This window comes from Pseudomonas sp. B20(2017), from assembly GCF_002113125.1.
Classification (GTDB): domain Bacteria; phylum Pseudomonadota; class Gammaproteobacteria; order Pseudomonadales; family Pseudomonadaceae; genus Aquipseudomonas.
In genome coordinates this window covers 1-51,977 of the sequence record NZ_NEJP01000028.1, presented here as the reverse complement: position 1 = coordinate 51,977, position 51,977 = coordinate 1, and the positions used below count along the sequence as shown (strand labels likewise).

At 60.6% G+C, this 51,977-nt stretch carries 45 protein-coding genes and 2 pseudogenes; 26 read left to right on the top strand and 21 right to left on the bottom strand.

The genetic code is table 11. The features are described 5' to 3' along the window. Positions 1-120: 120 nt before the first annotated feature. From CAF63_RS28130 to CAF63_RS28110, 5 genes are all read right to left on the bottom strand, one after another. Positions 121-1,056: a glutathione S-transferase family protein gene (locus tag CAF63_RS28130; RefSeq protein WP_085690620.1), complete on the bottom strand. Its 936-nt coding sequence runs from the start codon at positions 1,054-1,056 to the stop codon at positions 121-123. 726 nt (positions 1,057-1,782) lie between these two features. Beyond that, complete coding sequence (locus CAF63_RS28125) at positions 1,783-2,085, bottom strand: GIY-YIG nuclease family protein (RefSeq protein ID WP_085690619.1); 303 nt, start codon at positions 2,083-2,085, stop codon at positions 1,783-1,785. Positions 2,086-2,124: 39 nt separating this feature from the next. Next, positions 2,125-2,598 carry a nuclear transport factor 2 family protein gene (locus CAF63_RS28120; RefSeq protein WP_085690618.1) on the bottom strand — a complete coding sequence of 158 codons (474 nt, stop codon included), beginning with the start codon at positions 2,596-2,598 and terminating at the stop codon, positions 2,125-2,127. 100 nt (positions 2,599-2,698) lie between these two features. Then, a complete protein-coding gene (locus CAF63_RS28115) occupies positions 2,699-4,003 on the bottom strand; it encodes a CynX/NimT family MFS transporter (protein ID WP_085690617.1) in 1,305 nt (434 codons plus the stop codon). After that, positions 3,993-4,652 carry a FadR/GntR family transcriptional regulator gene (locus tag CAF63_RS28110; protein ID WP_085690616.1) on the bottom strand — a complete coding sequence of 220 codons (660 nt, stop codon included), beginning with the start codon at positions 4,650-4,652 and terminating at the stop codon, positions 3,993-3,995. The genes CAF63_RS28115 and CAF63_RS28110 overlap by 11 nt, the downstream gene beginning before the upstream one ends. Positions 4,653-4,818: 166 nt before the next feature. Here CAF63_RS28110 and CAF63_RS28105 point away from each other — a divergent pair, with 166 nt between their 5' ends. Beyond that, positions 4,819-5,130 (top strand): type II toxin-antitoxin system MqsR family toxin, encoded by a 312-nt coding sequence (locus CAF63_RS28105; protein ID WP_085690615.1) that lies wholly within the window; start codon positions 4,819-4,821, stop codon positions 5,128-5,130. Next, the gene (locus CAF63_RS28100; RefSeq protein WP_085690614.1) at positions 5,127-5,612 is read left to right on the top strand and encodes a type II TA system antitoxin MqsA family protein; all 486 of its coding nucleotides are present in this window, start codon (positions 5,127-5,129) and stop codon (positions 5,610-5,612) included. Before CAF63_RS28105 ends, CAF63_RS28100 begins: the two co-directional genes overlap by 4 nt. 52 nt (positions 5,613-5,664) lie before the next feature. On the opposite strand, the gene CAF63_RS28095 is transcribed toward CAF63_RS28100, so the two are convergent. From CAF63_RS28095 to CAF63_RS28080, 4 genes are all read right to left on the bottom strand, one after another. Then, entirely contained in the window at positions 5,665-6,429 is a 765-nt protein-coding gene (locus CAF63_RS28095) for an amino acid ABC transporter ATP-binding protein (protein WP_007957337.1), read from the bottom strand. Between the two features lie 11 nt (positions 6,430-6,440). Next, positions 6,441-7,538, bottom strand: a complete 1,098-nt coding sequence (locus tag CAF63_RS28090; protein ID WP_064382444.1) for an amino acid ABC transporter permease — start codon at positions 7,536-7,538, stop codon at positions 6,441-6,443. 10 nt (positions 7,539-7,548) lie between these two features. Beyond that, positions 7,549-8,730, bottom strand: coding sequence for an amino acid ABC transporter permease (locus tag CAF63_RS28085; protein ID WP_085690613.1), 1,182 nt, complete (start codon positions 8,728-8,730; stop codon positions 7,549-7,551). A 65-nt stretch (positions 8,731-8,795) separates the two neighbouring features. Further along, the gene (locus CAF63_RS28080; RefSeq protein ID WP_007957332.1) at positions 8,796-9,827 is read right to left on the bottom strand and encodes an amino acid ABC transporter substrate-binding protein; all 1,032 of its coding nucleotides are present in this window, start codon (positions 9,825-9,827) and stop codon (positions 8,796-8,798) included. A gap of 467 nt (positions 9,828-10,294) precedes the next feature. Between CAF63_RS28080 and CAF63_RS28075 the strand changes: the two genes are divergently transcribed. From CAF63_RS28075 to CAF63_RS28055, 5 genes are all read left to right on the top strand, one after another. Then, the gene (locus tag CAF63_RS28075) at positions 10,295-10,951 is read left to right on the top strand and encodes an alpha/beta hydrolase (RefSeq protein WP_085690612.1); all 657 of its coding nucleotides are present in this window, start codon (positions 10,295-10,297) and stop codon (positions 10,949-10,951) included. 96 nt (positions 10,952-11,047) lie between these two features. Beyond that, on the top strand, positions 11,048-12,526 hold the full coding sequence (rhlB, locus tag CAF63_RS28070) for an ATP-dependent RNA helicase RhlB (protein WP_085690611.1): 1,479 nt from the start codon (positions 11,048-11,050) through the stop codon (positions 12,524-12,526). 124 nt (positions 12,527-12,650) lie between these two features. Continuing rightward, positions 12,651-13,595: an ornithine cyclodeaminase family protein gene (locus tag CAF63_RS28065; RefSeq protein WP_085690610.1), complete on the top strand. Its 945-nt coding sequence runs from the start codon at positions 12,651-12,653 to the stop codon at positions 13,593-13,595. A gap of 14 nt (positions 13,596-13,609) precedes the next feature. Next, a complete protein-coding gene (locus tag CAF63_RS28060; RefSeq protein WP_085690609.1) occupies positions 13,610-14,737 on the top strand; it encodes an FAD-binding oxidoreductase in 1,128 nt (375 codons plus the stop codon). A gap of 93 nt (positions 14,738-14,830) precedes the next feature. Beyond that, entirely contained in the window at positions 14,831-15,472 is a 642-nt protein-coding gene (locus tag CAF63_RS28055; protein ID WP_007957327.1) for a transcriptional regulator, read from the top strand. Between the two features lie 133 nt (positions 15,473-15,605). On the opposite strand, the gene CAF63_RS28050 is transcribed toward CAF63_RS28055, so the two are convergent. The 6 genes from CAF63_RS28050 to CAF63_RS28025 all read right to left on the bottom strand — a co-directional run bounded on the left by CAF63_RS28050 (position 15,606) and on the right by CAF63_RS28025 (position 20,935). After that, positions 15,606-16,382 carry an ABC transporter substrate-binding protein gene (locus CAF63_RS28050; protein ID WP_085690608.1) on the bottom strand — a complete coding sequence of 259 codons (777 nt, stop codon included), beginning with the start codon at positions 16,380-16,382 and terminating at the stop codon, positions 15,606-15,608. Between the two features lie 279 nt (positions 16,383-16,661). Next, a complete protein-coding gene (gene moaE / locus CAF63_RS28045; protein WP_085690607.1) occupies positions 16,662-17,114 on the bottom strand; it encodes a molybdopterin synthase catalytic subunit MoaE in 453 nt (150 codons plus the stop codon). 3 nt (positions 17,115-17,117) lie between these two features. Then, entirely contained in the window at positions 17,118-17,360 is a 243-nt protein-coding gene (locus CAF63_RS28040) for a MoaD/ThiS family protein (RefSeq protein WP_085690606.1), read from the bottom strand. After that, on the bottom strand, positions 17,357-17,830 hold the full coding sequence (gene moaC, locus CAF63_RS28035; RefSeq protein WP_085690605.1) for a cyclic pyranopterin monophosphate synthase MoaC: 474 nt from the start codon (positions 17,828-17,830) through the stop codon (positions 17,357-17,359). Before moaC ends, CAF63_RS28040 begins: the two co-directional genes overlap by 4 nt. 236 nt (positions 17,831-18,066) lie before the next feature. Continuing rightward, entirely contained in the window at positions 18,067-19,461 is a 1,395-nt protein-coding gene (locus tag CAF63_RS28030; RefSeq protein ID WP_085690604.1) for a PhoH family protein, read from the bottom strand. A 349-nt stretch (positions 19,462-19,810) separates the two neighbouring features. Beyond that, positions 19,811-20,935, bottom strand: coding sequence for a polysaccharide deacetylase family protein (locus tag CAF63_RS28025; protein WP_085690603.1), 1,125 nt, complete (start codon positions 20,933-20,935; stop codon positions 19,811-19,813). A gap of 263 nt (positions 20,936-21,198) precedes the next feature. Between CAF63_RS28025 and yaaA the strand changes: the two genes are divergently transcribed. From yaaA to CAF63_RS27960, 13 genes are all read left to right on the top strand, one after another. Then, entirely contained in the window at positions 21,199-21,978 is a 780-nt protein-coding gene (gene yaaA, locus CAF63_RS28020; protein ID WP_085690602.1) for a peroxide stress protein YaaA, read from the top strand. Positions 21,979-22,788: 810 nt separating this feature from the next. Then, a complete protein-coding gene (locus CAF63_RS28015) occupies positions 22,789-24,105 on the top strand; it encodes a nucleotide sugar dehydrogenase (RefSeq protein ID WP_085690601.1) in 1,317 nt (438 codons plus the stop codon). An 83-nt stretch (positions 24,106-24,188) separates the two neighbouring features. Then, the gene (gene alg8, locus CAF63_RS28010; RefSeq protein ID WP_178081336.1) at positions 24,189-25,670 is read left to right on the top strand and encodes a mannuronan synthase; all 1,482 of its coding nucleotides are present in this window, start codon (positions 24,189-24,191) and stop codon (positions 25,668-25,670) included. Between the two features lie 35 nt (positions 25,671-25,705). Beyond that, entirely contained in the window at positions 25,706-26,875 is a 1,170-nt protein-coding gene (locus CAF63_RS28005) for an alginate biosynthesis protein Alg44 (protein ID WP_085690599.1), read from the top strand. Positions 26,876-26,884: 9 nt separating this feature from the next. After that, positions 26,885-28,396 (top strand): alginate biosynthesis TPR repeat lipoprotein AlgK, encoded by a 1,512-nt coding sequence (gene algK, locus CAF63_RS28000; RefSeq protein ID WP_371807426.1) that lies wholly within the window; start codon positions 26,885-26,887, stop codon positions 28,394-28,396. Continuing rightward, the gene (locus CAF63_RS27995; RefSeq protein ID WP_085690597.1) at positions 28,393-29,880 is read left to right on the top strand and encodes an alginate export family protein; all 1,488 of its coding nucleotides are present in this window, start codon (positions 28,393-28,395) and stop codon (positions 29,878-29,880) included. Before algK ends, CAF63_RS27995 begins: the two co-directional genes overlap by 4 nt. Before the next feature lie 26 nt (positions 29,881-29,906). Then, entirely contained in the window at positions 29,907-31,478 is a 1,572-nt protein-coding gene (gene algG, locus CAF63_RS27990) for a mannuronan 5-epimerase AlgG (RefSeq protein ID WP_085690621.1), read from the top strand. A 10-nt stretch (positions 31,479-31,488) separates the two neighbouring features. After that, positions 31,489-32,940, top strand: coding sequence for an alginate O-acetyltransferase (locus CAF63_RS27985; RefSeq protein WP_085690596.1), 1,452 nt, complete (start codon positions 31,489-31,491; stop codon positions 32,938-32,940). A gap of 8 nt (positions 32,941-32,948) precedes the next feature. Continuing rightward, entirely contained in the window at positions 32,949-34,073 is a 1,125-nt protein-coding gene (locus CAF63_RS27980; protein WP_085690595.1) for a mannuronate-specific alginate lyase, read from the top strand. Positions 34,074-34,285: 212 nt separating this feature from the next. Further along, a complete protein-coding gene (locus CAF63_RS27975) occupies positions 34,286-35,851 on the top strand; it encodes an MBOAT family protein (protein WP_085690594.1) in 1,566 nt (521 codons plus the stop codon). Between the two features lie 10 nt (positions 35,852-35,861). Continuing rightward, positions 35,862-37,034 carry an alginate O-acetyltransferase gene (locus CAF63_RS27970; protein WP_085690593.1) on the top strand — a complete coding sequence of 391 codons (1,173 nt, stop codon included), beginning with the start codon at positions 35,862-35,864 and terminating at the stop codon, positions 37,032-37,034. A 15-nt stretch (positions 37,035-37,049) separates the two neighbouring features. Continuing rightward, the gene (locus tag CAF63_RS27965) at positions 37,050-37,706 is read left to right on the top strand and encodes an alginate O-acetyltransferase AlgF (RefSeq protein WP_011332550.1); all 657 of its coding nucleotides are present in this window, start codon (positions 37,050-37,052) and stop codon (positions 37,704-37,706) included. A gap of 213 nt (positions 37,707-37,919) precedes the next feature. Next, on the top strand, positions 37,920-39,371 hold the full coding sequence (locus CAF63_RS27960) for a mannose-1-phosphate guanylyltransferase/mannose-6-phosphate isomerase (RefSeq protein ID WP_085690592.1): 1,452 nt from the start codon (positions 37,920-37,922) through the stop codon (positions 39,369-39,371). A gap of 78 nt (positions 39,372-39,449) precedes the next feature. Here CAF63_RS27960 and CAF63_RS27955 read toward each other — a convergent pair whose 3' ends face one another. Further along, on the bottom strand, positions 39,450-42,197 hold the full coding sequence (locus CAF63_RS27955) for an RHS repeat domain-containing protein (protein WP_085690591.1): 2,748 nt from the start codon (positions 42,195-42,197) through the stop codon (positions 39,450-39,452). 182 nt (positions 42,198-42,379) lie between these two features. On the opposite strand from CAF63_RS27955, the gene CAF63_RS27950 reads away from it, so the two are divergent. Together CAF63_RS27950 and CAF63_RS27945 are read left to right on the top strand one after the other, a co-directional pair. After that, positions 42,380-42,844: a multidrug transporter gene (locus tag CAF63_RS27950; protein ID WP_085690590.1), complete on the top strand. Its 465-nt coding sequence runs from the start codon at positions 42,380-42,382 to the stop codon at positions 42,842-42,844. A gap of 36 nt (positions 42,845-42,880) precedes the next feature. Then, a complete protein-coding gene (locus CAF63_RS27945) occupies positions 42,881-43,705 on the top strand; it encodes an SDR family oxidoreductase (protein WP_085690589.1) in 825 nt (274 codons plus the stop codon). A gap of 131 nt (positions 43,706-43,836) precedes the next feature. Here the strand turns inward: CAF63_RS27945 and CAF63_RS27940 are convergent. Next, positions 43,837-44,376: pseudogene (locus CAF63_RS27940) on the bottom strand (substrate binding domain-containing protein); the annotation flags it as partial. A 100-nt stretch (positions 44,377-44,476) separates the two neighbouring features. Here CAF63_RS27940 and CAF63_RS27935 point away from each other — a divergent pair. Next, positions 44,477-44,875, top strand: coding sequence for a DUF4440 domain-containing protein (locus CAF63_RS27935; RefSeq protein WP_085690588.1), 399 nt, complete (start codon positions 44,477-44,479; stop codon positions 44,873-44,875). A 130-nt stretch (positions 44,876-45,005) separates the two neighbouring features. Here CAF63_RS27935 and CAF63_RS27930 read toward each other — a convergent pair whose 3' ends face one another. The 4 genes from CAF63_RS27930 to CAF63_RS27915 form a co-directional block, all read right to left on the bottom strand. Beyond that, complete coding sequence (locus CAF63_RS27930) at positions 45,006-45,872, bottom strand: HlyD family secretion protein (protein WP_085690587.1); 867 nt, start codon at positions 45,870-45,872, stop codon at positions 45,006-45,008. Between the two features lie 10 nt (positions 45,873-45,882). After that, positions 45,883-46,083: a DUF1656 domain-containing protein gene (locus tag CAF63_RS27925; protein ID WP_003221811.1), complete on the bottom strand. Its 201-nt coding sequence runs from the start codon at positions 46,081-46,083 to the stop codon at positions 45,883-45,885. Next, positions 46,073-48,265, bottom strand: coding sequence for an FUSC family protein (locus CAF63_RS27920; protein WP_085690586.1), 2,193 nt, complete (start codon positions 48,263-48,265; stop codon positions 46,073-46,075). The genes CAF63_RS27925 and CAF63_RS27920 overlap by 11 nt, the downstream gene beginning before the upstream one ends. Before the next feature lie 139 nt (positions 48,266-48,404). Beyond that, positions 48,405-49,904, bottom strand: a complete 1,500-nt coding sequence (locus CAF63_RS27915) for an efflux transporter outer membrane subunit (protein WP_085690585.1) — start codon at positions 49,902-49,904, stop codon at positions 48,405-48,407. 182 nt (positions 49,905-50,086) lie between these two features. Here CAF63_RS27915 and CAF63_RS27910 point away from each other — a divergent pair, with 182 nt between their 5' ends. From CAF63_RS27910 to CAF63_RS28910, 3 genes and pseudogenes are all read left to right on the top strand, one after another. Then, entirely contained in the window at positions 50,087-51,055 is a 969-nt protein-coding gene (locus tag CAF63_RS27910; protein WP_085690584.1) for a LysR family transcriptional regulator, read from the top strand. Between the two features lie 316 nt (positions 51,056-51,371). Continuing rightward, on the top strand, positions 51,372-51,746 hold the full coding sequence (locus tag CAF63_RS27905; RefSeq protein ID WP_085690583.1) for a DUF6124 family protein: 375 nt from the start codon (positions 51,372-51,374) through the stop codon (positions 51,744-51,746). Between the two features lie 26 nt (positions 51,747-51,772). After that, positions 51,773-51,977, top strand: a pseudogene (locus CAF63_RS28910) (hypothetical protein); the annotation flags it as partial.

The following is a 51,977-nucleotide window of genomic DNA, read 5'->3' as shown; positions in this document are numbered from 1 at the left end:
TAAACTTGCTCGGGTCGTATTCGCACTACTAAAGGGGCAGAGCGAATACCAGCCGAAAGCAAGTTGAGGGTTGCCCCTCAACCATAGAATCTCCCACAGGTTTTTGACGGGCTTGAGAAATCAGCGAGCTTCGATTCGGAAACCGAAACGCGGAAAGTGCACATGCACCACTCCGCCACGTTCGTCTTCACGGCGCAGGATCAGCTCCTCTCGACCGGCAAACACCAGCTCGCCGGCGACGGTATCAACGCCGTAGTCTGTCGCGGCGATCAGCACCTGCTGACCTGCCACGAACCCGTTCGGGTCAGTGAACTCTTCGTCCGGCAATGCCGCCGGGGTCGAGTTGCGCGCGATCTCCAGTGCTTCCTCCGAGCTCATATCGCTGGCCGCGCCATGGCCGAAACCGAGCACACGTCCCAGCCACGCCGATACTGCCGGATAAGCATCCACCAACGGCGCCGTCACGTGCGTGGCCTTGAGGAACCACAGTGGATGAGCCATGGCGAAGTCGGCAATCGATGGCTCACCGAACAGGAAGTCACCGTCTTCACGCTGCAACTGCTGCTCCAGACGCGCCATGAGGGTCGGCCAATTGTGCTTGGCCCGCTCCGCTGACAGCTTGGTCGCGCTGCCACCACTGAACAGTCCGGCCCGATCGGCAAGGAAGGCCTTGATCGCTTCCGGCGGCAACTTGCCGAAACGCACCGCCACCGATTCGGGCTGGAACACCAGGCTCACCGCATGCTGGAACACCACCGAGTCGGCCCAGGCGGCAAAACTGGCGGCGATCATTTCCTGACCTTCCGGGAAGAACGAAGGCTGGGCCTTTTCCTGCTCGAGGCGGCGGGCGATCAGCGCGGTGTCGCAATAAATATCGGCACCGATCTGCAGCACCGGGGTCTTGCGGTAGCCACCGGTCAGGGCAGTCAGGTCAGGCTTGGGCATCACTGGCGAGATATGCACCGAGCGCCAGGACAAGCCCTTGAAACCCAACAACAGCCGGGCCTTTTCGGCGAATGGAGAGGTCGGGTAATGATGCAGAATCAACTCGGACATGCTCGGCTCCGCCGCACAGAAAGTGAGCCAGCAGCTTAGCGCGCAATTCGTTCGCAGCCTACGGATCCGGCTGATGGGAACCGATCAGTCAGGTTGATAAGGCGCTAAAAAGCCGCCTCAGCCAAGGCTGAGACGGCTTTCCACATCAAGGACCTTACATCAGGTCATCGAAGTGATCTCGCAGGAACTCGTAAAAGCGAAACGCTTTGAACGATCTCCATACGAGGCTCAGAGTACGCAGCAAAAGCTTCATACATTTTGGCCTCCGGTTAGGGGCCAAACCTCCAGCGTGCTTACCGGACCACGTACGCCTTCGGAATACACGCCAATGTACCCAATGAGGCGGCCGGTTGTGATCCCCCTGAAAAATCATTCCGGCACGGGAGCAACCCCATGTCAGAGGGCATGAAACCGTTACGTCGATCAGCCAGACCTCAAAGCTGCATTGGCATGCGAGCGGACGAATAGTAATCGGATTGCTATACCGTCATTTAAACAAATGAGCTCAAAATCGCATTCTCTGGAATGGGTGTTTCAAGGCTTGCCTGGTGACGTAAAGACGAATACTCTTGGCCTGCGCCAGTGTATCCAGTGAGATGCGGTAAACCCCGGCCGCAAACCGAGGTTTACAGAAAAAACCGCCTACAAGGGCGGTTTTTTCTTGCCTGTTGTTTATGCAACGTGCCGAATCTACGGAAGGGATATCTACAAGGTTCGAGGGCTTATTCAGTCAGGCCGATAAGACGCCACCAGACACTCCTTCGCACTCTTCCTCAGCTTCTTGATCAACCGCTCCTGGCGCAACGCATCACCCTTGTCGCGACAACGCTCGGTGTAGACCAGCGCCATCGCAGGGCTTGAGAGAAAGAAGCGTGCGCCCTTGCCGCTCTGGTGCTTGGCGAAGCGGCGCACGGGATCATCGCTGATCCCGCAGTACAGCGAACCGTTGGCGGCGCGTACGAGGTAGACGAACCAGGACTTGCTCACTGGAACGTCGGCATCGGGAGGATTTTCGCTGAGGCTGGTCACGGGACAATTCAGGCGTAAGGAAAACAGGCCGCGATCTTATCAGCGACTCGCCTGAAATGCCCTCAGCCCTTTCAGCGCCTGAGCGCGGACGGCGTTGCGCACCAGCGGCGTCCAGCCCAGCAGCAGGCCCTTGAAGCCCAGTGCCTGGCGTGACCAGCGCCACAGGTCGAAGTGGTCATGGTGTTCGCAGATCTTGCCGTCGCGGAAGACGAAGCGTGCCTGGATGTCGTTGATCACGATGTTGCCGGTCTGGCTGAACAGGTACGTCGCCACCCAGTGGGCGCCGCCGCTGCGCTCGTCGGCGCGGACGTTGTCGAAGGTCAGGGAGAAGTCCTTGGCGCGGGTGGTGAGCATGCGCCACATATCGCCGGCATCGCGGCCGCGCAGCTCGCCGAACGCAGGATCGCTGAACACGACGTCGTCGGTGTAGCAAGCCGCCATGGCCTCGGCGTCGAGGCGCTGGAAAGCCTGGTAGAAACGGGTGATCAGGGCGCTGTGGGCTTCTTCACTCATGGGCAATCTCCAGGAAAGGTACAGATTGCCAGCACGATAATCCGCAAACGCCCGAAACACTATCGGCATTCGCATTCCGAATACCGACAGTGGGTGCACATCAGACCTTTTCGCTGACCACCTGCACGTACAGCGCACGTCCGGCACCGAGGCCGGCAAGGATCGCTCCCGCACCGACGATGCCGAAGATCCAGCCGACGGCGTTCCAGCCGCCGGTCCAGTCGTGCACCACGCCGACCGCGAACGGCCCCATGGACGCGAGGGTGTAGCCGAAGCCCTGGGACATGCTCGACAGGTTTGCCGCGACATGGGAGTCCCGCGAGCGCAGCACGATCAGGGTCAGCGCCAGGCTGAACGTACCGCCCTGCCCCAGGCCCAGCAGGATCGCCCAGCCCCACAACCCTTCGATCGGCGCGTAGAGGCAACCGAAAAGGCCGCCGAGGGTCAGCGCCATCACCACCACGATTGCCAGCCGCTGATCCTTGCCGCGCGTGGCCAGCCACGGCGCCGCCAGGGAGCTGGCAAGCTGGATGATCACCGAACCGGACAGCACCAGGCCGGCCTGTGTGGGCGTCAGCCCGCGACCGATGAGGATCGACGGCAACCAGCCGAACACGATGTAGGCCAGCGACGACTGCAGCCCCATGTACAAGGTCACCTGCCAGGCCAGCGGATCACGCAGCAGACCGCGCACTCGGTACGCGACGTTGTGCGCGCCGTGCTTCTGGCCGATTTGCGGCAGCCAGAACACCGCCGCCACCAGCGCCGGAATCACCCAGAAGCCCAGGCCCATGGCCCAGCTGTGATCGAAGTGTTCACTCAGCGGCACGCTGGAACCTGCCGCCATTGCCGCGCCCAGGCACAGGGCCATGGTGTAGACGCCGGTCATGGTGCCGGCATGTTTGGCGAAGTCGCGCTTGACGATGCCCGGCAGCAACACGCCGATGATGCCGATGCTCGCGCCGCCCAGCACGCTGCCGGCGAACAGTCCGACTTCACCGAAGTTGCTGCGCAGGATGATGCCGCCGGCCAGTGTCAGAAGAATCCCCAAGACCACCCGCTCGGCACCGAAACGTCGCGCGAGCACTGGTGCCAGTGGAGCAAACAGACCGAGGCAAAGCACCGGCAACGTCGTCAGCAATCCCGCCTGAGCAGCAGACAAGCCAAGGCTCTTCGACACGTCACTGAGCAGCGGCGCCATGCTCGACAGCGCCGGACGCAGATTCAACGCCACGAGGATCAACCCCAGCAGCAACAGCCACGGACGCCGTACCAGCGGATGGCTTTGCTGCACCTGCTCGTCATCGGCTTCGGCGTCGATCAACAACTCTTCGAGCTCGGCCTTGCGAACGGGTGCTGGGGAAGCTTCTGGGCGGGACATGGTTTTCTCGGTTTCAAGGTTCATTGATCAACTGCCTCGACAGGGCTTTGGCCCGCTCCGGGTCCCGCTGCTCGACGGCCTCGAGCAGGGCGACGTGCAAATCGAAGACTTCCTGTCGACGGGGGACGATGTTCAGGGTCTGGCGCAATTGCGCCCCGACGATGCTGGAAAAATAGCGATACAGCTCGCTGAGGGTCGGGTTGTGTGCGGCATCCACCAGACGGCGGTGAAACACCAGATCGCAGCGGATGTAGCTGTCGAGATCGCCGTGATAGTGGCTGCCGGCGACACCCAGCGCCTCGCGCAATGCGACGAGGTCTTCGACGGTCCGGCGCAAGGCCGCCAGGCCAATGGCCTCGACTTCAAGGATGTGCCGGGTTTCCCGGGCCTGATCCAATGAGCATTTGGACAGCGCCTTGAGCGTGTCCATCGGATCGACCACCGCGCGCAGGTAACTGCCGTCACCCTGACGAATTTCGATCAACCCGGAAAACGCCAGCACCCGCATCGCCTCGCGCACGGTGTTGCGGCTGATGCCCAGTTCGGCGCACAGCTCGGGCTCGGTCGGCAAACGCTGACCGACCTGCCACGTGCCGTCGGTGATGCGCTGGCGCAACTGATCCAGGGCCTGATCGACCAGGGATCGCTTAATAAGTGGAGAAATGTCTGACATAGGATTCGCCCTTTCATCCAATCATGGGATGAATTTTCTGACATGTTAGTCAGCTCCGTGTAGGACGGCAACCACCTAGGGTCAGGGAGAGGCAAATGGAGCGGGATTTTCAATTAGTCAAAATTACCCTTTAAGGGTAATTTCAGGGACAGGGTTCTGGTTTCTTATGGAAAAGAACACACCCCATTACGACTTGGTGGTGATCAAGGCGGATGTCAGGCGACTCGGTTGGAAAGCATTCACGCACACGGCGAGAAAGACGGGGACTGCACTCGAACTGAGTCTCGCAGAAATGCAGGAAATCGTTCACAAACTGCAGCGCGGCATGTTGTACAAATCGATGACGACTTATGACGATCATCGTATTTGGCAAGACGCCTATCACATCCAATCACATGGTTTGGAGATTTACATCAAGGTGTCCTATCACTACGCCAGGCGTCCACCCGTGATCTCCTTCAAGGAGAACAATTCATGAACACGCAGCAGTGTTTCAGTTGCGGCGCCCCGGAAGGCATGGTGCATTTCAAAGGTCGAGGCGAAACCTTGAGCGCCAGGGGAATGGAGCGTCGCATCGACGACTTGTCGGGCTGGGAGTGCCAGAAGTGCGGCGAGGTCGAATTGGATGACGAGTGCGGGCAGCGCTATTCGGATGCATGCGATGAACTCGTTCTCGCCTGTAGAAAAATGGTAGGCAACGAAATGAAAAGGATCCGCCGCAAACTGCATTTGACGCAAAAGGAAACGGTGCAATTGCTTTCAGGGGGCGGGCACAACGCATTTTCACGATACGAACGCGGCGAGGTACTTCCGCCGAAAGCATTGATGCTACTCATGCGTCTGCTGGATCGCTATCCACACTTGCTTGCCGATGCGAGAAACCTGGCCGAAGGGGCTGATTTGAGGGGGGCTTTCAAGTTCACCGAGCACAAAGAACAAGAAGCTCTTACCGCCTCCTGACCCACAAAAAACAAACCCGGCACAAGGCCGGGTTTGTTTTATTCATCAGATCTCAATGCAGGATCTGACTCAGGAACAGCTTCGTACGATCATTCTGTGGATTGTCGAAGAAGTCGTTCGGTGCAGCCTGCTCAACGATTTCGCCCTTGTCCATGAAGATCACGCGGTTGGCCACGGTGCGAGCGAAGCCCATTTCGTGGGTCACGCAGAGCATGGTCATGCCGTCTTCGGCCAGGCCGATCATGGTGTCGAGTACCTCTTTCACCATCTCCGGGTCGAGTGCCGAAGTCGGTTCGTCGAACAGCATGATTTTCGGTTTCATGCACAGCGCACGGGCGATCGCCACACGCTGCTGCTGACCGCCGGACAGTTGCCCCGGGTATTTGTGCGCCTGCTCCGGAATGCGTACGCGTTCCAGGTAATGCATGGCGATTTCCTCGGCCTTGCGCTTGGGCATTTTGCGCACCCACATCGGCGCCAGGGTGCAGTTCTGCAGGATGGTCAGGTGCGGGAACAGGTTGAAGTGCTGGAACACCATGCCGACTTCACGGCGGATCGCTTCGATCTGCTTGAGGTCGTTGGTCAGCTCTACGCCATCGACCACGATGCGGCCCTGCTGGTGTTCTTCCAGACGATTGAGGCAGCGGATGGTGGTGGATTTGCCGGAACCCGACGGGCCGCACAGCACGATACGCTCGCCCTGACGCACGTTGAGGTTGATGTCTTTCAGCACGTGGAACTGGCCGTACCACTTGTTCACGCCCTGCATCTGAATGATGCCTTCAGGGCCCACTGGCTTTTTGATTGCTTCGCTCATCGAAAAAACTCCTAACGCTTGTGGCCAGTGTCGAGCTTGCGTTCCAGGTGCATGGAATAGCGCGACATGCCAAAACAGAAAATCCAGAACACCAGGGCGGCGAACACGTAGCCTTCGGTGGCCATGCCCAGCCATTTCGGATCGGCAGCGGCTTGTTTGACGCTGTTGAGCAGGTCAAAGAGGCCGATGATGATCACAAGGCTGGTGTCCTTGAACAGCGCGATGAAGGTGTTGACGATGCCGGGAATCACCAGCTTCAGGGCTTGCGGCAGAATCACCAGGCCCATGGCGCGCCAGTAACCGAGGCCCATCGCGGCCGCGGCTTCGTACTGGCCTTTGGGGATCGCTTGCAGACCGCCGCGCACCACTTCGGCGACGTACGCCGACTGGAACAGGATCACGCCGATCAGCGCCCGCAGCAGCTTGTCGAAGTTCATGCCTTCAGGCAGGAACAGCGGCAGCATCACCGAGGACATGAACAGCACCGTGATCAATGGCACGCCGCGCCAGAACTCGATGAAGGTCACGCAGACCACACGGATCGCCGGCATGTTCGAGCGTCGACCCAGCGCCAGGACAATCCCCAGCGGCAACGCACCGGCGATGCCGACAGTGGCGATCACCAGGGTCAGCATCAGACCGCCCCACTGACTGGTCGCCACGGTGTCGAGGCCGAAGACGCCGCCATGCAGCAGGCACCAGGCAACGATCGGGTAGACCACCAAGAAGCTCAGGCCGTACACCGCCTTGTGCGCCACGCGTTTGATGAACAGTGGCGCCACGCCGATGACTGCCAGCCACACGGTCAGATCCACGCGCCAGCGCAGTTCCGGCGGGTAGTAGCCGTACATGAACTGACCGAAACGCTGCTGAATGAAGACCCAGCAGGCGCCATCTTTGGTGCAGTCGGCGCGGGTGGTGCCGACCCAGTTGGCATCGAGGATCGCCCAACTGAGGATCGGCGGTACCACCAGGTAGATCAGGTAGAACGCGAACAGGGTCAGCAGGGTGTTGAGCCAGCTGGAGAACATGTTCGCGCGAATCCACGCCATCGGGCCGAAGACCTTGGCCGGCGGTGGCATGTCGGGTTTGAAAGTATGAGTACTCATGCGCTATTCCTTACCGCTCGATCAGCGCGATGCGCTTGTTGTACCAGTTCATCAGCAGGGAAATGCTGATACTGATCGCCAGGTACACGCTCATGGTGATGGCAATGACTTCGATCGCCTGACCGGTCTGGTTCAGCACGGTGCCGGCGAACAGCGAAACCATTTCCGGATAACCGATACCGGCCGCCAGCGAGGAGTTCTTCGCCAGGTTCAGGTATTGGCTGGTCAGCGGCGGGATGATGACCCGCAGCGCTTGCGGAATGATCACCTTGCGCAGGGTCGGGCCGTTGCGCAGGCCGAGCGAATGCGCCGCCTCGGTCTGGCCGTGGCTGACCGACTTGATGCCCGAACGCACGATCTCGGCGATGAACGCTGCGGTGTACACCGTCAGCGCCAGGGTCAAGGCCAGCAGTTCCGGAATCAGCACCCAGCCACCGACGAAGTTGAAGCCTTGCAGCTTCGGCATTTCCCAGTGCACGGGCGCACCGAAGATCAGCGCGCACACCGCCGGGATGACCAGGAACAAGGCCAGGCCGGCCCAGAACTTGTGGAACGGCTCGCCAGTGGCTTCAAAGCGTTTGTTGGCCCAGCGGCTCATCAGCACGATGGCGACGATGGCCACCACGATGCTGACCACGAACGCCCAGAAGCCGTCGGCCATTTGCGCAGCTGGCATGTTCAGGCCGCGGCTGCTGACGAAGAAGGTATCGCCGAAGTTGTGGCTGTTGCGCGGCCCCGGCATGGTCAGGAACACCGCGAAGTACCAGAACAGGATCTGCAGCAGTGGCGGGATGTTACGGAAAACCTCCACGTACACGGTTGCCAGTTTGGAAATGATCCAGTTCTTCGACAGGCGCGCGACGCCGATGATGAAGCCGAGGATTGTGGCCAGGATCACACCGATGAAGGTCACCAGCAGCGTGTTGAGCAGGCCGATGACAAACACCCGGGCATAACTGTCCGCTTCGGTGTAGGAGATCAGGTGTTGAGCGATGCCGAACCCGGCACTGCGCTCCAGAAAGTCGAACCCCGAAGTGATACCCCGGTGTTGCAGGTTGGTCTGGGTGTTATCGAACAGATACCAACCCAGGGAGACCACCGCCACGATGGTGATGATCTGAAATACCCACGCACGCACTCGTGGATCGCTGAGGCTGAGCCTCTGCTTTGGTGCGCCGATTGAATTTTGCATGAAGTGCCCCGGAAATAATGGAACAGAACGTCACCCGGCAGTTGGCCTGCCGGGTGACAGAACCATCAGCGCACTGGTGGTGCGTATTGAATGCCGCCGTTGTTCCACAGCGCGTTCAGGCCACGGTCGATTTCCAGCGGAGTGCTCTTGCCGAGGTTTTTCTCGAAGATTTCGCCGTAGTTGCCGACTTGCTTGACGATCTGTACGACCCAGTCCTTCGGCAGTTTCAGGTCTTTGCCGTATTCGCCGTCTGCACCGAGCATACGAGCGACATCCGGGTTCTTGGTCGCTTTGGCTTCAGCTTCGACGTTCTTCGAAGAGATGCCCGCTTCTTCGGTGTTCAGCAGCGCGTAGCCAACCCAACGCACGATGGCCAGCCACTCGTCGTCGCCGTTACGCACGACCGGGCCCAGTGGTTCCTTGGAAATGGTTTCCGGCAGAACGACATAATCCTTCGGCGAAGCCAGCTTGCTGCGCTGGGCGAACAGCTGGGACTTGTCGGAGGTCAGCACGTCGCAACGACCGGATTCCAGCGACTTGGCGCTTTCATCGGAAGTATCGAAAGTGATCGGGGTGTATTTCAGACCGTTGCCACGGAAGTAGTCGGAAACGTTCAGCTCGGTGGTGGTACCGGCCTGGATGCAGATGGTTGCACCGTCCAGCTCTTTGGCACTTTTCACGCCCAGCTTGTTGTTTACCAGGAAGCCGATACCGTCGTAGTAGGTAATGAAGCCCGGGAATTTCAGGCCCATGCCCGCGTCACGGGAGCTGGTCATGGTGGTGTTGCGCGACAGGATGTCGATCTCGCCCGACTGCAGAGCGGTGAAACGCTCCTTGGCGTTCAACTGACTGAACTTGACCTTGGTCGCGTCGCCGAACACGGCAGCCGCCACAGCGCGGCAGACGTCAGCATCGATACCCACGATCTTGCCGGTGGAATCCGGAACCGAGAAGCCTGGCAAGCCATCGCTGACGCCGCACTGCACGAATCCTTTCTTCTTCACTGCATCCAGGGTTGCACCCGCCTGAGCGAACCCGCTGACACCCAGTACTGCAGCAGCAGTCACGATCGCCAGAGTGGATTTCAACATCTTCATTCAAACCTCCAGTTTTGCTCTTGTTGTGTCGGAGCTTGAGTCCAGTCGCACCCTTTTGAGGCGTTGTTGACCCGTGTTGGCTTTTTTTGGGATCAACCGACGCAGGACCTTCGCTATGAGTCTAGTAGGAGAAAATCCACATAATGGACAACTCACTTCTCACCAGTCGGCCGAACGGGCGGTAGCCCTTTCACGTTCGCTAAGCCCGTTGCGGCCATTGGCGAACATCCATCACCGGATTCTTTGCTATCCCGTCGCCAGTCGTTCACTGATAGTGTTACCGCCAGGCGCGAGATCGATTGCACGACTACCTCATAGCAAAGCCCGTACCACACCGGCAGCTGAAGCGTTTGAGTGACAGGTCAATAGCAAAACTTGCAACCTTGCGACATCTTCTTAACGGATCAACCGGGCGCGCACGCAAATCACGCACTCAATGAGAGCGCCCGCACACAATTGGAGCAGCCATGACCGAGCCCTTGATTCTTCAGCCTGTTAAGCCCGCAGACGCCTGCGTGATCTGGCTGCACGGCCTCGGCGCCGACCGCTACGACTTTCTGCCGGTGGCCGAAGCGCTTCAGGAAAGCCTGCTGAGCACGCGTTTCGTCCTGCCCCAGGCGCCGACCCGTCCGGTGACGATAAATGGCGGATATGCCATGCCGAGCTGGTACGACATCAAAGCCATGAGCCCGGCCCGGGCGATCGACCGCGATGAGCTGGAAGCCTCTGCCGACCGCATCATCGAATTGATCGAAGAACAGCGAAGCAGCGGAATAGACGCCTCGCGAATTTTCCTCGCCGGTTTCTCCCAGGGTGGCGCTGTGGTCTATCACACCGCGTTTCTGAAATGGCAGGGGCCGTTGGGTGGGGTGCTGGCATTATCGACATACGCGCCGACGTTCAGCGATGAACTGGAGTTGTCGGCCAGCCAGCAGCGGATTCCTGTGCTGTCACTGCACGGCCAGTTCGACAATGTGGTGCAGAACTCGATGGGACGCACGGCGTATGAGTATCTGAAGGCGCATGGTGTCACCGTGACATGGCAGGAATACCCAATGGAGCACGAAGTGTTACCCGAAGAAATTCGCGACATCGGCACGTGGTTGAGCGAACGCCTGCGCTGACAATTCCGCCAAGGCTCGCCCTTTGATCATCCCACTACGCCGCGCCCGTTTCTTGCATTACACTGGCCGGCGTACATTCCTTAACCAATTGATGAGATGACCGTGCTCAAAGCACTCAAGAAAATGTTCGGTAAAAGCGAGGCTGAGCAGCTCGCGCCAGTCCCCACTGCGCCGTCGCACGCCCCCGGTCATCGCAGCGATGCCAGCCAGGCCGACCGCCAGACGCCCGCCACGACGCCAAAACGTGAACCGAAACCCGCTCCAGCTGCCGCGCCCGCCACTGAGCCGGCCCGCAGCGAAGCACCGAAACCGGCCAGACCACGTCGCGAACCCAAGCCCAAGGCGCCGGTTATTCCCTGGAAACTCGAAGACTTCGTCGTCGAGCCGCAGGAAGGCAAGACCCGCTTCCACGATTTCAAGCTCGCCCCGGAACTGATGCACGCCATCCACGACCTGGGTTTCCCGTATTGCACGCCGATCCAGGCCCAGGTGCTGGGTTTCACCCTCGCCGGCAAAGACGCCATCGGCCGCGCCCAGACCGGCACCGGCAAGACCGCCGCGTTCCTGATCTCGATCATCACCCAACTGTTGCAGACCCCGCCGCCGAAAGAGCGCTACATGGGCGAGCCACGGGCGCTGATCATCGCGCCGACCCGCGAGCTGGTGGTGCAGATCGCCAAGGACGCCGCCGACCTGACCAAGTACACCGGCCTCAACGTCATGACGTTCGTCGGCGGGATGGACTTCGACAAGCAGCTCAAGCACCTCGAAGCGCGCCATTGCGACATCCTTGTCGCGACCCCGGGCCGCCTGCTCGACTTCAACCAGCGCGGCGACGTGCACCTGGACATGGTCGAAGTCATGGTGCTGGACGAAGCCGACCGCATGCTCGACATGGGCTTCATCCCGCAGGTTCGGCAGATCATTCGCCAGACCCCGCCGAAAAGCGAACGCCAGACTTTGCTGTTCTCCGCGACCTTCACCGATGACGTGATGAACCTCGCCAAGCAGTGGACCACCGATCCTGCGATCGTCGAAATCGAGGTCACCAACGTGGCCAACGAAAACGTCGAGCAGCACATCTACGCGGTGGCCGGTGCCGACAAATACAAACTGCTCTTCAACCTGGTCAACGACAACGGCTGGGAGCGGGTCATCGTGTTCGCCAACCGCAAGGACGAAGTGCGCCGCATCGAAGAACGCCTGGTGCGTGACGGCATCAACGCCGCGCAGCTGTCCGGCGACGTTCCACAGCACAAGCGGATCAAGACGCTCGAAGGCTTCCGCGAAGGCAAGATCCGGGTGCTGGTCGCCACCGACGTAGCCGGTCGCGGTATCCACATCGACGGCATCAGCCATGTGATCAACTTCACCCTGCCGGAAGTCCCGGACGACTACGTGCATCGCATCGGCCGTACCGGTCGGGCCGGTGCCGACGGTGTGTCGATCAGCTTTGCCGGTGAAGACGACTCCTATCAGTTGCCGTCCATCGAAGAAAAACTCGGTCGCAAGATCAGCTGTGAAACGCCGCCGACGCATCTACTGCGGGCGGTTGAGCGCAAGCGTCCACAGTAAGCGACGCCATAAAGAGAAGCGCAGCCGGCAACGGACTGCGCTTTTTTTTCGCCCGGATATTGTTCAACAAAACTAAAAGTCCATAATGGACAAATAAGTTTATAAACAGTCTCCGGAGTCCGACATGTCCAGTACGCCTTACGTGATCGACCAAACCCAGGCCCGCGAGCTGCTGGCCCGGATCGATGTGCCGCAGATCCTGCGCAAGCTGTTCCGCGATCTGGCGGCCGGGCATGCGGTGCAACCGGCGCAGCAACTGGTGGAATTCCCCCAGGGTGCCGGGGACTTCATCAACTATCTGGGCGTGCTGGCAGAAGACGGCGTGTACGGGGTCAAGACTTCACCCTACATCGTTCGCGAACAAGGCCCGCTGGTGACGGCGTGGACACTGCTGATGTCGATGCAGACCGGACAACCGCTGCTGCTCTGCGATGCCGGTGAACTGACCACCGCCCGTACTGCTGCGACCACCGCCGTGGCGGTCGATGCCCTCGCCCCGTTGAAGGCTGCGCGTCTGGCAATCATCGGCAGCGGCAAGGTCGCCCAGGCGCACCTGCATTACGTCAAAACGTTACGCGACTGGCAGAGCATCAATGTGTATTCGCCGACCTTGAGCGAAGACCCGGCAACCGCCAGCCTGCTGCAAAACCTCGACCCACGGGTGAGCATCGCCGACAGCCGCGAAACCGCCATCGCCGAGGCCGACGTGATCATGCTCTGCACCTCGTCCGCAGGACCTGTGATAGACCCGGCAACCTTGAGCAAACCGGCGCTGATCACCTCAATCAGCACCAACGCACCGCGTGCCCACGAAGTGCCGCCGCAAACCCTCAACGAGATGCAGGTGTTCTGCGACTATCGTCTGACCACCCCGGGCTCGGCCGGCGAGATGCTGATCGCCCGCGAACAACATGGCTGGGACACCAGCGCGATCCTCGGTGACCTGGCGGATCTGCTCAGCGAAAAAGTGCAGCGTCCGGATTACAACCGTCACGTGTTTTTCCGCTCCATCGGTCTGGGCCTGGAAGACATCGCCCTGGCCAACGCCGTCTATCAATTGCAGCGCTGACACCGGAGATTTTCATGAGTCATGCAGATTTCATCATCATCGGCGGCGGGATTGCCGGTGCTTCCACCGGTTTCTGGCTGTCGCAGCACGGCAAGGTCGTGGTGCTGGAGCGCGAGTCGCACCCGGCCTATCACTCGACCGGGCGCTCGGCTGCGCTGTTCACCGCTGCTTATGGCACTGCGCAGGTTCGGGCGCTGACCCAGGCCAGCCGCGAATTCTTCGACCATCCGCCCAGCGGTTTCTGCGAGCACCCGCTGCTGACCCCGCGCGGGGAAATGACCGTGGATTTCACCGGCGACGCCGCCGAGCTGAACAATCAATACCTCAGCGCCAAGGCCACGGTGCCGGAGATGCAATTGCTCAGCGCGGATGAAGCCTGCGCGCGGCTGCCGATCCTGCGCCGGGAGAAAGTCCATGGCGCGATCTACGATCCGACCGCCAGCGATATCGACACCGACGCCCTGCATCAGGGCTATCTGCGCGGTATCCGTCGCAACAACGGCCAGGTGCAGACCGATTGCGAAGTGCTTGGACTGAGCCGCGACGCCGACGGCATCTGGCACGTGCTGACCAACGGCCAGACCTTCAGCGCGCCCATCGTGATCAACGCAGCAGGCGCCTGGGCCGACAGGATCGGTGCCCTGGCCGGCGCCCAGCCGCTGGGCCTGCAACCGAAACGCCGCGCGGCGTTCATCTTCGCCGGTCCCGAAGGCGTGGACATTCACCACTGGCCGATGTTGGTCAGTCTCGACGAATCGTTCTACATGAAGCCCGACGCCGGGATGTTCCTCGGCTCCCCGGCCAACGCCGACCCGGTCGAACCCCACGACGTGCAGCCGGAAGAACTGGACATCGCCATGGGCATCTACCAGATCGAGGAGGCGACGACCCTGACCATCCGCCGCCCGACCCGCACCTGGGCCGGTCTGCGCAGTTTCGTCGCCGACGGTGATTTGCTCTCCGGGTTCGACCCACAAGTGCCGGGGCTGTTCTGGGTCGCGGCCCAGGGTGGCTACGGCATCCAGACTTCACCGGCCATGGGCATGGCCAGCGCGGCACTGGTGCGTGGCGAATCGCTACCCGAACACCTCAAGCAATTCGGCCTGACCGCCGCCATGCTCGCCCCTGCCCGCCTGGCCTGACCGCCCGTCCGGATGACTCGCCCGACGGATTGCGGCACACTCGCAACGCCCCCGGATCACGGAGGCGTTGACGTTGCCTGGAGCTCCACAGTTATGACCGCCCCCGAACACACGCCCGAGCTGCATGACGCCGCGCTGGACAACTACCACGCCATCGCCGACGCCATCGCCACGCTGTTCTTTCCCCACGCCGAAGTGGTGCTGCATGACCTGCGCACGCAGAAGGTCGACTACATCGCCAACAACCTGTCGAAACGGGTGATCGGCGATGAATCGTCGCTGGAAGACATGCTCAGCGACGACGTCAGCGAACGGAACATCGGCCCGTACGAGAAGCTCAATTGGGACGGTCAGAAGATTCGCAGCCTGAGCACGGTACTGCGCGACAGCGAAGGTCATCCGCTGGCGGTGCTTTGCATCAACCTGAATATTTCGCTGTTCGAGAATGCCAAGGCTGCGCTGGATCTGTTCCTCTCGCCGAGCAAACTGATCCCGCAACCGGACTCGCTGTTCCGCGATGACTGGCAGGAGCGCATCAACACCTTCCTGCACGCCTGGCTGCGCGAGCGACAACTGAGCCTGAACCTGCTGACCCGCGATCACAAACGCGAACTGGTGCTGGCGCTGCACGCCGAAGGGGCGTTCAAGGGCAAGAGCGCCTCGAACTATGTGGCCAATGTACTGAACATGGGGCGGGCGACGGTGTACAAGCATTTGAAGGAATTGAAGGGCTGAGATCCGGCGGCTCTATTGGCTGGTCTGGCCCCATCGCCAGCAGGCTGGCTCCCACATTGGATGTCTGTGAACACAATATGTATGTTCGGTACAGACCCCTTGTGGGAGCCAGCCTGCTGGCGATGGCGGACTGTCAGTCGCCGTAGATATCGGACTTGAAGTACTTCTCGGAAATCTTCTGATATTCGCCACTGGCGCGAATGCCATCGATGGCAGTATTCAACTGGCTGACCAGCTCGGTATTGCCCTTGCGCACCGCAATCCCCGCGCCCTCGCCCACATATTTCGGATCCTTCAGCTCAGGCCCGACAAACGCGTAACCCTTGCCGCGTGGCATCGACAGAAAGTCAGTCAGCGGGATGGTGTCGGCGAAGATCGCGTCTAGACGCCCGGCCGCCAGGTCCATGTAGATTTCTTCGTTGTTGCCGTAGCGCTTGACGTTGATGCCCTTGGGCTCGAACACCTCGGTGGCGTAACGGTCTGTGGTGGTCGCACGCTGCACGCCGACGGTCTTGCCCTTGAGGCTGGCGTACTGATCGTCGACGGTGGCGCCTTCCTTCATGACCAGCCGCGACGAGGTGAAATAGTACTTGTGGGTGAAGTCCACCGACTTCTTGCGATCTTCGTTGATGGTCATGGACGACAGCGCCATGTCGATTTTCTTCACCTTCAGGGAAGGAATCAGACCGTCGAACTCGCCCTCGACCCACACGCACTTGACTTGCATCTGCGCGCACAGGGCGTTGCCGATGTCGTAGTCGAAACCGACGATTTCACCCTTGTCGGTCTTCGAGGCGAAAGGCGGATACGCCGCTTCGATACCGATGCGCAGGGTTTTCTCGGCGGCGAACACGCTGCTGCACGCCAACAGGCTCAGTGCCAGACCGGTGATGAGGGGGAATTTCTTCATGTTCGTTCTCTCGCGGGTTGTTGTTGGTTTGGCAAGACAGAAGAAAAAGCTGAAACGGGGAAAGACCTTTTTTGTACTTGTAAATCCATACTGGACTTTTACGTACAAATCGTCAATTGGGCGAGACCGATCATTTCTGGCCGATGGTCGGGGAGGTGAACTTGAGGGATTTGGTGATTCGGATGGCCTCTTCGCGAGCAAGCTCGCTCCCACAAGGATTATCGAAAACCTGTGGGAGCGAGCTTGCTCGCGAAGACTGACTCTAAGTCGACAGAGGAATTACTGCTTCCAACGATCCGCCGCCGCATGATCGCTGTCGCGACCTTCGACCCAGCGCGGGCCGTCGCTGGTGTTCTCTTTCTTCCAGAACGGCGCACGGGTTTTCAGGTAATCCATGACGAAGGCGCAGGCGTCAAACGCCGCCTGGCGATGCGCACTGGCGGCTGCGACGAACACGATCGGTTCGCCCGGCTCCAGTGCGCCGATGCGGTGCAGCACTTCCAGTTTAAACAGCGGCCAACGCTGCTCGGCCTCCACGGCAATCTTGCCGAGGGCCTTTTCGGTCATGCCCGGATAGTGTTCGAGGAACATTCCGGCGACATCGAGGCCATCATTGAAATCGCGCACATAGCCGACAAAACTCACCACCGCGCCGACGCCGACATTGGCCGCGTGCATCGCATTGACTTCAGCGCCCGGATCGAATGGTTCGGACTGCACCCGAATGCGCATGGCTCAGCCTCCGGTCACAGTGGGGAAAAACGCCACTTCGTCGCCATCGACCACCGGCTCGTCGAGCTGGCAGAGGTCTTCGTTACGCGCGCACATCAGGTTCTGCTCGTTCAGCACCTCGGCGCCTTCACGCTGAGCCAGCAATGCACGAACGTCATCGACGGTGGCGAAATCACCCTCGACCTTCACCGAATCCACGCCCAGCGCCTCACGGTAACGGGCAAAAAACTTCACAGTCAGGTTCATGACTGCTCCGCCTGGAAATGCCCGCTCTTGCCACCGACCTTTTCCAGCAGACGCACGCTTTCGATGGTCATGCCACGGTCAACGGCCTTGCACATGTCATAGATGGTCAGGGCGGCGACGCTGGCGGCGGTCAGCGCTTCCATCTCGACGCCGGTCTGCCCGGACAATTTGCACCGGGCAACAATACGCACGCAGTCATCGCCTTCAGCACTGAGCTCGACCTTGACGCCAGTCAGCATCAACGGATGGCACAGGGGAATCAGATCACTGGTTTTCTTCGCCGCCTGAATGCCGGCAATGCGCGCCACAGCGAACACGTCGCCCTTGGGATGGCCGCCGCTGACGATCATCTGCAGGGTGTCGGGCAGCATGCGCACCAGCGCTTGGGCCGTCGCCTCACGGAACGTCACGGCTTTTTCGGTGACGTCGACCATGTTGGCGCGACCTTGGGAATCGAGATGAGTCAGCACGGGATTACTCCTGATCAGGAGCGTCGATTGTAAACCTGCAGGTCAAATTTCCGCATCACTGATTATGAATTCAGCCCTATCCCCTGTGGGAGCGGGCTTGCTCGCGAAAGCGGTGTATCAGGCACAGGGAGGGTGGCTGACGCATCGTTTTCGCGAGCAAGCCCGCTCCCACATTGGTTTGTATTTATCCATAAAAAACCGGGCGGCTTTGGGGCCGCCCGGTTGGTTGTGGACGGTTACAGATGCGATTCGGCGTATTCGGCCAGAATCGAACGTGGCACCCCTTGCAGGGTGATGTGCACACCGTTGGGGAAATCCTTGAAGCGTTCAGTCAAGTAGGTTAGCCCGGAGCTGGTCGCGGACAGGTAAGGAGTGTCGATCTGTGCCAGGTTGCCCAGGCACACCACTTTGGAACCGGCGCCGGCCCGGGTGATGATGGTTTTCATCTGGTGCGGCGTGAGGTTCTGGCATTCGTCGATCAGGATCAGGCTCTGCTGGAAGCTGCGACCGCGAATGTAGTTGAGCGATTTGAACTGCAACGGCACTTTGCTGAGGATGTAGTCGACGCTGCCATGGGTGTTTTCGTCATCCATGTGCAAGGCTTCGAGGTTGTCGGTGATGGCGCCCAGCCAAGGCTCCATTTTTTCCGCTTCGGTGCCGGGCAGGAAGCCGATTTCCTGGTCCAGGCCCTGCACGCTGCGGGTGGCGATGATGCGGCGATAGCGCTTGCTGACCATGGTCTGCTCGATCGCCGCGGCCAGCGCCAGAATGGTTTTACCCGAACCTGCGGCACCTGACAGGTTGACCAGGTGAATATCCGGATCCAGCAGCGCGTACAGCGCCAGGCTCTGATAGATGTCCCGTGGCTTGAGGCCCCAGGCTTCCTGGTGCAGCAGTGGTTCCTGGTGCAGGTCGAGGATCAGCAGCTTGTCCTCTTCGATCTCCTTGATCCAGCCGACGAAGCCTTGCTCATCGATGATGAATTCGTTGATGTGCACCGCCGGCAGGTTGTCGGTCAATTGCACCTGATGCCAGGTGCGGCCATGATCCTGACGGGTTTCGACCTTGCTCACGCGGTCCCAGAAGGAGCCGGTCATGTTGTGGTAGCCGTTGGGCAGCAGGGACACGTCGTCGACCAGTTGGTCGGTGCTGTAGTCCTCGGCGTCGATCCCGCACGCGCGCGCCTTGAGACGCATGTTGATGTCTTTGGTGACCAGCACCACCGGTTTTTTCGGGTCGCGGGTGTGCAGGTCGATCAGCTGGTTGATGATTTTGTTGTCGTTCAGATGCTCGGGCAGAATCAGGTTCGATTCGGCCTGCTTGCTCATCAGAATCGACAGCAAGCCCTTCGGCCCTCCCTTGCCGCGCTGGATCGGCACCCCCAGTTCGACATCTTCCGGGGAAGCATCGCCCAGGGTCTTGTCGATCAGGCGGATCGCCTGACGGCATTCGGCGGCCACGCTGTGATGCCCGCTCTTGAGCTTGTCCAGCTCTTCAAGCACGGTCATCGGGATCGCGACGTGGTGTTCTTCGAAATTCAGCAGGGCGTTCGGATCGTGAATCAGTACGTTGGTATCGAGTACATAAAGGATTGGCTGGTTGGAGGAAGGGCTACGTCCGTGATCATCCATACTCGGTCACCTTTGTGGGAGCCATTCGACGCAATACCTCGGCGGTGCTGCGCCTCGAAGTGACTGCCGAATCCACCTGCACAGCTTTTGTCGGGATAGCAGGTGAACCGCACACAAAATGGGTCTTGGAAGACGCCACCTGTGTTGCAGGTTTCGGCGGTCTGACTTCGTAATACTCCAAAACCCGTGACAGAAAAAAGCACTTTGACGCTTTTTTGAAGTTTATTTTGCAAAGTGACGAAAAGCCCTTGGCGGACCGTCCTGCCCCCGTTAGAGTCGGAAGTCCGCCTGCATCGAATCCTGCAAAAAATTCACCCCAAGCCCAATATTTCCGCGCTCTTGCCGTTTTTCAGCGAAACGCGTCCTGACAGTCTTCCCAGCCGATGCCGCTTTGCGCGGTTTGCGTGATCAGCCACGGCAACGCGGTCTTCACTGCATCCTGCTTCATGTTGAAATTGATCACCCCGTGGCGCCACAACAGCATCAGGGTCAACACCCGCTGCGCGCTCGGAGCGCCCTTGAGCTTGCCGGCGCCGTCCTGGGCATCGATGTCCCACAGCGCCACTTGCAGGCCCTGACTGTTGAAGAAACCCCGGGCATCGCTGCGACGTTGGCCTTCCGGTGGACGGAACAGCGGCACGTAGTTTTCCGGCAGCTTGTTGCGGACCAGATCGGCACTGCGCCGCACCGAGTCCTGCCAGTCCTGCCAATGGCTGTGGGAACGGAACTCCCAGCCCTGCACGCCGACGCACTGCTGCGAAAACGCCGCTTGCAGACTGCTGACGGAACGGTCGGCCAACCGCGCCTGAACATCCTTGCCCAACATGAAGAAGGTGCCGCTCAGGTTCGACTTGCGCAGGTACTCGGCGAGCCAGTCGGTGTTGTCCGGTTGCAGGTTGGCGGCGCTGTCGAAACTCAGCAGAAACAAGCGGTCGTGCATGTCGTCGCCGTTGCGCTCGTAGTCACCGAAATGATCGAGTTCGCTGCTGGTCTGCGGCGACAGCGCAGCCTTGCGCATCAGCTCATCGAGATATTGCAGGTGGAAGATCCGGCTCGGCTCGGCCCACCTGGTGTAATAGCTTTCGTCGCTGACCACGAATTTGGCCGCCTGCTCGCGCAGGGTCGGCAGGTCTTCGACGAGGAAGCAGAACGAGGCGTCCTGATCGCAGCTTTGCTGGGCAAAGTTGTAGTTGGCCAGCAGGCGCTGCCACAGACGCTCGCGCAGGCTGTTGATTGCATCCAGATTGACCGTGCGCAGTCCCAGACGCTGGGCCAGCGCCGCTTCGTCCAGCGCTTCGGTGCCGAGCAGGCCTCGGGCGAACATCAGGATTTCCGCCCGCGAGGCGACATCGAACAGGGTCGGATTGTCGAGTTTTTCCGGCCAGGTGCTGCGATCCAGCGTCGCGATATCGCCCGGCGCCCCAATGGCACCGACGCTCAACAACCACGCGGTGAAAAAAAGAACAATGCGCAAAGGGTGTCTCCATAACAAAACCCGCGCCGCACTATAGCCGATCCTGCCCTATTCCCCGCAGCAACACCTATCCCTTGTGGGAGCGAGCTTGCTCGCGAATACGGTGTGTCATCCAGCACATCAGTCGACTGGAACGCCCTCTTCGCGAGCAAGCTCGCTCCCACAGGATTTGTGTACAGCCGTCGATCACCTATGGACGCGATAGCTGGAGTCATCCGTCCCAACCCCCTAGAATCGCCCCCACGATTAAAGGAGACGACTTCATGCTGATGGTGATTTCCCCCGCCAAGACCCTCGATTACGAAACACCGCCGGCGACCCAGCGCTTCACCCAGCCGCAATACCTCGACCATTCCCAAGAACTGATCCAGCAACTGCGCGAACTGAGCCCGGCGCAGATCAGCGAACTGATGCACGTGTCCGACAAGATCGGCGGCCTCAACGCCGCGCGCTTCGGCAGCTGGACGCCAGCGTTCACTCCCGAGAATGCCAAACAGGCACTGCTGGCCTTCAAGGGCGACGTCTACACCGGACTCGACGCCCAGAGCTTCAGCGAAGCCGATTTCGATTACGCGCAACAGCACCTGCGCATGCTCTCCGGCCTCTACGGCCTGCTGCGCCCGCTTGACCTGATGCAACCGTATCGCCTGGAAATGGGCACCAAACTGGCCAACGCTCGAGGCAAGGACTTGTATGCCTTCTGGGGCACGCGCATCAGCGAATGGCTGAACGAAGCGCTGGCCGACCAAGGCGACGACGTGCTGCTGAACCTGGCATCCAACGAATACTTTTCGGCGGTGAAACGCACAGCCCTGAATGCGCGGATCATCAACACCGAGTTCAAGGATCAGAAGAACGGCCAATACAAGATCATCAGTTTCTACGCCAAGAAGGCCCGGGGCCTCATGAGCCGCTTCGTGGTCCAGGAACGCATCAACGACCCGGCCGCCCTCAAACAGTTCGACGTTCAGGGTTATCGCTACAGCGCCGAGCAATCGAAACCGGATAATCTGGTGTTTCTACGCGATCACGCCCCCGAATAAAGCATGCCTAATGCACGACTCTTTATATGAAGGGTCGTGCAGCTCGCACGATGTCAAAAAACCCTCGCCACATTTCGCCATTTTACTGGCGCCAGAAAAACATCCCTGCCTTTTCTAAGATTAGTTTCACTCGACACTGATCATTTTTTTCAGTAGTGGCACCTAAATTTTTTCACCGTAGTGGCACAAAACTATCTAACGTGATTTTTCGCCTGTTATTAAAGGTCGAAAACGAAACTGCTATCAAATTGATACTGGTGCCATCTTTGACAATATTTCAAGAAATTTCAGATTTCGCGATGAGCGGACAGGAACTTCGTCCGAATGCATAGCTCATACCACCGGTAACGATTCTCGCCGAGTTTGTGCGAGATAACTTACGCGGAGCAGATAGCCATGTAACCAAGTTGTCACAGCAACTTGCCTAGATGACTAACTAGTCTCAAAGCAGACGTTGGACAGGAGATACGCACCATTAATATCCCCTACAAAGGCCATGGCCGCGCCCTTATAAACGTGCTCGCCTGAGCACCCAACCGCTTGATTTACGGGACTTTCATCCTGACATCGAGCGCGCAAGACGATTGCACAAGAGTCTTCTCCAAAGAAGATCGGCTGCATAACAGGGCACGTCATAAAAACAAGGCCTGGTTACGCACATCTTGAGTGCACTTATTTAGACACTCGAAACTTAGTATGCCTGCACACGGCATTGTGGCGCCTGTATGCCGCACTTTCGAGTGCACTAATGAACGCTGAACACCATTAACTCCGGCCCTCTAAGGCCTGATATATACAGAGGTAATTGCGATGCGCATCAGCATATTTGGTTTGGGTTACGTTGGCGCAGTATGTGCCGGTTGCCTGTCTGCTCGGGGCCACGACGTGGTGGGCGTCGATGTTGCCAAAGACAAGATCGACATGATCAACGCTGGCAAATCTCCCATTGTTGAACCGGGCCTGGGTGAGCTGTTGGCACAAGGTATCCAGACCGGCCGTCTGCGCGGTACAACCAACTTCGCCGAGGCGATTCGCGACACCGACCTGTCGATGATTTGCGTCGGTACACCGAGCAAGAAGAACGGCGACCTGGAACTGAACTACATCGAAGCGGTGTGCCGCGAGATCGGTTTTGTCCTGCGTGAAAAGTCCACCCGTCACACCATCGTCGTGCGCAGCACCGTGCTGCCGGGCACCGTCGCAAACGTTGTCATCCCGATTCTCGAAGACTGCTCGGGCAAGAAAGCCGGCGTTGATTTCGGTGTCGCCGTAAACCCTGAGTTCCTGCGTGAATCCACCGCGATCGCCGACTACGACCAGCCACCGATGACCGTCATCGGCGAACTCGACAAGGCTTCGGGCGACGTTCTGCAGTCGCTGTACGAAGAACTCGACGCACCGATCATCCGCAAGGACATCGCCGTCGCCGAGATGATCAAGTACACCTGCAACGTCTGGCACGCGACCAAAGTGACCTTCGCCAACGAGATCGGCAACATCGCCAAAGCCGTGGGCGTCGATGGCCGCGAAGTGATGGACGTGGTCTGCCAGGACAAGACCCTCAACCTGTCCCAGTACTACATGCGCCCGGGCTTCGCCTTCGGCGGTTCGTGCCTGCCGAAAGACGTCCGCGCCCTGACCTATCGCGCCGGTTCCCTGGACGTCGAAGCGCCGCTGCTCAACTCGCTGATGCGCAGCAACGAATCGCAAGTGCAGAACGCCTTCGACATCGTTGAAAGCCACGACAAACGCAAAGTCGCCCTGCTCGGCCTGAGCTTCAAGGCAGGCACCGACGACCTGCGCGAAAGTCCGCTGGTGGAACTGGCCGAGATGCTGATCGGCAAGGGTTACGACCTGAGCATCTACGACAGCAACGTCCAGTACGCCCGTGTCCACGGCGCGAACAAGGACTACATCGAGTCGAAGATCCCGCACGTGTCGTCCCTGCTCAACGCGGACTTCGATTCGGTGATCGACAACTCCGACGTGATCATCCTCGGCAACCGCGACGAGAAGTTCCGTGCGCTGGCCGAAGAAGCGCCGCACGGCAAACAGGTGATCGACCTGGTGGGCTTCATGTCCAAGGCCACCAGCGCCGGTAGCCGCACCGAAGGCATCTGCTGGTAACGCAGCGGCAAGCCCCGAGTTTCAAACCGCCCGCCATGAATCGGCGGGCGGCTTGAAGCCCCCATCACCTTCGGATGACGGTCATGTCCAAGCTCAAACATTTTTTTCTGCAATCCGCCGGCTGGCTTTTGTTTCTGAGCCTGCTGATGGGCCTGGCCCTGATGCTGCCCACGTCCACGTTCGACTCCGAGTCGAAGGACTTCATTTTCCTGATTGGCGCCGTGGGTATCTGGCGCTACTCGATGGGTGCCACGCACTTTGTACGCGGCATGATCTTTCTCTACATCGTCTACCCGCACCTGCGCCGCAAGGTTCGCAAGCTGGGCAAAGCGGCGGACCCGTCGCATGTGTTTCTGATGGTCACCAGTTTTCGCATCGACGCGTTGACCACCGCGCAGGTTTACAGCTCGGTGATCCGCGAAGCCATCGACTGCGAACTGCCGACCACCGTGGTCTGCTCGATCGTCGAGATGTCCGATGAGCTGCTGGTCAAGGCGCTGTGGGCGCGGATGAATCCGCCGGACCGCGTGAAACTCGACTTCGTGCGCATTCCCGGCACCGGTAAACGTGATGGCCTGGCGTTTGGTTTCCGCGCGATCTCCCGTCACTTGCCGGACGACCGCGCCGTGGTGGCCGTGATCGATGGCGATACCGTGCTCGGCGAAGGCGTCGTGCGCAAAACCGTGCCGTGGTTCCAGATGTTCGGCAACGTCGGCGGCCTGACCACCAACGAGTTCTGCGAAGTGCGCGGCGGCTACATCATGAGCGAGTGGCACAAGCTGCGCTTCGCCCAGCGCCACATCAACATGTGCTCGATGGCCCTGTCCAAACGCGTACTGACCATGACCGGGCGCATGTCGGTGTTCCGCGCCACCGTGGTCACCAACCCGGAATTCATCGCCGACGTTGAAAGCGACTCGCTGCAACACTGGCGCCTGGGCCGTTTCAAGTTCCTGACCGGCGACGACAAGTCGAGCTGGTTCAGCCTGATGCGTCTGGGCTACGACACCTTCTACGTGCCGGACGCGGCGATCAACACCGTTGAACACCCGCCGGAAAAGAGCTTCATCAAGGCCAGCCGCAAACTGATGTTCCGCTGGTACGGCAACAACCTGCGGCAGAACTCCCGGGCGCTGGGCTTGGGTGTAAAACGCCTCGGCGCTTTCACCTCGGTGGTGCTGTTCGACCAGCGCGTATCGATGTGGACCTCGCTGCTCGGCCTGACCGTGGCAATCATCGCCAGCTTCAAGTACGGCACCGCGTTCATCCTGGTTTACCTGCTGTGGATCGGCATCACCCGGCTGATTCTGACGCTGCTGCTGTCGTGCTCGGGCCACCGGATCGGACCGGCTTACCCGGCAATTCTCTATTACAACCAGATCGTCGGCGCGCTGGTGAAGATCTACGTGTTCTTCCGCCTCGACCAACAATCCTGGACCCGACAACCCACTGCCCTGACCCGTGATCTCGCCAGCTTTCAACGTTGGTTCAACACCTGGTCGTCTCGGACCATGACCTTCTCCGCCGGCAGCATTTTCGTCGCCGTGCTGCTGATGATGGTCTGACCTGCCCCTATTGAATTAACAAGGAAATCGCCCCCATGAATACCGCCGTCAACGTCAACGTAGTGCATGAATCCGAAGCCCAGCGCCAGCACGCCCGGGTAAAAATCCCGGCCAAGCTGCGGTTCTTCGGCCCTGACCGAACCCCGGTTGAAGCACGGGTCCTCGACCTGTCCGCCGGTGGTCTGGCGTTCAATGCCGGACAACTGCCGCTGACCGTCGGCGAGGTGTACAAGGCGCGTCTGCAGTTCGTCATCGACAACCTCGGCCTGGCCATGGACGTTGAACTGCAAGTGCGCTCCTACGACCGGCAGACGGGCCGCGTCGGCTGCCAGTTCCAGAACCTCGAACCGCAGGACATTTCGACCCTGCGCCACCTGATCACTTCGCACCTGGCCGGCGACATCGTCAGCATCGGCGAAGTGCTGGCGACCCTGCAGCGCGACAACTTCACCAAGGCCCGCAAGGTCAAGGACGGCGACTCCGGCATGACCCCGTTCGGGCGTCTGAAAGCGGTGACGTTCAGCGCCGGTATCTTCGCGGTCGGCCTGGTGGCGGCGGGTTTCATTTTCAAATCGGTGTACAGCATGTACTTCGTCAGCCATGCACAGGCCGGTCTGGTCAGCGTGCCGGGCATGAACATCACCATGCCGCGCGACGGCACTGTGCAGAGCCTGGTCAAATCCGACGGCGTTGCCGCCAAAGGTGCACCGCTGGCGACTTTCAGCACCAGCATGCTCGACGTGCTCAAGGGCCATCTGGACGAAGATCAACTGCAGCCGGCCAAGGTTGAAGAACTGTTCGGCAAGCAGATGACCGGCACTCTGACCTCGCCGTGCGATTGCACCGTGGCCCAGCAACTGGTGGCCGACGGTCAATACGCGAGCAAGGGCGACGTGATCTTCCAGCTGGTACCGCGCAACACCCAGGCCACCGTCGATGCACGCTTCTCCTATCGCCAGTTCGGCGACGTACGTCCGGGCACCCCGGTGAGCTTCCAGATCGCCGGCGAAGACAAGACCCGCACCGGCAAGATCGTCAGCAGCACCAGCCTGAAAAGCGCTGACCTGTCCTCCGACATCCGCGTGCAGATCCAGCCTGACGAGCCGCTGGACAGCCGCTTCGCCGGCCGCCCGGTAGAAGTGAACAGCGACCGTGGTCCGAACCTGAACTGGCTGATCGACAAAGCCATGGCTGCCGGTCTTTAAGTCGAGGACATGCCTGTGACTACTCCACCCATCTCGAGCACACCACAAACCCTGTGGGAGCGAGCTTGCTCGCGAATGCATTCTGATATTCAGCCTCAGTGCCGACTGACACACCGCTTTCGCGAGCAAGCCCGCTCCCACATGGGTCCTCTGTGTGCAGTTGCATTGGCTGTGAGTCTGGCCGGTTGCGCCGGCCTGCCTGACCAGCGTCTGGCCAACGAAGCGCTCAAGCGCGGTGACACCGCGACCGCTGCGCAGAACTACCGTGCGCTGGCCGATCTGGGTTACAGCGAAGCCCAGGTGGGCCTTGCCGACATCCAGGTCGACAGCCGCGACCCGGAACAAATGAAACAGGCCGAAGCCACCTATCGCGCCGCCGCCAGCGTTTCGCCGCGTGCCCAGGCCCGCCTCGGCCGCTTACTGGTGGCCAAGCCCGGTTCCACCGAGGCCGAACATCACGAAGCCGAAACCCTGCTGAAGAAAGCCGCTGCCAATGGCGAAGGCAACACGCTGATTCCGCTCGCGATGCTGTACCTGCAATACCCGCACAGCTTCCCGAACATCAACGCTCAGCAGCAGATCGACCAGTGGCGCAAATCCGGTTACCCGGAAGCCGGTCTGGCGCAGGTGCTGCTGTATCGCACCCAGGGCACTTACGACCAGCACTTGGATGACGTGGAAAAGATCTGCAAGGCCGCACTCAACACCACCGACATCTGCTACGTCGAGCTGGCCACGGTTTATCAGAAACGTGGCGCGCCGGAGCAACAGACCGAGCTGATCAAACAACTTCAGGCCGGTTACAGCCGCGGCACCGTCAGTGCTCAGCGGGTGGATTCGGTGGCCCGTGTACTGGCCGATTCGACCCTGGGCAAGACCGACGAAAAAACCGCGCAGTCGCTGCTCGAGCCGATCGCGCCGGGCTACCCGGCGTCTTGGGTAACGTTGGCACAACTGCTCTACGACTTCCCGGAACTGGGCGATGTCGATCAGATGATGAAGTACCTGGACAACGGCCGCGCCGCCGACCAGTCGCGCGCCGAACTGTTGCTGGGCAAGCTTTACTACGAAGGCAAACTGGTCCCGGCCGACGCGAAAGTCGCCGAGGAACATTTCCAGAAAGCCGTCGGCCGCGAAGTCGCCGCCGATTACTACCTCGGCCAGATCTACCGCCGTGGCTACCTGGGCAAGGTCTATCCGCAGAAGGCCCTCGACCATCTGCTGACCGCTGCGCGCAACGGCCAGAACAGCGCCGACTTCGCCATCGCCCAACTGTTTTCCCAAGGCAAGGGCACCAAACCCGACCCGCTCAACGCCTATGTGTTCAGCCAATTGGCCAAGGCGCAAAACACCCCGCAAGCCGATGAGTTGGCGACCACCCTCGCCGCCCAGCTGCCGCCCGAGCGCCTGGCCGAAGCCCGGCGCCTGCTGCAACAGGAACAGGCGGCCCGTGGCGCCCTGAGCCAGAACACGCTGCAACTGCACGCCCTGCAAGAAGAAGACGGCGAGGAAAAATTATGAAATTGAATCCCTTTGTGAAGGCCGGCATTGGCCTCACGTTCGCGTTGATCTGGTCTTGTCCGACCCTGGCCGCGATGACTGAATCGAAGAACTTCGGCCTCGAAGTGAAAATCACCGGCCAGTCCGAAGACGACCGCGACCTCGGCACCGCCAGCGGCGGCGACGTCAACGGCGTCGGCCTCGATCTGCGTCCGTGGGTCTACGGCGAAAGCGGCGCGTGGAGCGCCTACGCCATGGGCCAGGCCGTGACCTCGACCGACATCATCGAGACCGACACCCTGCAGCAGTCCGATAGCGAAGGCACCCAGACCACCGACAACGGCGACCGCAAGACCAAGAAAAACTACCTGGCAATGCGCGAGTTCTGGGTCGGTTACAGCGGTCTGACGCCCTACCCCGGCGAGATCCTCAAGTTCGGTCGCCAGCGTTTGCGCAACGACGACGGTCAGTGGCGCGACACCAACATCGAAGCGCTGAACTGGACCTTCGACACCACCCTGCTGCGCGCCAATGCCGGTGTCGCCGAACGCTTCAGCGAATACCGCACCGACCTCAAGGAGCTGGCGCCGAAAGACAAGGATCGCCTGCACGCCTACGCCGATGCCGCTTACCAGTGGACGCCGGGCCAGTGGGTCGGGATTCGCGGTCACCACACCCACGACGACGGCAAACTCGATTACGCCGAACCGGGTGTACCCCGCGACACCCTCGACAAAACCCAGAACGGCGACATCAGCTGGCTCGGCCTGACCGCAGACAGCGACGCCTACAACTGGCGCAACACCAACACCGTCAACTACTGGGGCAGCATCACCGGCATGAGCGGCGACCGCGACACGGTCAACGCCCTCAACGCCGACGGCACCCGCCCGGCCCAGGCCAAGCACAGCGACAACGTCGACGGCTGGGCCACCGACGTCGGTGTGCGTCTGCGCCTCGATCCGCAATGGCAGGTCGGTGCGGCGTATGCCCGTGCCAGCGCCGATTACGAACAGAACGGCCTGGAAAGCAACCGCTCGAACTACACCGGTACTCGTTCGCGGGTTCACCGTTTCGGCGAGGCCTTCCGTGGCGAAATGAACAACATGCAGACCGCCACCCTGTTCGGTTCGTGGATGCTCAACGACCAGTACGACGCCAGCCTGATCTACCACAAGTTCTGGCGCGTGGACGGCAACAAACCGGTGGGCAGCAACGGCATCAACGCTGTGGAAAACAACACCGACGACGTGACCGGCGCAATCCTCTCCAGCACCTCGCTGCCACTGCAGGACGGCAACAAGGATCTGGGCCAGGAAATGGATCTGGTGGTCACCAAGTACTTCAAGCAAGGCTTGCTGCCGGCAGCGCTGAGCCAGTCGATCGACGAGCCGTCGGCGCTGGTGCGTTTCCGTGGCGGTGTGTTCAAGCCGGGTGATGCCTACGGCAGCCAGGTTGATTCGTACATGCACCGCGCGTTCATCGACGTGATCTGGCGCTTCTGATGCTGACCGCCAAGGGAGTGCCCGACATGAACAGTGCCCGCAAAGGCTCACTCAGCCTGCTGGCCGGCGCGATGCTGCTGGCCTCGGCCGGCGCCTTCGCCAACGTGGAACCAGCGAAGCCTGTGACCACCGCGAAGGAGCTGCAACAGGCCAAGACCTACACCGTCAGCAGCGCGCCGACCGAAGCGCTGGAACTGGCCAAGCCGAAATTGCCCGACCTCTCCGGCTACACCGCCGAAGCCGCCGCCGCGAAAATCGTGCGCAGCAAACCGGGCAAGATCAGCGTGCGCCGGATGATGCAGGAAGACGCCCTGAAGGACTTCATCGGCGGCGACAACAAGATGGCCGAATGGGTGGTGCGTCAGCACGGAATCCCGCAGGCGATCTTCGTCGACGACGGTTACATGAATCTGAAAGAGCTGGCGCAGAAACTGCCCAAGCAGTACTTCAGCGAAACCTCGCCGGGCGTCTATCTGGCCAAGCTGCCGATCGTGGTCGGCCGTAAAGGCATCCTCGAAATCGACGGTCAGACTCAGGAATTGCGCCTGTCCCAGGAAGCCGGTTCGTTCCTGGTCAACGACGGTCAGTTGTTCGTGCGTGATACCAAGATCACTGGCTGGCGCGAGAAGGAAAACGGCCCGGCAACCTTCCGGTCGCCGAAGGAATTTCGCCCGTTCCTGCTGGCCTGGGGTGGCACCGAGACCTACATCGTCAACAGCAAGATGGCCAGCTTCGGCTACGCCAACAGTAAGTCCTACGGTGTGAGTATTTCCCAGTACACGCCGAACATGGCCAAGGTGCTCAAGCGTCCCGAGCCGACCGGCTGGATCGTCGGCTCCGAGTTCTCGGACATGTGGTACGGCTTCTACTGCTACGAGACCCGCGACTTCGTGGTCAAGGGCAACACCTACAAGGACAACATCGTCTACGGCATCGACCCGCACGACCGTTCCCACGGTCTGATCATTGCCGAGAACACGGTGTACGGCACGAAGAAGAAGCACGGGATCATCATTTCCCGCGAGGTCAACGACAGCTTCATCTTCAACAACAAAAGCTACGACAACCACCTCTCGGGGCTGGTGATCGACCGTAACAGCGTCAACAACATCATTGCCTACAACGAGATCTACAAGAACCACACCGACGGCATCACCCTCTACGAGTCTGCCGACAACCTGCTGTGGGGCAACAAGGTCATCAGCAACAAGCGCCACGGCATCCGCATTCGTAACAGCGTGAACATCCGCCTCTACGAAAACGTCGCCATGGCCAACGGCCTGACCGGCGTCTACGGGCACATCAAGGACCTGACCGACACCGACCGTGACATCAAGCTCGACCCGTTCGACGCCCAGGTCTCGCTGATCGTGGTCGGCGGTGAACTGGCGGCCAACGGCAGTGGCCCGCTGTCGATCGATTCGCCCCTGAGTGTCGAGCTGTATCGCGTGTCGATGCTGGCGCCGACCAAATCCAGCGGCATCAGCTTCAACGGCATCTTGGGCGAGCGCCAGGATGAAATTCTCGACCTGTTGGTGCGCCAGCAGAAAGCCGTGCTGATCGACCCTGTCGAACGCCAGACCGAATTGCAGGACTGAGGATAATTTTATGCACCCACACCTGATCAAATTACTCAGCCTGTCGGCCCTGACCGTGGGCATCCTGGCGGCCAGCAACGGCGCCCGCGCGGACGAAGTGAAAGCGCCAACGTTCACCGCCGAACCGTGCTGCAGCCTGTGCCCGGCCGCCCATGACGCGAAGAACTACACCACGCGTTATCAGCAGAACTTCACCACGCTGGTGCAGGCCCAGGGCGACTGGTTGTTCCGGACCCAGGAAGATTTGCGCACCGAGTTCAACACTACCCCGGCCGGCTACAAACGCCTGCAACAGCTGCACGATGCGTTCAAGGCCAAAGGCGTCGAACTGGTGATCGTCTACCAGCCGACCCGTGGCCTGGTGAACCGCAACAAGCTCAACCCGGCGGAAAAAGCCGCGTTCGATTACGAGAAAGCGCTGGGCAACTACAAGACCATGCTCGGCCGTTTCGCCAAGATGGGTTATGTGGTGCCGGACCTGTCGCCGCTGACCAACGAGTCGCTGCCGGAGACCCTTCCCGCCCACGATTTCTACTTCCGCGGCGACCAGCACTGGACCCCGTACGGCGCCCAGCGCACGGCGAAAATCGTCGCCGAGAAGGTCAAGCAGATCCCGGCCTTCGCCGATATTCCCAAGCGTGAGTTCGAAACCAAACGCTCCGGACGCATGGGCAAGACCGGCACCCTGCACAACATGGCCGGGCAACTGTGCGGCACCAGTTACGCAATCCAGTACATGGACCAGTTCACCACCGAGCCGAAAGGTGAAGCCGGTGACGGCGACCTGTTCGGTGATTCCGGCAATCCGCAAATCACCCTTGTGGGTACTTCGCACAGCGGCAAGAACTACAACTTCGCAGGCTTCCTCGAAGAAGCCATCGGCGCCGACATTCTCAACGTCGCGTTCCCCGGCGGTGGTCTGGAAGGTTCTATGTTGCAGTACCTGGGCAGCGACGAATTCCAGAAGACGCCGCCGAAAATCCTCATCTGGGAGTTCTCGCCGCTGTACCGCCTCGACCAGGAAACCATCTATCGCCAGATGATGTCCCTGCTCGACAACGGCTGCGAAGGCAAAGACGCGCAAATGTCCGCGAGCACCACGCTCAAGCCGGGCAGCAAACAAGAACTGCTGGTCAACAGCAAGAACCTGAACCTGCAGAACAGCAGCCATCAGGTCGACATCCGCTTCGCCGACACCTCGGTGAAAACCCTGCAAGCCACCCTCTGGTACATGAACGGTCGCCACGAGGACATCAAGATCGAGAAACCGGAAACCTCCGACACCGACGGTCGTTTCGCCTTTGAGCTGCGCACGGACGAAGACTGGGCCTCGCAAAACCTGCTGGCGGTCGAAGTCCAGGGCCCGGAAGCGGGCACCGCGCCACAGAAAGTCGAAGCGAAAATCTGCAAACGCAACGTATTCCCGGGCGCTGGGCCACAAACCGCTCAGGTCGGGCAATGAGGTCTGCTATGCGAAATCCGAAACTGAAAACTCTTCTGGCGCCGACGCTGCTCGGGCTGGCGATCTTCGCCGGCACTGCGCAAGCCGCCGCGCCGCTGCGTCCTCCTCAGGGCTATTTTGCGCCTGTGGATAAATTCAAGACCGGCGACAAGAGCGAAGGCTGCGATGCGATGCCGACGCCCTACACCGGCCCGCTGCAATTTCGCAGCAAATACGAAGGCTCGGACAAGGCTCGCGCGACGCTGAACGTGCAGTCGGAAAAGGCCTTCCGCGACACCACCAAAGACATCACCACCCTGGAGCGCGGCACCGCCAAGCGGGTGATGCAGTTCATGCGCGACGGTCGCCCGGAGCAGCTCGATTGCACGCTCAACTGGCTCACCGCCTGGGCAAAGGCCGATGCGTTGATGTCGAAGGATTTCAACCACACCGGCAAGTCGATGCGCAAATGGGCGCTGGGCAGCATGGCCTCTTCGTACATTCGCCTGAAGTTCTCCGACTCCCATCCGCTGGCCCAGCATCAGCAGGAAGCGCAGTTGATCGAGGCCTGGTTCAGCAAGATGGCCGATCAGGTGGTCAGCGACTGGGACAACCTGCCGCTGGAAAAAACCAACAACCACTCGTACTGGGCAGCCTGGTCGGTGATGGCGACATCGGTCGCGACCAACCGCCGCGACCTGTTCGATTGGGCGGTCAAGGAATACAAGGTCGGGGTCAATCAGGTCGATGCCGACGGTTACCTGCCGAACGAACTCAAGCGCCAGCAACGCGCCCTCGCCTATCACAACTACGCCCTGCCGCCGCTGGCGATGATCGCCAGTTTTGCCCAGGTCAACGGTGTGGATCTGCGTCAGGAAAACAACGGCGCGCTGAAACGTCTGGGTGATCGGGTGCTGGCCGGGGTGAAAGATCCCGAGGACTTCGAGAAGAAGAACGGCAAGGAACAGGACATGACCGATTTGAAAGAGGACATGAAATTCGCCTGGCTTGAGCCGTTCTGCACCCTCTACACCTGTTCGCCGGATGTGATCGAGAAGAAGCACGGGATGCAGCCGTTCAAGACCTTCCGGCTCGGCGGCGACCTGACCAAGGTCTATGACCCGTCCCACGAAAAGGGCAACAAGGGTTCCTGAGGACACTGATAAACCCTGTGGGAGCGAGCTTGCTCGCGAAGAGGATCCGACATTCAAAAATGATGTCGTCTGGCACACCGCTTTCGCGAGCAAGCTCGCTCCCACAGGTTAAGTGTCAGGTTTGAGATGTGTGAGTTAGCCCTCTGGTTTACGTGGGGGGTTTGGGGGGGGCTTTGGCCCTTGACTGTTGGTTCAAACATGGAGAGATCGGGATGGTATTTTCATCCAACGTGTTCCTGTTTCTGTTCTTGCCGATCTTTCTCGGCTTGTACTACCTGAGCGGGCAACGCTATCGCAACCTGCTGCTGCTGATCGCCAGCTACGTGTTCTACGCGTGGTGGCGGGTGGACTTCCTGGCGCTGTTCGCCGGCGTCACCCTGTGGAACTACTGGATCGGCCTGAAAGTCGGCGCCGCCGGCGTGCGCACCAAACCGGCCCAGCGCTGGCTGTTGCTCGGTGTGGCGGTGGACCTGTGCATCCTCGGCTACTTCAAGTACGCCAACTTCGGCGTCGACAGCATCAACGCGATGATGACGTCGGTCGGTCTGGAACCGTTCATCCTGACCCACGTGCTGCTGCCGATCGGTATCTCGTTCTACATCTTCGAGTCGATCAGCTACATCATCGACGTCTACCGCGGCGACACCCCGGCCACCCGCAACCTGATCGACTTCGCGGCGTTCGTGGCGATCTTCCCGCACCTGATCGCCGGTCCCGTGCTGCGTTTCCGTGACCTGGCCGACCAGTTCAACAACCGCACCCATACCCTCGACAAGTTCTCCGAGGGCTGCACGCGGTTCATGCAGGGTTTCATCAAGAAGGTCTTCATCGCCGACACCCTCGCCGTGGTGGCCGATCATTGCTTCGCCCTGCAAAACCCGACCACGGGCGATGCCTGGCTTGGCGCGCTGGCCTACACCGCGCAGCTGTATTTCGACTTCTCCGGTTACAGCGACATGGCCATCGGTCTGGGCCTGATGATGGGTTTCCGCTTCATGGAAAACTTCAAGCAGCCGTACATCAGCCAGTCGATCACCGAGTTCTGGCGCCGCTGGCACATCAGTCTGTCGACCTGGCTGCGTGACTATCTGTACATCACGCTTGGCGGCAACCGCAAAGGCACGCTGATGACCTATCGCAACCTGTTCCTGACCATGCTGCTCGGTGGTCTGTGGCACGGCGCGAACATCACCTACATCGTCTGGGGTGCGTGGCACGGCATGTGGCTGGCGATTGAAAAAATGCTCGGCCTGAACACCGCGCCACGCAGCCTCAATCCAATCCGCTGGGCGCTGACCTTCCTGCTGGTGGTCATGGGCTGGGTGATCTTTCGCGCCGAGAACCTGCACGTTGCCGGCCGCATGTACGGCGCGATGTTCAGCTTCGGCGACTGGTCGCTGTCGGAACTCAATCAGGCCAGCCTCACCGGCCTGCAAGTCGCGACCCTCGTTGTGGCTTACGTGACCCTGGCGTTCTTCGGCCTGCGTGATCTGTACACCAACCAGCCGCCAGCCAAGACCAAACCTGAGGTCAACGTCGAGGCCAACGGCCCGGCCACGGCGACTCCGGGAATGATCAAGGCAGCCCCGGGCGAAAACCCGGCGAGCATCCACGAGCCTGGCTACACCGTCGGCGTCGACGCCCAGGTGCAACCGGCGTACTGGACGGCGGACTGGTCGCGCTACGTGATGCGCGGGCTGATCCTGCTGCTGTTCATCGCCTCGATTCTCAAACTCTCGGCGCAAAGCTTCTCGCCGTTCCTTTACTTCCAGTTCTGAGGGATCTGACATGACCCGCTCATTACGCATCTTCTACATCGCGCTGTTTCTGGTGACCTTGCTGGTGCTTGGTCTGTGGTCGGTGCGCAGCTTCTTCGGCTTCAGCACCAACGCCGACGCGACGGTGCTCAACGGCCGCTGGACCAAAGCCGTGGAAACCCACTACGACGATGAATTCCCGATCAAGCGTCTGGGCACCAATCTCTGGGCCGCGCTGGATTTCAAACTGTTCAACGAAGGTCGTCCGGGCGTGGTGCTCGGTCGCGATCAGTGGTTGTACAGCGATGAGGAATTCAACCCGATCGTCAACGAAGAGCTGAACCTGCAAGGCAACTACGCGCTGGTCGAAGGCGTGCGCCAGACCCTGAAAGAGAAAGGCGTAAAACTGGTGATGGCGATCGTGCCGGCCAAGGCTCGTCTGTACCCGGAACACCTGGGTGAAGTGAAACCGGCGAGCATCCACGCCAACCTTTATCAGGACTTCCACGCCCGTGTCGCGGCGGACAAGATCCTCGCCCCCGACCTGCTCGGCCCGCTGCAAGCGGCCAAGCAGAACGGTCAGCAAGTGTTCCTGCGCACCGACACCCACTGGACCCCGGAAGGCGCTGAAATCGCCGCCAACACCCTGGCCAAAACCATTGCCGACAAGTTCCCGCTCAGCGGCGAGCCGCAGCGTTTCGTCACCACCCCGGCGGAGAAGGTCACGCACAAGGGCGACCTGCGTCTGTTCCTGCCGCTGGATCCGCTGTTCGAAAACCTGATGCCGGCCAAGGAACCGCTGCAAAAGCGCAACACCGTGGCCGTCGAGCAACCTGCCGGGGACGACGCGCTGTTCGCCAACCGCGAAGTGCCGGTCGCGCTGATCGGCACCAGCTACAGCGCCAACCCCAACTGGAACTTCGTCGGTGCGCTCAAGCAAGCGCTGCACAGCGACGTCGTCAACTACGCAGAGGACGGCCACGGCCCGATCCTGCCGATGCTCAGCTACCTGAAAAGCGATGACTTCAAGAACAGCCCGCCACAGGTGCTGATCTGGGAGTTTCCTGAACGATATCTGCCTGTGAACAACGAAATCGGCGACGCCGACCCGCAGTGGGTCGCAGAGCTTAAACAAGCCGGCGCGCGCCAACAAAACGTAGCCATCAACACTAAATCCGAGACGCCCGATCGGGCGCAAAACTGAAAGAGAGGTAACACCATGACTTTCACTACAACTCCTCGTCGTCTCGCCAAACGCTTCGCTCTGGTTGCGGGCCTGAGCGTGCTGTCGGTCCAGGCCTTCGCCGGTGGCGACGCTGCGCTGTACGGCCCGACTGCACCGAAAGGCTCGACCTTTGTGCGGGTCTACAACGCCAGCAATGCTGAAGTCAGCGCCACCGTCGGCAGCACCAATCTGAGCGACGTCGCGCCGCTGGCCAGCAGCGACTTCAGCTTCATGCCGGGCGGCGACTACAGCGCCAAGGTCGGCAGCCAGACCCTGCCGGTAAAACTCGCCGGTGACCACTACTACACCCTGGTCAACAACGCTTCCGGCGCGCCGCAACTGATCGAAGAACCGCCGTTCAAGAACAAGCAGAAATCCTTGGTGCGCGTACAGAACCTCAGCGACAAACCGCTGACCCTGAAGACCGCCGACGGCAAGACCGAGGTGGTGCCGAACGTGGCCGCCAAGGGTCGTGGCGAACGTGAAATCAACCCGGTGAAAGTCAGCCTCGCGCTGTACGAAGGTGACAAGAAAGTCGGCGACGTGAAACCGGTCGCCCTGGAGCGTGGTGAGGCAGCGGTGCTGTACGTCACCGGCAACGGCAGCAACCTGTCGCCAGTCTGGGTGAAACGCCCGGTGTCGACCCGCTAACCATTTCCCGACCTGACGCATATCCCCTGTGGGAGCGAGCTTGCTCGCGAAAGCGGTCTGACATTCAACAGATGTGTCGACTGATACGCCGCCTTCGCGAGCAAGCTCGCTCCCACAATGAATCGGGTTGTCAGTTCGGGTACGCGACAAAAACAAGAGTGAAACGACACAGGCTCGTGGCTCTAACCCAATCGATTTTATGGAGTAAACAATATGATTCCGGTGATCTTGTCAGGTGGTAGCGGTTCACGTCTTTGGCCGCTTTCGCGCAAGCAGTTTCCCAAGCAGTTCCTCGCCCTGACCGGCGAACACACACTGTTCCAGCAAACCCTCGAGCGTCTGGTGTTCGAAGGCATGGACACCCCGATCGTGGTCTGCAACAAGGATCACCGCTTCATCGTCAACGAGCAGTTGGCCAGCCGCAATCTGGAATGCCAGCGGATCCTGATGGAACCGTTCGGTCGCAACACCGCGCCGGCCGTGGCCCTGACCGCGATGATGCTGGTCAATGAAGGTCGCGACGAATTGATGCTGGTACTGCCGGCCGACCACGTTCTGGAAGACCAGAAAGCCCTGCAACGTGCGCTCGCCCTGGCCACCGTCGCCGCCGAAAACGGCGAAATGGTGCTGTTCGGCGTGCCGGCCACCAAACCGGAAACCGGCTACGGCTACATCAAATCCACCGGCGATTCCCTGCTGCCGGAAGGCGTCAGCCGCGTCTCGCACTTCGTGGAAAAACCCGACGTCAAACGCGCTACCGAGTACGTCGAGTCCGGCGGTTACTACTGGAACAGCGGCATGTTCCTGTTCCGCGCCAGCCGCTTTCTCGAAGAGCTGAAAAAGCACGATCCGGACATCTACGACACCTGCCTGTTGACTCTGGAGCGCAGCGCTCAGGACGCCGACACCATCACCTTCGACGAAGCCACTTTCGCCTGCTGCCCGGACAACTCCATCGACTACTCCGTGATGGAGAAAACCCAGCGCGCCTGCGTAGTGCCGCTGACCGCCGGCTGGAGCGATGTCGGTTGCTGGTCGTCGCTGTGGGAAGTCAACGAGAAGGACGCCAACGGCAACGTCAGCAAGGGCGATGTGGTGATCCAGGACAGCAAGAACTGCATGATCCACGGCAACGGCAAACTGGTGTCGGTGATCGGTCTGGAAAACATCGTGGTGGTCGAAACCAAGGACGCCATGATGATCGCCCACAAGGACAAGGTCCAGGGCGTCAAGCAGATGGTCAACACCCTCAACGAGCAGGGCCGCAGCGAAACCCAGAACCACTGCGAGGTTTACCGTCCGTGGGGTTCCTACGACTCGGTGGACATGGGCGGTCGCTTCCAGGTCAAGCACATCTCGGTCAAGCCGGGCGCGTGCCTGTCGCTGCAGATGCACCACCACCGTGCCGAACACTGGATCGTGGTCAGCGGCACCGCCGAAGTGACCTGCGACGAGAACGTGTTCCTGCTGACCGAAAACCAGTCGACCTACATCCCGATCGCCTCGGTGCATCGCCTGCGCAACCCGGGCAAGATCCCGCTGGAAATCATCGAAGTGCAGTCGGGTTCGTACCTGGGTGAAGACGATATCGAGCGCTTCGAAGATATCTACGGCCGCTCCACCCCGATCGAACGCGGCGTGTCGGTGAAAACCATCGCGCAGTAAGCGTTCCGCAAACAAGAAGCCCTCGCCCAGCCCGCTGCGTCCCCTATCCGCAGGAGGCCGTGCGGGGGCTTCTTGCCTCTAGCCATGGTGCGAACCGCGACGGGAACGGTGCATGTACATCGCTTCGGGCTCTACTGACTGCGCCTCCCCTTGCACAGTGGAGGAAGGCGAGGCAAACCCGGCGTTGAACAGCTGTTGTGCCCAAACGCTTGGGATCGCCTGTTGCTCGTCAAACAGCGTCCGGGGTGGTTGGGAAAAGCTCTGAGCGAGGGACGTCAGAACCCCCTTCGGAGCATGCTCGACAAAGGGCTTCGCCACGCTGGCCGGAGAGGTCAGCATTCGGTACTGAATGCGTGTCTGCGCCTCCGACACCTCCATGACATTCCCCATTGCAACACCCGCCGCCCCCACCACCTGCAACGCTGGATGAGCCGAATGCATCAGTATTTGCCCACCGACCTTGAAAGTGCTGGCCACCGCACCCCGTCTGTTGGCCAGGACTTGCGGATCTTCAACCGGGCTGTTGAAGGCGACAGACATCGGGCCCATGACACGACTCGTCACACCCTCCCCCACCACCTGGGTCATGACAGAAGACAGCAATTCTCCCGAGTGATAAAGCACCGCGCCGGAAGGTGACGCGGTACGGGTTCGGGCAGCGGCAATCACATGGGCCTGATGCGTGTTGAGCAGTGAATCACTCCTTGCGCCAAGCTCGGTCAACGCCACGGGGATTTCACGGCGGTACGCCTGAACATCCGGGTCCGGATCATGTTCGAAATAAAGCCGAACAGGCTGCATTCCTGCGGCTTGAACCGGATGGACCAGCCCATGGTCCGCCAGGTCATGGTAAACCCGGTCAACACCCGTCACCTCCGGATCGCGGCCATCAGGATCCCTGTAAACCATCGGACTGTTACGCATCGCTCGAAACCGGTTATGCCCATCGACTGCATCCGCGGGGTCAGGATTCGACCAGCGCTGCAGGCATGGGATGTAATAGCGAAAGCCGTAGTAGTACAGCCCGGTGGCATCACGTTCCTTACCTGAGTAACGGACGAATTTGTAGCTGAGCTCGCCGTCCTGCCAGGCTCTGGTACCGAAAGGGTGAAACGTTTCCCGGCTGATCCTCGCACCGTCATCGGCGGTTTCCAGACTGACCGAGTCCAGGTGATCGATATGTTGGTATCGATACCGATTGTTGATTCCCGAAGGCGGCTGGCTCTCCCAGTGCTGCACATGAACGTTGTCGGCAATGATGACTTGCAACCGTCCACCGGTACCGATGTCGGTGCGCAACTCCAGCCCAGGCAAATAGCGCACATCAGCAACCAGGATGCGGGCATTGGTCAGCAAAAAGCGAATCTTGCGCACCCGCTGCCTGCTGCCATCGTAGAGATAGACCTCTTTGTCGTTGACCTCGGAGGCACGCTCCACCGGGCTGACCGATTGCAGTTGGTTGCGCAGGTTCCAGCTCAGCAGCCGCCCCGGTTCCAGCTGCAACAGGTTGCCTCTGCGGTCGAAGGCCGCTTCGATTTGCGGATCGCCGGGAATGACGTCCGTGTAACGCAAAGAGCGGTTGCTGTAACTCGCCGGTTGCAGTTTGCGCCCGTGGCTTTGTGCGCCGACATGAATCAGGTTGCGCAGGTTGCCGCCGGAATCATATTCGTAAGTCTGCTGATAGTTGCTGATCGCCGCCGGATCGATGCGCCCCATCGATTGCGGGCCCTGATTGACGGTGTCGGCTTCCCAGGCGGACGCCTTGATCAACTGGTAAAGACTGTCGTATTCAAAGCGACTGACCGGTTCGATGCGCTGATTGGCGAAGTAACGGATCGGCAACGCCTTGTCTTCGATATTCAGGACATTGCCCATCCTGTCGTATTCATAACTCAGGTGCTGCAGCACGAGACCGTGAGCGTCTTCGGTCCGGAGGCTCAACAGGCGATCGTCTTCGGGGCGATAGGTCCGGGTGGTTTGCACACCGTTACCGGCAGTTTGCCGAGTGACATTGCCTTGCGCGTTGTAGCGTATGTCAGTGACGACCACCCGCTCAGGCTCCCCCTTCAACTGCAATCGGCGCTCGTGCAAGCGGCCATCGACGGTCAGCGCGAATGTATGCCGGTTGTCTCGAGCATCCGTCTGCGCCAGCACATCGCCCAGCGCACCATGGCGCCACCGCGATGTCGCACCAGCGCCGTGTTCCAGCAGCGGTGCACGATCCGCCTCCTGCTCCGGCCAGTCTGGTGTCAGCGGATCCAGAGTGAAGTGGCGGGTGTCCTCGGTGCAGGCGCCGCTGATTGCAAACTCGCTGAACAGCACGCTGCCCGCCGGATGGTCATGACGAATCAGCTGACCGAAGTGATTTCGCGACTGATCCCCGCTGCCGGGATGACCATAGGTCAGGCGCTCGACACAGCGCGGAGGCTCGCCTGTGCCTTCTTCGAACATCGCGACGGGACGCAGCAAATTGTCGTGCTCGATCTTGCGCAGCGTCTGACGGCTGTCCCAACCGAGCACCGTTTGCGTGGCGAGCCCCTTCAACTCGATTTGCGTGCCGGCATCGACGCTGTCCGAACGAATCACCGTGGCGTCCAAAGCAAATACCTGCGTCAGATTGGCCGGCGTCAGCGGGTCGCCGGTTTGAGACAACCAAAGTCGCGGATCCCACTGTTTCACCGCACGTCCTGCCGGATCGTGAAGCGTGCGGTTGATCCGGGACTCGACAGGCCCGTCCTCGATGTCTCGACAATAGTCGACCGGGCGGACCGGCAAGCCGCGCGGGTCGACCACAGACATCCTTGGCGTATTGATGTGCAAACTCATGAAGCGCGCTCCCCGCGCGACCGACAATCTTTCTGCCTCAGGCATCTGAGCAAGCACAGCGCTCGTTCGGCTACTGTCAGAAATTACAGTCCCGACCAACGGCGCCGTCGATCAAACCACGAATGTCCATTCCCGCGTCCCTTCGGTAGGATGGTCATCACGAGTTCAAGGAGCGTTCGCACATGTTCATCGGCGTCTTGCTGGTCATCACCTGGCTGATCCTGCTGTTGCGCTACCCTGCCAAGGCTTTGCCGGTGTCGATGGCTGCCGCTGTGGGTCTCGGGTTGGTGGCGATGTGGGTGGTGTGGCTGGACAACCGCGAGGTCAAGCAGCTGGCACGCCTTGAACTGCGCATCGTCTATGCCCCCGAACATTGCCCCGCCGACCGTCCGCTGCTGCTCAAGATGAACAACGGCAACGACGTGCCGCTGACCGAACTGCGCTGGCGCATTGCAGCGTACGCGCCGGGCGACACCGTGAACCTGGCCGACAATCAATACGCCGCCCCGCGCTATCGCGGACCCGGTGAATTGCAGGCCGGCGGCAACTGGGAAGACTGTTTGCCGATGCCGCCGTTGCGTCCCGGTTATCGTCCGCAAACCCTGGAGTTTCGCGCCGAGCGATTGCAGGGTAGTTTCTCCGACTGATTCCCTCCCCCCACTCTTTTGCACAAGGAATGCGCCATGCCCGTTGCGTTGATTACCGGTTGTTCCAGCGGCATCGGCCGCGCCCTCGCCGATGCCTTCAAAGGCGCCGGCTACGAGGTCTGGGCCAGTGCGCGCAAGGCTGAAGATGTCGCGGCACTCGGTGCGGCCGGGTTCACGGCGGTGCAGCTCGACGTCAATGACAATGCAGCGCTGGAACAACTCGCCGAGCGGATCAACCAGCAACACGGCGGCCTCGACGTGCTGATCAACAACGCCGGTTACGGCGCCATGGGACCGCTGCTCGACGGCGGTGTTCCGGCCATGCAGCGCCAGTTCGAAACCAACGTGTTTTCGATTATCGGCGTGACCCGTGCGCTGTTCCCGGTGCTGCGCCGGGCCAAGGGCCTGGTGGTGAATGTCGGCAGTGTTTCCGGGGTGCTGGTCACGCCATTTGCCGGCGCTTATTGCGCCTCGAAAGCGGCGGTGCATGCGCTGAGTGATGCGTTGCGCATGGAGCTGGCGCCATTCGGGATTCGCGTGCTGGAAGTGCAGCCGGGGGCGATCCAGTCCAGCTTCGCCAAGAATGCCGGGCATGAGGCAGAACAACTGATCAACGAACAATCACCGTGGTTTCCGTTGCGTGAAGGCATCCGGGCGCGGGCCCAGGCTTCGCAGGACAAACCAACGCCGGCCAGCGAATTTGCCGCCGAGTTGCTCAAGGCTGTGCAGCAAAGCAAGCCGCCACGACTGATCCGCATCGGCAATGGCAGCCGGGCGTTGCCGTTGCTGGCGACGTTGCTGCCGAAAGGGTTGTTGGAGTCGACATTGATGAAGCGTTTCGGGTTGCGCGGGCAACTCTGACACCGAGTAAGCCCCATCGCGGGCAAGCCCGCTCCCACAGGCTTTGTGTCGTACTGGATATCTGAGTGCCCCGCTAAACCTGTGGGAGCGTGGCTTGCCCGCGATGGGGCCAGTGCAGACACCGCAGAGTTTCAACCCCAACCTTTCATGAAATCAATGAACGCCCGCACCTTAAGCGGCAGGTGCCGGGTGTCCGGGTACAGCGCGTAAACACCTTGCTGGGCGAAACGGTAATCCGGCAGCAAACGCTGTAATCGCCCGGCGTCGAGGTCTTCCTGAATCAGCCACTGCGGCAGAATCGCCACGCCTTGCCCGGTCAGCGCAAAGGCACGCAGGGTCGCGGAGTTGTCCGCGACGATGGCGGTGGTTCCCGGTTTCGGCTGGTAGATATGCTCGGTACCGGCGGGATCGGTAACCGTCATCTCCGGCACTCGCCCATGCCCCAGCGTCGGCATCGACTCCAGCACCACCAGTGTGTCGACCGGCGAAAATCGCTCAACCAGCCCCGGCGCGGCCACGGCAAACACCTCAAACGTCGACAACTGCACCGCCGGCAGATTGGAGTCGTGCATGCGGCCCAGACGAATTGCCATGTCAAAGCGTTCGGAGATCAGATCGGCGTGAGTCGAGGACGTGGACAAGTGAATGTTCAGTTGCGGCTGCTGCTGTCGCCGCACTACTCACGCTGTTACCGATGGCCGCCGTGCTGCGCTTCGACTCGACAAAAGTACTTGCCCTTCTGCGCTCACCTCTCCTTCAGGAAAAATCCACATGACTGACTACACCGACTATTTTGACGAAGTGATCCAGGCTCACCGGGCCATCGAGCGATCGTTTGCCGTGGAGGAAGAACAGGCAGCGCTGGAGCGCTTGCTAGCGCGTTTTTCGCCAGGGTTTTCCATGGTGACGCCCCAGGGGCGCGTGCTGGATTTCGAGGCCTTGCGTGCGCTGTTGCAAATGGCGGGCGGGAAGAAGAGCGGGTTCAGGATCGAGCTCGGCGAGCTTCAAGGAATTGACTTGCATGAACGCGGTGCGACGGTGAGTTATCGCGAACAGCAGACCGACGCGAACGGGTTGCACACGGATCGACGTTCAACCGTGGTGTTTGAAAAAAACGAATCCGGGCGGGTGATCTGGCGGCATCTGCACGAGACGTTTTGCAGCGAGTAGATGCTGAGTATTTGCTCGTAAAACCGAGCCGTCCCAATCGCGAGCAGGCTCGCTCCCACACTGGATCTGTGTCGCACTGAAGATCCCATGTGGGAGCGAGCCTGCTCGCGATTTGCAGCGACTCGGTCTGTCAGTTATCCACAACGTCCTGCTTCACAACAACGGTGCAGGTAATCCCCGCCGCCAGCAGCACACCCTCCGGCACTTCATCGATGTGAATCCGAACCGGCACCCGCTGGGCCAGGCGCACCCAGTTGAACGTCGGGTTCACATCGGCGATCAGCTCGCGGCTTTCCGGGTTGTCACGGTCGTAGATACCGCGGGAAATGCTCTCCACGTGGCCCTTGAGGACTTCGCCGCTCATCAGTTGCATGTCGGCTTTATCGCCCACCCGTACGTGGGGCAGTTTGGTTTCTTCGAAGAAGCCGTAGACCCAGAACGAGTTCATGTCGACCACGGCCATTTTTGCTTCGCCGATGCGGGCGTAGTCGCCGCGATGGACGTTCAGGTTGGTCACGTAGCCGTCCACCGCCGCGCGCACTTCGGTGCGTTTGAGGTTGAGTTCGGCAGCTTCCAGCTGCGCCTGGGCCTGTTGGTAATCGGCCAGTGCGGAGTTGGCGATGTTGCTGGCGTCGTCGCGGTTTTCCTTGGAGATCACCAGGTTGTCGAGGTCGGCGCGGCGGTGGGCGTTGACCTTGCGCATCTCCCACGTGGCCTTGCGCGAAGCCACCAGCGACTGCGCCTGTTTCACCGCCAGGCGATAGTGCTCGGGGTCGATCTGCATCAGCAGATCCCCCTTCTTCACCAACTGGTTGTCGCGCACCGGCACGTCGACCACTTCACCGGTGACGTCGGCGGCGACGTTGATGATGTCGGCGCGGACCCGGCCGTCGCGGGTCCACGGGGTGTTCATGTAGTGCTCCCACAACGTGCGGCCGATCCACAGCGCCAGGGCCAGCACCAGCAGGGTCGCGAGCAGGCTGAAAAACTTTTTCATCAGAGCGTTCTCAACGGTAGACAGTCAGCGCCATCGCGCCGAACAGACAGGTAAACAGACTCAGGCGCAACAGCGCCGGGTGCCAGAAGAAGCGGTACAGATCGAACCCTGACAGGAACCGGTCCAGCGCCCAGGCCAGTGCCGCGGCGACGAAAAACATCAGGGTCATGGTCGGCATGTACACGCCGTGGAAGGCGATTTCACGAGGCATGGGCAAGTCCTTCGGGCTTGGCGATGGCGTAGGCAGCGAGTGGCGATTGCGGGTCGAGCAGCGAGGTGCGGATGAAGTGCAAATAACTCTTCACCCGCCGCAGTGCCGAGGTATCGAAGTGCGGTGCGAACGGTTCGTCAGTAGCGGCGACACGGCTGATCGCGTGATCGACCGCGACCAGTGCACGCTCCAGATTGCTCGAATTCGGTTGCAGGAACAGCCGCACCAGCGAACGCCCCATGACCCGGATCGCCTGACGCCATGGCTGGGATTCGGCATACGCCGGGTGCACCGGCAGGATCGCCTGTTCCTTGCGCAACTCGATGATCGCGTGGCCGACTTCCAGCACCACGAACATCCAGCGCAGCAGGTTTTTCTGCACCAGCGGCTGACCGGCCGCCAGACCGTAAGCCTGATGCATCAAGTCGCGGGTACGGCTTTCGAAACTCGACGCCAGACCTTTGAGTTTGCCGCTGATGGCGTACACCACTTGCCCGCGCAGGTCTTGCTCCAGGCGCTGCCACAACCAGCGGCTGTTTGGCGGCAGAATGATCGCGCCCGCCGCCGCGCAGACCAGCATGCCCATGACCATGGCGATGTAGTCGTTGATGAAGGTGTAGGGGTTGTAGATCGTCAGGTTGTCCGGCACCGAACCGGTGCTGAAAAAGATCAGCAGACCGAGACCGACGCCCGCGTATTGCGGCCGCGAAGCGAGGAACGAGCCGAGCACGATCACCGGCGCGAGCATCACGCACAGCAGTGGAAAACCGTCGATCCACGGGAAGATGAAAAACATCTCGACGAAGCCGATCAACGCCCCGAGGAGCGTGCCGCAGGCCATCTGGAATGCCATGCGTTTCGGGTTTGGCGTGGCGGCGGACAGGCCTACGGTAGCGGCAGCGATCAGGGTCATGGTCGCGCCGCTCGGCCACGCTGTCGCGACCCAGTAACTGCCGAGCACGACCAGAATGAATGCGGCACGAATCCCCGAAGCTGCCGCCGCCCACCAACTGGTCTGCGGGGTGAACGGCTCGTCCCAGCGCTCGCGTTCGTGGCTGTGATCGGCCAGCGAGGCGTGGGTCTGTGCATAACTGTGCAAGTCATCAACGAAGCGATAGAGCAGCTCATAGGCGGTGTGGAAATCCAGCTGCTCGGCGTCGCTCGGTTCGCTCTCCTGAAAGATCGCCCGCAGGCTGCGTACCCGCGCCGGCAAGCCTTCCTTGTAAGCCGCGAGCGCCAGCACCAGACGCGCGGCATCCGGACTGGTCAGGGCGCGGCCGCTGAAGCCGTCGAGCACTTCGGCCAGATCCTGCAGACCCGGTTTGATTGCCGCTTCCACATGGTCGGCACCGTTGCGACGCAGGCGTTCGAGCAACTGGTGCAAGGCGTTGAAACGGGTGGTGACGCCCATGAATTCGCTGTTCAGGCGACTGAGCCGGCCGTTGCGCCGACGCATGTGCGGGTCTTCGAAAACGGTCACGCTGCGCAGCCCTTCCAGCCCCACCGCTTCGGCGATGAAGCGTACGTTACTGGCCTCGAACGACTCCGGTTTGCTGCGTCCGCGCAGGCCATCGGTGACGAACAATGCAAACACACCGAAGCGCTGATACAAGGCGTTGCGCATCGCGGCACTGGCGGTTTGCGGCAGGATCGCGGCACTGACCAGGGTCGAGCAAAGAATCCCCAGCGAGATTTCCAGCACCCGCCATACCGCCGCCATGAATGCGCCATCGGGATGGGCGAGCGCCGGCAGGCCGACCATCGCGGCGGTGTACCCGGCCAGCACGAAACCGTAGGCGCGGAAGTTGCGGCAACGGGCGGCGCCAGCCGAGCAGATGCCGACCCAGATCGCCAGCGAACCGAGGAACAGTTCGGTGTTCTGGGCGAACAGTGAAATCAGCGTGACCATCATCGCCGACCCGGCCAGGGTGCCGAGGAAGCGATAGAAACTCTTGGCGAACACCTGGCCGCTCTGCGGCTGCATGACGATGAACACGGTGATCATCGCCGTGCGCGGTTGTGGCAGTTCCAGACGCATCGCCAGCCACAGGGTCAGGAATGCAGCAATCAGCACCTTGAAGATGTAGACCCAGGTCACGCCGTCGCTGCGCGCCCAGTCAAAGAAGCCCCGGCGCCATTCCAGGGAGTAGAGCCAGCGCAAAGGTGCGGGCAAGGGAGTCATTAAAAAGTGCTCAATGAGTTTCAGATCGGACCCAGCCCCTGTGGGAGCGAGCTTGCTCGCGAATGCGGTGTATCAGCCGACATGTGTGCTGGCTGACACTCCCTCTTCGCGAGCAAGCTCGCTCCCACAGATTGTGTTTTCAACGCAGGAGGGCCGGGGTTTTCGGGGCAGCGGTCTGCTCAAAAGTCGGCACGTCCTTACCCGCGCCAAGCCCACCGCCCAAGGCCGTCACCAGTTCTGCGTGGGCACTCAATCGCGCCGCCTGCACCTGCAGCTGAACCTGCTGCTGTTTGAACAGCAGGGTCTGGGCGTTGAGCACGTTGAGGTAATCGGTGAGCCCGCGCTGGTAGGCGATCATCGCGATGTCGTAAGTCTTCTGCGCGGTGGCCACGGATTCGGCGGCGAACGTCTGCTGCTTGTCCATCGACTCGCGGCGGATCAACTGGTCCGAGATGTTCTTCAGCGCATTGACCAGCGTCTGGTTGTAATGCGCGACGGCGATGTCATAACCCGCCGAGGCCTCTCCGAGTTCGGCACGCAGACGCCCGCCGTCGAAGATCGGCAGCGAGATTGCCGGCCCGACGTTGTAGTTGAGCTTCTTGCCGGTCAGAAACTCCAGCGCCCCGCCGCCGGTGGCCATGTAGCCGAGGCTGCCGACCAGATCGACGTTGGGGTAGAACCCGGCGTGCGCGACATCAATGCCGCGCGCCTGCGCTGCCACTTGCCAGCGACTGGCGACCACGTCCGGACGCTGGCCGAGCAGTTCAGCGGGCAATGCCGACGGCAGTTTGAGTGCCGCGCCAAGGGACAGGGTCGGACGCTGCAATTGCGCACCGGCGCCTGGCCCTTTGCCGGCCAGTGCCGCGATCTGGTTGCGGCTCAGGGCAATTTCTTCGTCCAGCGCATCCAGTTGCCGATGGGTTTCCGGCAGCGGGGTTTCAGCCTGACTGACTTCGAAGTGTGTGCCGATCCCGCCGTCCAGGCGTTTCTGCGCCAGTTCGAGAATCTGCTGTTGCTGCTTGAGCGTCGCCGCGACGATGTCGCGCTGGGCGTAATGCAGCGACAGCTCGATGTAGGCGCGCACGATGTTGTTCTGCAATTCGAGTTGCGCCTGCCGCGCCTCGGCAGCGCTCATGTGCGCCAGATCGACGGCCCGCTCGGTGCTGTTGCTTTCACGGCCCCAGAGGTCGAGGGCGTAACTGAAACCCAGCGCGGCGTTGTTGTCCCAGGTGGTGCTGTTGGCCAGCTCACCGGGACCGTAGAACTGGTCGGTCGGCCAGTTGTGGCGCTTGAGGGTCGACTCGCCATTGATCTGCAACGACTCGGCGGCTTCGGCGACACCGGCCATGGACCGGGCCTGACGCACTCGCGCGGCAGCCATGGCCATGGTCGGGCTGCCTTGCACGGCAAGGTCGATCCAATGATTGAGTTGCGGGTCGCCGTAGGCTTGCCACCATTGAGCGGCGGGCCAGTTTGCGTCACGGGCGGCGTGGGCGATGGCCTCGTCGGTGGCCAGTTCATTGGCCTCCAGAGCCTTGCCCTGCGGGGCAATCCCTCCGGTTCCGATGCAGCCGCCGAGACCTAACGAAAGAGCCAGAACACTGAGCGACAAAAGCGCTCTGTTGATGCGACGCGGCACTGCTGCGAATTCCTGAGGTGGGAGATGTTTCGAGGTGGGCGCAATTCTAGGGGGCGTCCTGAACGGCGATAAGCTGGGTTTTCTGCGAATCTTTGTTACGGTTAACGAGATAATCCCTTGGTCGGGGGTCTCAGCCCCTGAAACTTCGTGTCACAATTTGCCATCTCCCTTGAGAGCACCCTATGGACACTTTGCAAAACATGCGCGCCTTCAGTTGTGTGGCCGAAGCGGGCAGCTTCACCGCCGCCGCCGTGCAACTCGACACCACCACCGCCAACGTCTCGCGCGCGGTCTCCAACCTTGAGGCCCACCTGCAAACCCGCCTGCTCAACCGCACGACCCGCCGCATCGCGCTCACCGAAGCCGGCAAGCGCTACCTGTTGCGCTGCGAGCAGATCCTCGCCTACGTCGAAGAGGCCGAAGCCGAAGCCAGCGAAGCCCACGCCCGCCCGGCCGGACAATTGAAAGTGCACACCATGACCGGGATCGGCCAGCACTTCGTGATCGACGCCATCGCCCGCTACCGCAAGACTCACCCGGACGTGACCTTCGACCTGACCATGGCCAACCGCGTGCCGGACCTGCTCGATGAAGGCTACGACGTGTCCATCGTCCTCGCTCGCGAACTGCCGGACTCGGGCTTCGTCTCGCAACGCCTGGGCATCACCTACAGCATCGTCTGCGCCTCACCGGCCTACGTAAAAGCCAACGGCTGCGCACAGAAACCCAGCGACCTGCTGAACCACGCCTGCCTGCGCCTGGTGAGCCCGGTGATCCCCCTGGAAAAATGGGCCTTCGACGGCCCGGAAGGCCAGGAAATGGTCACCATCAACAGCTCACCGTTCCTGGTGAACTCCGCCGACGCGATGAAAACCGCGATCACCAGCGGGATGGGTGTCGGTGTATTGCCTGTGTATGCCGCGATCGAAGGCTTGCGCAATGGCTCGCTGGTGCGGGTGATGCCCAACTACCGCTCGCAGGAACTGAACCTGTATGCGATCTACCCGTCGCGGCAATATCTGGATGCGAAGATCAAGACCTGGGTCGAGTACTTGCGTGGGTCGTTGCCGGAGATATTGGCCGGGCATCAGGCGGAACTGGCGGCTTATGAGTTGAGCGGGAGTCTGGGCGGCGCAAGGCTGGCGAACTGAGTTTGCCGTCCTACAGACGGCGCGATTTTCGGGGATGTTTCCGACAAGTCGCGTCGGTTGTCCCTCGGAAACGGGGTGGATAGGCTTTGGGGGTCGCTGACGCATCAGCGGCCGGGTCTGGAAAACCCGAAGTTCAGGATCACAGTCCATGACATAATGCGGCGTTTTTTCGCGACGTTATGGTAGCTGTACGTGGGAGACCTTCGGGTCTGCCGGGTTTGATCCTTTCCGGTTTTTCCAGTCCGCGTATAGCTGCCACTCTTTTCGCCTGGAAAACGAAAAATGGCAGCTCCTCCAAGACTTAAGGATCTATGCCATGAAAAAACTTACACCGAATCCCCCTGAAACCAGCGATACCTCGCCGTACGAATCCGCCGATTCAAAGAAACTCCACGAGGCTGCCGAACGCGCCCTCGACCACCACTTCAACCCCCTCCCGAAAAAATGCCCCGGTCGCCGACTGAACAAGATGTTCCAGGTCTCCCCGGACATGGACGACGAAAGCCTTCTGGCCCACGCCTGTGAATCCCTGGCCACCGCCAGTGCCATGGCCAGTGATGTAGCGGCTTTTTTCGACACGCCGCAGCGGCACCGCATCCTGGGTATTCAGCAGGTGGTCATGCTGGCGGAACTGGCGGTGAATCGGGTGCTGGATAACGTCGAAGTTCAGCGTTGCCCAACACACAGCTAAGTCGTTCTGACGAAACCGACCTGCCAGTGACCGACTGCATTCGCTGGCAGATCGATTGGGACGCAGAGCGTCCCGGGCTGCATTCCCACGCAGAGCGTGGGAACGATCAAAGCAAAAGCAGTCCGCAATTGTTTTCCGCTTTCCGCTTTCCGCTTTCCGCTTTCCGCTTTCCGCTTTCCGCTTTCCGCTTTCCGCTTTCCGCTTTCCGCTTTCCGCTTTCCGCTTTCCGCT

Coding starts and splice junctions, on each gene's coding strand:
- CAF63_RS28085 (WP_085690613.1), bottom strand. CDS start 8,730: ATGCAAAATTCAATCGGCGCACCAAAGCAGAGGCTCAGCCTCAGCGAT.
- CAF63_RS28040 (WP_085690606.1), bottom strand. CDS start 17,360: ATGAACCTGACTGTGAAGTTTTTTGCCCGTTACCGTGAGGCGCTGGGC.
- CAF63_RS27930 (WP_085690587.1), bottom strand. CDS start 45,872: ATGAAAAAGTTTTTCAGCCTGCTCGCGACCCTGCTGGTGCTGGCCCTG.
- CAF63_RS28075 (WP_085690612.1), top strand. CDS start 10,295: ATGACCGAGCCCTTGATTCTTCAGCCTGTTAAGCCCGCAGACGCCTGC.
- CAF63_RS28105 (WP_085690615.1), top strand. CDS start 4,819: ATGGAAAAGAACACACCCCATTACGACTTGGTGGTGATCAAGGCGGAT.
- algG (WP_085690621.1), top strand. CDS start 29,907: ATGAACAGTGCCCGCAAAGGCTCACTCAGCCTGCTGGCCGGCGCGATG.
- alg8 (WP_178081336.1), top strand. CDS start 24,189: ATGTCCAAGCTCAAACATTTTTTTCTGCAATCCGCCGGCTGGCTTTTG.
- CAF63_RS28115 (WP_085690617.1), bottom strand. CDS start 4,003: ATGAACCTTGAAACCGAGAAAACCATGTCCCGCCCAGAAGCTTCCCCA.
- moaE (WP_085690607.1), bottom strand. CDS start 17,114: ATGCGCATTCGGGTGCAGTCCGAACCATTCGATCCGGGCGCTGAAGTC.
- CAF63_RS27945 (WP_085690589.1), top strand. CDS start 42,881: ATGCCCGTTGCGTTGATTACCGGTTGTTCCAGCGGCATCGGCCGCGCC.
- CAF63_RS28100 (WP_085690614.1), top strand. CDS start 5,127: ATGAACACGCAGCAGTGTTTCAGTTGCGGCGCCCCGGAAGGCATGGTG.
- CAF63_RS28065 (WP_085690610.1), top strand. CDS start 12,651: ATGTCCAGTACGCCTTACGTGATCGACCAAACCCAGGCCCGCGAGCTG.
- CAF63_RS27985 (WP_085690596.1), top strand. CDS start 31,489: ATGCACCCACACCTGATCAAATTACTCAGCCTGTCGGCCCTGACCGTG.
- CAF63_RS28050 (WP_085690608.1), bottom strand. CDS start 16,382: ATGAAGAAATTCCCCCTCATCACCGGTCTGGCACTGAGCCTGTTGGCG.
- CAF63_RS27965 (WP_011332550.1), top strand. CDS start 37,050: ATGACTTTCACTACAACTCCTCGTCGTCTCGCCAAACGCTTCGCTCTG.
- CAF63_RS27950 (WP_085690590.1), top strand. CDS start 42,380: ATGTTCATCGGCGTCTTGCTGGTCATCACCTGGCTGATCCTGCTGTTG.
- CAF63_RS27925 (WP_003221811.1), bottom strand. CDS start 46,083: ATGCCTCGTGAAATCGCCTTCCACGGCGTGTACATGCCGACCATGACC.
- CAF63_RS28030 (WP_085690604.1), bottom strand. CDS start 19,461: ATGGATGATCACGGACGTAGCCCTTCCTCCAACCAGCCAATCCTTTAT.
- CAF63_RS28015 (WP_085690601.1), top strand. CDS start 22,789: ATGCGCATCAGCATATTTGGTTTGGGTTACGTTGGCGCAGTATGTGCC.
- CAF63_RS27960 (WP_085690592.1), top strand. CDS start 37,920: ATGATTCCGGTGATCTTGTCAGGTGGTAGCGGTTCACGTCTTTGGCCG.
- CAF63_RS28095 (WP_007957337.1), bottom strand. CDS start 6,429: ATGAGCGAAGCAATCAAAAAGCCAGTGGGCCCTGAAGGCATCATTCAG.
- CAF63_RS27980 (WP_085690595.1), top strand. CDS start 32,949: ATGCGAAATCCGAAACTGAAAACTCTTCTGGCGCCGACGCTGCTCGGG.
- CAF63_RS28130 (WP_085690620.1), bottom strand. CDS start 1,056: ATGTCCGAGTTGATTCTGCATCATTACCCGACCTCTCCATTCGCCGAA.
- CAF63_RS27905 (WP_085690583.1), top strand. CDS start 51,372: ATGAAAAAACTTACACCGAATCCCCCTGAAACCAGCGATACCTCGCCG.
- CAF63_RS27920 (WP_085690586.1), bottom strand. CDS start 48,265: ATGACTCCCTTGCCCGCACCTTTGCGCTGGCTCTACTCCCTGGAATGG.
- rhlB (WP_085690611.1), top strand. CDS start 11,048: ATGACCGTGCTCAAAGCACTCAAGAAAATGTTCGGTAAAAGCGAGGCT.
- algK (WP_371807426.1), top strand. CDS start 26,885: ATGCCTGTGACTACTCCACCCATCTCGAGCACACCACAAACCCTGTGG.
- CAF63_RS28080 (WP_007957332.1), bottom strand. CDS start 9,827: ATGAAGATGTTGAAATCCACTCTGGCGATCGTGACTGCTGCTGCAGTA.
- CAF63_RS28060 (WP_085690609.1), top strand. CDS start 13,610: ATGAGTCATGCAGATTTCATCATCATCGGCGGCGGGATTGCCGGTGCT.
- CAF63_RS28005 (WP_085690599.1), top strand. CDS start 25,706: ATGAATACCGCCGTCAACGTCAACGTAGTGCATGAATCCGAAGCCCAG.
- CAF63_RS28120 (WP_085690618.1), bottom strand. CDS start 2,598: ATGAGTGAAGAAGCCCACAGCGCCCTGATCACCCGTTTCTACCAGGCT.
- CAF63_RS27910 (WP_085690584.1), top strand. CDS start 50,087: ATGGACACTTTGCAAAACATGCGCGCCTTCAGTTGTGTGGCCGAAGCG.
- CAF63_RS28055 (WP_007957327.1), top strand. CDS start 14,831: ATGACCGCCCCCGAACACACGCCCGAGCTGCATGACGCCGCGCTGGAC.
- CAF63_RS27970 (WP_085690593.1), top strand. CDS start 35,862: ATGACCCGCTCATTACGCATCTTCTACATCGCGCTGTTTCTGGTGACC.
- yaaA (WP_085690602.1), top strand. CDS start 21,199: ATGCTGATGGTGATTTCCCCCGCCAAGACCCTCGATTACGAAACACCG.
- CAF63_RS28090 (WP_064382444.1), bottom strand. CDS start 7,538: ATGAGTACTCATACTTTCAAACCCGACATGCCACCGCCGGCCAAGGTC.
- CAF63_RS27955 (WP_085690591.1), bottom strand. CDS start 42,197: ATGAGTTTGCACATCAATACGCCAAGGATGTCTGTGGTCGACCCGCGC.
- CAF63_RS27935 (WP_085690588.1), top strand. CDS start 44,477: ATGACTGACTACACCGACTATTTTGACGAAGTGATCCAGGCTCACCGG.
- CAF63_RS27975 (WP_085690594.1), top strand. CDS start 34,286: ATGGTATTTTCATCCAACGTGTTCCTGTTTCTGTTCTTGCCGATCTTT.
- CAF63_RS27995 (WP_085690597.1), top strand. CDS start 28,393: ATGAAATTGAATCCCTTTGTGAAGGCCGGCATTGGCCTCACGTTCGCG.
- CAF63_RS28110 (WP_085690616.1), bottom strand. CDS start 4,652: ATGTCAGACATTTCTCCACTTATTAAGCGATCCCTGGTCGATCAGGCC.